The organism is Halomonas sp. A11-A, assembly GCF_003182195.1.
Lineage (GTDB): Bacteria > Pseudomonadota > Gammaproteobacteria > Pseudomonadales > Halomonadaceae > Halomonas > Halomonas alkalicola.
In genome coordinates, this window is the sequence record NZ_QGTM01000013.1 from 25,720 (window position 1) to 72,808 (window position 47,089).

At 68.0% G+C, this 47,089-nt stretch carries 38 protein-coding genes and 2 pseudogenes; 21 read left to right on the forward strand and 19 right to left on the reverse strand.

What is annotated here, in order from left to right; translation table 11 throughout:
• The 3 genes from DER72_RS10020 to DER72_RS10030 form a co-directional block, all read left to right on the forward strand.
• Positions 1–1,448: aldehyde dehydrogenase family protein (locus DER72_RS10020; RefSeq protein WP_110069855.1), on the forward strand; the 1,448-nt coding region annotated here is incomplete at its 5' end.
• Between the two features lie 129 nt (positions 1,449–1,577).
• Entirely contained in the window at positions 1,578–2,606 is a 1,029-nt protein-coding gene (adhP, locus tag DER72_RS10025; protein ID WP_110069856.1) for an alcohol dehydrogenase AdhP, read from the forward strand.
• Positions 2,607–2,787: 181 nt separating this feature from the next.
• Entirely contained in the window at positions 2,788–4,308 is a 1,521-nt protein-coding gene (locus DER72_RS10030) for an aldehyde dehydrogenase family protein (RefSeq protein ID WP_110069857.1), read from the forward strand.
• Positions 4,309–4,524: 216 nt separating this feature from the next.
• Here the strand turns inward: DER72_RS10030 and DER72_RS10035 are convergent, their stop codons facing one another.
• The 9 genes from DER72_RS10035 to DER72_RS10070 all read right to left on the reverse strand — a co-directional run bounded on the left by DER72_RS10035 (position 4,525) and on the right by DER72_RS10070 (position 14,922).
• On the reverse strand, positions 4,525–5,217 hold the full coding sequence (locus DER72_RS10035) for a hypothetical protein (protein ID WP_110069858.1): 693 nt from the start codon (positions 5,215–5,217) through the stop codon (positions 4,525–4,527).
• A gap of 92 nt (positions 5,218–5,309) precedes the next feature.
• The gene (locus DER72_RS10040) at positions 5,310–6,029 is read right to left on the reverse strand and encodes a response regulator (protein ID WP_110069859.1); all 720 of its coding nucleotides are present in this window, start codon (positions 6,027–6,029) and stop codon (positions 5,310–5,312) included.
• Positions 6,026–7,465: an ATP-binding protein gene (locus tag DER72_RS10045; protein ID WP_110069860.1), complete on the reverse strand. Its 1,440-nt coding sequence runs from the start codon at positions 7,463–7,465 to the stop codon at positions 6,026–6,028. Before DER72_RS10045 ends, DER72_RS10040 begins: the two co-directional genes overlap by 4 nt.
• The gene (locus DER72_RS10050; RefSeq protein ID WP_110069861.1) at positions 7,462–10,563 is read right to left on the reverse strand and encodes an efflux RND transporter permease subunit; all 3,102 of its coding nucleotides are present in this window, start codon (positions 10,561–10,563) and stop codon (positions 7,462–7,464) included. The genes DER72_RS10045 and DER72_RS10050 overlap by 4 nt, the downstream gene beginning before the upstream one ends.
• Entirely contained in the window at positions 10,560–11,804 is a 1,245-nt protein-coding gene (locus DER72_RS10055) for an efflux RND transporter periplasmic adaptor subunit (RefSeq protein WP_258306266.1), read from the reverse strand. Before DER72_RS10055 ends, DER72_RS10050 begins: the two co-directional genes overlap by 4 nt.
• A gap of 106 nt (positions 11,805–11,910) precedes the next feature.
• The gene (locus DER72_RS10060) at positions 11,911–12,831 is read right to left on the reverse strand and encodes a lysine exporter LysO family protein (RefSeq protein WP_110069863.1); all 921 of its coding nucleotides are present in this window, start codon (positions 12,829–12,831) and stop codon (positions 11,911–11,913) included.
• A gap of 79 nt (positions 12,832–12,910) precedes the next feature.
• Positions 12,911–13,624, reverse strand: a complete 714-nt coding sequence (locus tag DER72_RS10065; RefSeq protein WP_146209046.1) for a hypothetical protein — start codon at positions 13,622–13,624, stop codon at positions 12,911–12,913.
• A gap of 117 nt (positions 13,625–13,741) precedes the next feature.
• Entirely contained in the window at positions 13,742–13,909 is a 168-nt protein-coding gene (locus DER72_RS16160; protein WP_181395646.1) for a hypothetical protein, read from the reverse strand.
• Positions 13,910–13,977: 68 nt separating this feature from the next.
• A complete protein-coding gene (locus tag DER72_RS10070) occupies positions 13,978–14,922 on the reverse strand; it encodes a glyoxylate/hydroxypyruvate reductase A (protein ID WP_110069865.1) in 945 nt (314 codons plus the stop codon).
• Between the two features lie 256 nt (positions 14,923–15,178).
• On the opposite strand from DER72_RS10070, the gene doeA reads away from it, so the two are divergent.
• The 10 genes and pseudogenes from doeA (at position 15,179) to DER72_RS10115 (ending at position 27,130) form a co-directional block, all read left to right on the forward strand.
• Positions 15,179–16,378 (forward strand): ectoine hydrolase DoeA, encoded by a 1,200-nt coding sequence (doeA, locus tag DER72_RS10075; RefSeq protein ID WP_110069866.1) that lies wholly within the window; start codon positions 15,179–15,181, stop codon positions 16,376–16,378.
• Positions 16,379–16,577: 199 nt separating this feature from the next.
• Complete coding sequence (gene doeB / locus DER72_RS10080) at positions 16,578–17,591, forward strand: N(2)-acetyl-L-2,4-diaminobutanoate deacetylase DoeB (RefSeq protein WP_110069867.1); 1,014 nt, start codon at positions 16,578–16,580, stop codon at positions 17,589–17,591.
• A gap of 16 nt (positions 17,592–17,607) precedes the next feature.
• Positions 17,608–18,084: an Lrp/AsnC family transcriptional regulator gene (locus DER72_RS10085; protein WP_110069868.1), complete on the forward strand. Its 477-nt coding sequence runs from the start codon at positions 17,608–17,610 to the stop codon at positions 18,082–18,084.
• Between the two features lie 78 nt (positions 18,085–18,162).
• Positions 18,163–18,288 (forward strand): hypothetical protein, encoded by a 126-nt coding sequence (locus DER72_RS16415; RefSeq protein WP_258306267.1) that lies wholly within the window; start codon positions 18,163–18,165, stop codon positions 18,286–18,288.
• A gap of 296 nt (positions 18,289–18,584) precedes the next feature.
• Positions 18,585–20,054 (forward strand): NAD-dependent succinate-semialdehyde dehydrogenase, encoded by a 1,470-nt coding sequence (locus DER72_RS10090; RefSeq protein WP_110069869.1) that lies wholly within the window; start codon positions 18,585–18,587, stop codon positions 20,052–20,054.
• A 198-nt stretch (positions 20,055–20,252) separates the two neighbouring features.
• Positions 20,253–21,671 carry an aminotransferase gene (locus tag DER72_RS10095; protein WP_110069870.1) on the forward strand — a complete coding sequence of 473 codons (1,419 nt, stop codon included), beginning with the start codon at positions 20,253–20,255 and terminating at the stop codon, positions 21,669–21,671.
• Positions 21,672–21,915: 244 nt separating this feature from the next.
• Positions 21,916–23,436, forward strand: a complete 1,521-nt coding sequence (locus tag DER72_RS10100) for a nodulation protein NfeD (protein ID WP_110069871.1) — start codon at positions 21,916–21,918, stop codon at positions 23,434–23,436.
• 51 nt (positions 23,437–23,487) lie between these two features.
• Complete coding sequence (locus tag DER72_RS10105; protein ID WP_110069872.1) at positions 23,488–24,294, forward strand: slipin family protein; 807 nt, start codon at positions 23,488–23,490, stop codon at positions 24,292–24,294.
• 481 nt (positions 24,295–24,775) lie between these two features.
• Positions 24,776–26,260, forward strand: coding sequence for a SulP family inorganic anion transporter (locus DER72_RS10110; RefSeq protein WP_110069873.1), 1,485 nt, complete (start codon positions 24,776–24,778; stop codon positions 26,258–26,260).
• A 14-nt stretch (positions 26,261–26,274) separates the two neighbouring features.
• Positions 26,275–27,130, forward strand: a pseudogene (locus tag DER72_RS10115) (universal stress protein).
• 71 nt (positions 27,131–27,201) lie between these two features.
• On the opposite strand, the gene DER72_RS10120 reads toward DER72_RS10115, so the two are convergent.
• The 6 genes from DER72_RS10120 to DER72_RS10145 all read right to left on the reverse strand — a co-directional run bounded on the left by DER72_RS10120 (position 27,202) and on the right by DER72_RS10145 (position 34,328).
• A complete protein-coding gene (locus DER72_RS10120) occupies positions 27,202–28,251 on the reverse strand; it encodes a substrate-binding domain-containing protein (RefSeq protein ID WP_181395647.1) in 1,050 nt (349 codons plus the stop codon).
• 117 nt (positions 28,252–28,368) lie between these two features.
• Positions 28,369–29,475: an ABC transporter ATP-binding protein gene (locus DER72_RS10125; protein WP_110069874.1), complete on the reverse strand. Its 1,107-nt coding sequence runs from the start codon at positions 29,473–29,475 to the stop codon at positions 28,369–28,371.
• Between the two features lie 77 nt (positions 29,476–29,552).
• The gene (locus tag DER72_RS10130) at positions 29,553–31,175 is read right to left on the reverse strand and encodes an alpha-glucosidase family protein (RefSeq protein ID WP_110069875.1); all 1,623 of its coding nucleotides are present in this window, start codon (positions 31,173–31,175) and stop codon (positions 29,553–29,555) included.
• Between the two features lie 35 nt (positions 31,176–31,210).
• Positions 31,211–32,053, reverse strand: a complete 843-nt coding sequence (locus DER72_RS10135) for a carbohydrate ABC transporter permease (protein WP_110069876.1) — start codon at positions 32,051–32,053, stop codon at positions 31,211–31,213.
• Positions 32,050–33,030: a carbohydrate ABC transporter permease gene (locus DER72_RS10140; RefSeq protein ID WP_110069877.1), complete on the reverse strand. Its 981-nt coding sequence runs from the start codon at positions 33,028–33,030 to the stop codon at positions 32,050–32,052. The genes DER72_RS10135 and DER72_RS10140 overlap by 4 nt, the downstream gene beginning before the upstream one ends.
• Before the next feature lie 17 nt (positions 33,031–33,047).
• Positions 33,048–34,328 (reverse strand): ABC transporter substrate-binding protein, encoded by a 1,281-nt coding sequence (locus DER72_RS10145; protein ID WP_110069878.1) that lies wholly within the window; start codon positions 34,326–34,328, stop codon positions 33,048–33,050.
• 376 nt (positions 34,329–34,704) lie between these two features.
• Here DER72_RS10145 and DER72_RS10150 point away from each other — a divergent pair.
• The 5 genes and pseudogenes from DER72_RS10150 to DER72_RS10170 all read left to right on the forward strand — a co-directional run.
• Positions 34,705–35,790: pseudogene (locus DER72_RS10150) on the forward strand (carbohydrate porin); the annotation flags it as partial.
• Between the two features lie 250 nt (positions 35,791–36,040).
• Positions 36,041–36,181 carry a hypothetical protein gene (locus tag DER72_RS16665; protein WP_181395648.1) on the forward strand — a complete coding sequence of 47 codons (141 nt, stop codon included), beginning with the start codon at positions 36,041–36,043 and terminating at the stop codon, positions 36,179–36,181.
• A 454-nt stretch (positions 36,182–36,635) separates the two neighbouring features.
• The gene (locus DER72_RS16605) at positions 36,636–37,925 is read left to right on the forward strand and encodes a methyl-accepting chemotaxis protein (RefSeq protein WP_110069880.1); all 1,290 of its coding nucleotides are present in this window, start codon (positions 36,636–36,638) and stop codon (positions 37,923–37,925) included.
• A 74-nt stretch (positions 37,926–37,999) separates the two neighbouring features.
• Positions 38,000–39,403 (forward strand): IS1380 family transposase, encoded by a 1,404-nt coding sequence (locus tag DER72_RS10165; protein WP_110069881.1) that lies wholly within the window; start codon positions 38,000–38,002, stop codon positions 39,401–39,403.
• A gap of 199 nt (positions 39,404–39,602) precedes the next feature.
• On the forward strand, positions 39,603–40,109 hold the full coding sequence (locus DER72_RS10170; RefSeq protein WP_258306269.1) for a methyl-accepting chemotaxis protein: 507 nt from the start codon (positions 39,603–39,605) through the stop codon (positions 40,107–40,109).
• An 80-nt stretch (positions 40,110–40,189) separates the two neighbouring features.
• Here the strand turns inward: DER72_RS10170 and DER72_RS10175 are convergent, their stop codons facing one another.
• Positions 40,190–41,050 carry a MurR/RpiR family transcriptional regulator gene (locus tag DER72_RS10175; protein WP_110069883.1) on the reverse strand — a complete coding sequence of 287 codons (861 nt, stop codon included), beginning with the start codon at positions 41,048–41,050 and terminating at the stop codon, positions 40,190–40,192.
• A 228-nt stretch (positions 41,051–41,278) separates the two neighbouring features.
• Between DER72_RS10175 and zwf the strand changes: the two genes are divergently transcribed.
• The 3 genes from zwf to DER72_RS10190 are packed head-to-tail and all read left to right on the forward strand — an operon-like array spanning position 41,279 to position 44,160.
• The gene (zwf, locus tag DER72_RS10180) at positions 41,279–42,787 is read left to right on the forward strand and encodes a glucose-6-phosphate dehydrogenase (RefSeq protein ID WP_110069884.1); all 1,509 of its coding nucleotides are present in this window, start codon (positions 41,279–41,281) and stop codon (positions 42,785–42,787) included.
• An 11-nt stretch (positions 42,788–42,798) separates the two neighbouring features.
• The gene (gene pgl / locus DER72_RS10185; protein ID WP_110069885.1) at positions 42,799–43,467 is read left to right on the forward strand and encodes a 6-phosphogluconolactonase; all 669 of its coding nucleotides are present in this window, start codon (positions 42,799–42,801) and stop codon (positions 43,465–43,467) included.
• Positions 43,468–43,485: 18 nt separating this feature from the next.
• The gene (locus tag DER72_RS10190) at positions 43,486–44,160 is read left to right on the forward strand and encodes a bifunctional 4-hydroxy-2-oxoglutarate aldolase/2-dehydro-3-deoxy-phosphogluconate aldolase (protein ID WP_110069886.1); all 675 of its coding nucleotides are present in this window, start codon (positions 43,486–43,488) and stop codon (positions 44,158–44,160) included.
• 165 nt (positions 44,161–44,325) lie between these two features.
• Here DER72_RS10190 and pgi read toward each other — a convergent pair whose 3' ends face one another.
• The 3 genes from pgi to DER72_RS10205 form a co-directional block, all read right to left on the reverse strand.
• Positions 44,326–45,984, reverse strand: coding sequence for a glucose-6-phosphate isomerase (gene pgi, locus DER72_RS10195; protein WP_110069887.1), 1,659 nt, complete (start codon positions 45,982–45,984; stop codon positions 44,326–44,328).
• 54 nt (positions 45,985–46,038) lie between these two features.
• Positions 46,039–46,518, reverse strand: a complete 480-nt coding sequence (locus DER72_RS10200; RefSeq protein WP_110069888.1) for a methylglyoxal synthase — start codon at positions 46,516–46,518, stop codon at positions 46,039–46,041.
• Positions 46,519–46,522: 4 nt separating this feature from the next.
• Positions 46,523–47,089, reverse strand: a 567-nt coding sequence (locus tag DER72_RS10205) for a pyruvate kinase (RefSeq protein ID WP_258306270.1), incomplete at its 5' end; no start/stop codon positions are given.

Consider the following 47,089-nt stretch of genomic DNA (forward strand, 5'->3'; position numbering starts at 1 on the left):
GGGAGTTCGTGCCCCCGGTGAAGGGCCAGTACTTCGACAACATCAGCCCGGTCAATGGCCAGGTGTTCTGCCAGGTCCCGCGCTCGAGTGCCGAGGACATCGACAAGGCGCTGGACGCCGCCCACGCCGCCGCCCCCGCCTGGGGCAAGACCTCCGCCACCGAGCGCTCCAACATCCTGCTCAGGATCGCCGACCGCATCGAGCAGAACCTCGAGATGCTGGCCGTGGCGGAGACCTGGGACAACGGCAAGGCGGTGCGCGAGACCCTCAACGCCGACCTGCCGCTGGCCGTCGACCACTTCCGCTACTTCGCCGGCTGCATCCGCGCCCAGGAGGGCACCGCCGCCGACATCGATGCCAACACCGTGGCCTACCACTTCCACGAGCCGCTGGGCGTGGTGGGGCAGATCATCCCCTGGAACTTCCCGCTGCTGATGGCCACCTGGAAGCTGGCCCCGGCGCTGGCCGCCGGCAACTGCGTCGTGCTCAAGCCCGCCGAGCAGACCCCGGCCTCGATACTGGAGCTGATGAAGCTGGTCGGCGACCTGCTGCCGCCGGGGGTGGTCAACATCGTCAACGGCTACGGCGCCGAGGCGGGCCAGGCGCTGGCCACCAGCAAGCGCATCGCCAAGATCGCCTTCACCGGCTCCACTCCGGTGGGCGCGCATATCCTCAAGTGTGCCGCCGACAACATCATCCCCTCCACCGTGGAGCTGGGCGGCAAGTCGCCCAACATCTACTTCGCCGACATCATGAACGCCGAGCCGGAGTTCATCGACAAGGCCGCCGAGGGCCTGGTGCTGGCCTTCTTCAACCAGGGCGAGGTGTGTACCTGCCCGTCCCGGGCGCTGATCCAGGAGTCGATGTACGACGCCTTCATGGCCAGGGTCATGGAGAAGGTTGGCAGGATCAAGCGCGGCAACCCGCTCGATACCGACGTCCAGGTGGGCGCTCAGGCCTCCCAGGAGCAGTTCGACAAGATCATGTCCTACATGGAGATCGCCCGCGAAGAGGGCGCCGAGTTCCTCGCCGGCGGCGACAAGGAGAGCCTGGACCCGAGCATCGACAAGGGCTTCTACATCCAGCCGACCCTGGTGAAAGGCCACAACAAGATGCGGGTCTTCCAGGAGGAGATCTTCGGGCCGGTGGTGGCCGTGACCACCTTCAAGGACGAGGCCGAGGCGCTGGCCATCGCCAACGACACCGAGTTCGGCCTCGGCGCCGGGGTGTGGAGCCGCGACATCAACGTCGCCTTCCGCATGGGCCGCGGCATCCAGGCCGGCCGGGTGTGGACCAACTGCTACCACCAGTACCCGGCCCACGCCGCCTTCGGTGGCTACAAGAAGTCCGGCATCGGCCGCGAGAACCACAAGGTGGCCCTCGAGCACTACCAGCAGACCAAGAACCTGCTGGTGAGCTATGACACCAACCCGCTGGGCTTCTTCTGATCCTTGCGCCGTCCGGATTCGCCGGGCGGCGCTCCTTTCCCAGCAGAGGGTGGGCCACCACCTCGTTCCCCGGGCGATGCCCCGAGCCCGACAGGGGCTCTCCACTCGAGCAACAGCAGGAGTAAGATAATGGACAAGACGATGAAGGCCGCTGTGGTACGCAAGTTCGGTGAGCCCTTGGCTATCGAGGAGGTAGAGACGCCTCGGCCCCAGAAGGGCGAGATCCTGGTCAAGGTGGCCGCTTCGGGCGTCTGCCATACCGATCTGCATGCCGCTCACGGTGACTGGCCGGTGAAGCCCAATCCGCCGTTCATTCCCGGCCACGAGGGCGTCGGGCATATTGTCGCCATCGGCGAGGGCGTGAAACACGTCAAGGAGGGCGATCGTGTTGGCGTTCCCTGGCTCTATTCGGCCTGTGGCCACTGTGAGCACTGCCTGGGCGGCTGGGAGACGCTGTGCGAGTCGCAGCAAAATACCGGCTACTCGGTGAACGGAGGCTTCGCCGATTACACATTGGCCGATGCGGGATTCGTCGGCCTCCTGCCCGATAATGTCGACTTTCTAGAGATCGCTCCGGTGCTGTGTGCCGGCGTGACCGTCTACAAGGGGCTCAAGATGACCGACACTCGCCCAGGGCAGTGGGTGGTGGTTTCGGGCATCGGCGGGCTTGGCCACATGGCCGTGCAGTACGCTCGTGCCATGGGGCTCAACGTGGCGGCGGTGGACATCGATGACGGCAAGCTGGCGTTGGCCGAAAGGCTTGGGGCGACGGTCACTGTCAATGCCATGAAGACCGATCCGGTCGACTACCTGAAGCGCGAGATCGGCGGCGCTCATGGGGCGCTGGTCACGGCGGTATCGCCCAAAGCCTTCGATCAGGGCCAGCGCATGCTGCGTCGCGGCGGCACCCTGGTGCTCAACGGCCTGCCGCCGGGCGACTTCCCGCTGCCGATCTTCGATACCGTGCTCAACGGCATCACCGTGCGGGGCTCCATCGTCGGCACCCGTCAGGATCTGCAGGAGGCGCTGGACTTTGCCGGCGAGGGCAAGGTAAAGGCCACCGTCGCCACCGACAGGCTGGAGAACATCAACGATGTCTTCCAGCGCATGATCGATGGCAAGATCGAAGGGCGCGTGGTGCTCGACATGACGTCGTGAGGTGCCACCGGAGAGGCCCCGGGGCGCTTGCTCCCTACCGTGCCTCGCCGGTCATGACACCTTCTCCCGACAAGGGCGCCCGGCCCGGCCACCGGCGGATGCCGTCCTGGACCGGGCTCCCCAGCCCACCACGCTGTAACGCCATCACCACATCATAACGACAACGCTCAGGAGTCACGCCATGATCTACGCCAATCCCGGCAGCCCGGATGCCGTCATCAGCTTCGAGCAGCGCTACGGCAACTACATCGGCGGCGAGTTCGTGCCCCCGGTGAAGGGCCAGTACTTCGACAACATCAGCCCGGTCAATGGCCAGGTGTTCTGCCAGGTCCCGCGCTCGAGTGCCGAGGACATCGACAAGGCGCTGGACGCCGCCCACGCCGCCGCCCCCGCCTGGGGCAAGACCTCCGCCACCGAGCGCTCCAACATCCTGCTCAGGATCGCCGACCGCATCGAGCAGAACCTCGAGATGCTGGCCGTGGCGGAGACCTGGGACAACGGCAAGGCGGTGCGCGAGACCCTCAACGCCGACCTGCCGCTGGCCGTCGACCACTTCCGCTACTTCGCCGGCTGCATCCGCGCCCAGGAGGGCACCGCCGCCGACATCGATGCCAACACCGTGGCCTACCACTTCCACGAGCCGCTGGGCGTCGTGGGGCAGATCATCCCCTGGAACTTTCCGCTGTTGATGGCCACCTGGAAGCTGGCACCGGCGCTGGCCGCGGGCAACTGCGTCGTGCTCAAGCCCGCCGAGCAGACCCCGGCCTCGATCCTGGAGCTGATGAAGCTGGTCGGCGACCTGCTGCCGCCGGGGGTGGTCAACATCGTCAACGGCTGCGGCGCCGAGGCGGGCCAGGCGCTGGCCACCAGCAAGCGCATCGCCAAGATCGCCTTCACCGGCTCCACTCCGGTGGGCGCGCATATCCTCAAGTGTGCCGCCGACAACATCATCCCCTCCACCGTGGAGCTGGGCGGCAAGTCGCCCAACATCTACTTCGCCGACATCATGAACGCCGAGCCGGAGTTCATCGACAAGGCCGCCGAGGGCCTGGTGCTGGCCTTCTTCAACCAGGGCGAGGTGTGTACCTGCCCGTCCCGGGCGCTGATCCAGGAGTCGATGTACGACGCCTTCATGGCCAGGGTCATGGAGAAGGTTGGCAGGATCAAGCGCGGCAACCCGCTCGATACCGACGTCCAGGTGGGCGCTCAGGCCTCCCAGGAGCAGTTCGACAAGATCATGTCCTACATGGAGATCGCCCGCGAAGAGGGCGCCGAGTTCCTCACCGGCGGCGACAAGGAGAGCCTGGACCCGAGCATCGACAAGGGCTTCTACATCCAGCCGACCCTGGTGAAAGGCCACAACAAGATGCGGGTCTTCCAGGAGGAGATCTTCGGGCCGGTGGTGGCCGTGACCACCTTCAAGGACGAGGCCGAGGCGCTGGCCATCGCCAATGACACCGAGTTCGGCCTCGGCGCCGGGGTGTGGAGCCGCGACATCAACGTCGCCTTCCGCATGGGCCGCGGCATCCAGGCCGGCCGGGTGTGGACCAACTGCTACCACCAGTACCCGGCCCACGCCGCCTTCGGCGGCTACAAGAAGTCCGGCATCGGCCGCGAGAACCACAAGATGGCCCTCGAGCACTACCAACAGACCAAGAACCTGCTGGTGAGCTACGACACCAACCCGCTGGGCTTCTTCTGAGCCCGATCACGCCACGTCGGTAACGGCCGGGGGCGCGACGCGAGTCGCGCCCCCGCTGACGTTTCAGGCCTGCCTCGGGGGCGCTTCGCGTTCGCCACCCAGTAGCCGCCGCGCCTCGGTGAGGCTGGCCATGCGGCGGATGAACAACGCCGCGGCCACCGGCGAAACCGCGCCGCTGCGGATGTTGGTGGCAGTGCGCGCCAGGGCGGCGGTGGCTCAGTTGCCGCGCATCTCGTCATGGCCGCGGTAGGCCTTGCCATGACCGTTGCCATAGCTGCGCTGCATCATGGTCTCGCGCAGCTCCTCGAGCTGCTCTTCGCTGAGGAGCTCGGCCAGGGCCTCCTGGTGGCGGTCGCGCATCTCGCGCATGGCATCGCGGCGCTCCTCGCGGGAGTCGAAGTCGCGGCCGCGCAGCTCGGCCATGTCGGCGTAGATCGCCTCGCGGGTCTCACGCAGGGCCTCGCGCTCCTCGTCGGAGAGGCCCCACTCATCGACCAGCGCCTCGAGGCGCTCCTGCATGCTGGCGCGGCGCTGCTCCATCATCTCGGCGCGACGCTCCTCGCGCATCTCCCGGCTGGCCTCCTCCAGGGCGGCGCGCTGCTCATCATCGAGGATCTCGGCCAGGCGCTCCTGATGCTGCTCGTGGAGCTGACGCATCGCCTCGCGGTGCTCGGTGCGGGCCTCGTCCAGGGCTTCGCGGGTCGCCTCGTCGATGCCGGCGCGCTCGAAGAGCGCCTGGCGCTGTTCGGCCCGGTACTCGGCGCGGGCCTCCTTCCACTGCTCGCGCTGCTCCTGAGACTGCTCGGCCCCCTTGCCGTGGTGGGCGGCGGTGGCGGAGAGCGCCAGGGGGGCGATGGCGATGGCCAGCAGGGCCGGCGCCAGCAGCTTGCGGGAAACAGTTATCTTCATGGGGTCACTCCTTCGTGCCTCGGGTTGATGGTTCCAGTCTCACCCGGCGCGGTGCAAGGTCGGTGCAGCGAGCGTGCAAAGGTGGTGCATGCTCACTCCTCGGGCTGGTACTTGTAGCCCACCCCGTAGACCGAGCGGATCACCTCGCGTTCCGGCCACACCTCGCTGATCTTGCGGCGCAGCTTCTTGACGTGGCTGTCCACGGTGCGCTCGGAGACGATGCGGTGGTCACGGTACATGTGGTCCATCAGCTGGCCCCGGGAGAAGATCCGTCCCGGGGCGTGCATCATCACCTTGAGCAGCTGGAACTCCACGGCGGTGAGGGCCAGGTCCTGGCCGTCGGCCAGCGCCCGCCAGCCCTCCTCGTCGAGGAGCAGGTCGCTGCCCGCGGCCTGCTCGGCGCCGTCGTTGCCCTGGCTGCGGCGCAGCACCGCCTTGACCCGGGCCACCACCTCCCGGGGGCTGAAGGGTTTGCAGATATAGTCGTCGGCGCCCAGCTCGAGCCCCAGCAGGCGGTCCACCTCCTCGACCCGGGCGGTGAGCATGATCACCGGCAGCGCAGGCCAGCGCTGGCGGATCTCGCGGCACAGGGTCAGGCCATCGGTGCCGGGCAGCATCAGGTCGAGCAGCACCAGCGCGGGCCCCTGCCCCCCCTGACGCGCCTCGGCCAGCCACGGCAGCACGGCGTCGCCGTGATCCAGGTGGTGGGTGGCGAAGCCGCTGCCGGCCAGGTAATCGGCCACCAGCCGAGCGATCTTGGGTTCATCCTCGACGATCAGGACCTGCTGTCCCTCGTGTTCCCTTGATGTCATGCGATCTCCTCCCTGATGCGGTCGTCATCGAGCGGTGGAAAGGTGAGCGTCCAGCATAACCCACCCAGCGGCGAGGACGAGGGGTGCATCTCGCCGCCGTGGGCCTTGACCAGGGCCGCGGCGATGGAGAGCCCCAGGCCGCTGCCGCCGCTGGCGCGATTGCGCGAGCCCTCCACCCGGTAGAGGCGCTCGGTGAGCCGGGCAAGCTCGCCCTCGGGCACCCCGGGGGCGCTGTCCTCCCAGGTGAGCCGGATGCCCCGGGGGGTGGCGTCGAGGGTGACCCGCAGCCGGCCCGGGGCCCGGGTATAGGCGCAGGTGTTGTCGAGCAGGTTGTTCCACAGCTGGCGCAGGCGCTGGACGTCGCCGCGCATCCAGGCCTCGGCCTGGATGCGGGTCTCCAGGGTGATGCCGCTGTCGGTGAGCCAGCCCTCGGCCTCGTCGAGTCGGTCGGCGAGGCTCTCGCCGAGGTCCAGCGGCGCGAGCAGCACCTCCAGGGCGCCGGCGTCGCTCTGGGAGAGCAGCCGCAGGTCGGCCACCAGCCGTTCGAGCTGGCCCACCTCCTGGGCCAGGGAGTGCAGGCTGTCCTGGTCGAGGCGACGGATGCCGTCCTGCATCGCCTCGATCTCGCCGCGCAGCACGGCGAGTGGCGTGCGCAGCTCGTGGGCGATGTCGGAGACCCAGCGGCTGCGCGCCTCGCGGCTCGCCTCCAGGGTGGCGGCCAGCACGTTGAAGTCCCGTGAGAGCCGCGACAGCTCGTCCTGGCCGCTCTCCGGCAGGCGGATGCTGTAGTCGCCCTCGGTGAGGCGGCGGGTGGCGAGTGCCATGCTGCGGGTGCGCCGCCCCAGCCACCAGGAGAGTCCGCCGGCCAGCAGCAGCGAGGCGACCCCCAGGGAGCCGATGATGATCGCCAGGTTGCGCTGCTGGCGGGAGAGGAAGATATGGTCCATGCGCGCCATCAGCTGCTCCGGGGGGCGATAGCCCAGGGTGCCGACCCGCTCCCCCTCGTGGAGGATCGGCAGCCAGCGCAGGGTGGCGGCCTCCTCCTCGTCGTCAGGCGGCAGGCCGATCACCGGCAGGCCGCCGGCGTCGTGGAGCACGAAGTCCTTGGGGTCGCCCAGGCGGCGCTCGATGCCCTGGGGCGGCATGCCGGCCCCGGGCCACAGCTGCTGGCGCACCAGGCGGTGCCAGGCCGACGGCGATGCGCGCAGCCACTGCCAGTCGCCGCCGCGATTCGCCCACTCCTCACCGAGCCCCTCGGCCAGGGTCTCGGCGCGGTTGGCCTGGGTGGTGTCCAGGTACTCGATGAAACCGCGGTCGAGGCTGCGCGAGATGCCCAGGAACACCAGGGCCGAGATGGCCACATTGACCGACAGGATCACCACGAACAGCTTGACGCCCAGCCGGGAGACGGCGGGCCGGGGCAGACGCAGGCTCATGGAGAGGCCTCCTCGACTTGGGGGCTGCGGCCCTGAAGGCGCTCGCGCACCCCCTCCAGCATCAGGTAGAGGCAGGGTACCAGCAGCAGCAGGATGACGGTGGCGAAGAGCATGCCGAAGCCCAGCGAGATCGCCATGGGAATGATGAAGCGGGCCTGGCGCGAGCTCTCGAAGATCATCGGCGCGAGCCCCAGGAAGGTGGTCAGGGTGGTCATCATGATCGGGCGCAGGCGCCGGGTGGCGGCGGCGACGATCGCCTCCCGGGGCGCCATGCCCTCGCGGCGCCGACGGTTGGCGTAGTCGATCAGTACCAGGGCGTCGTTGATCACCACCCCGGAGAGCGCCAGCATGCCCATCAGGCTGACCACCGAGAGGCCGAAGCCCATGATCATATGGCCGGCCACCGCGCCGATGATGCCGAAGGGGATGGCGGCCAGTACCAGCAGCGGCTGCAGGTAGCTGCGGAAGGGAATCGCCAGCAGGGCATAGAGGGCGATCAGGGTCAGCCAGGAGGCCTTGGTGAGTGCCGAGACGTTGTCGGCGGTCTCCTGCTGGCGCCCGCCCGGGGAGATCTCGAGCCCCGGCCAGCCGGCCCTCAGGGCGGGGAAGACGTCGGCCTCCAGGGTGCCCAGCACCTGATTGATGCGCTCGTCGCCGGCGGCATCGGCGGTGACGTTGATGATGCGCCGGCCGTCGATGCGCTGCAGGGTGGTGGCGGCCCGGCCCAGCTCGATCTCGGCGACCCGGGCCAGCGGCACCTGGCGCCCGTCCGGGGTGCGGATCGGCAGCCGGTAGAGGTCGGCGAGGCTCTGGCGCGCCTCCGCGGGCAGGCGCACCTCGACGCTGATCTCGTGGCGGCCGATGAACTGCTCGAGCGCCGTGATGCCCTGCAGGGGCGCGCGCAGCTGGCCGGCCAGGTCGCCGCCGGTAAGGCCCAGGGCGCGCCCCTCCGGCGAGAGGCGAATCTCCAGCTGGGGCTTGCCGTCGGCCAGGCCGCTGTCGATGTCGGTGATCCCCTCGAACTCACCCAGGGCCTCGGCGAGCCGCGTGGCGGCACCCTCCAGCGCACGGCTGTCGGGGTGCGAGAGGCGCAGGGTCAGGCCGGCCCCGGCGCCGGGGCCGCCCACGTCGGACTCGAAGCGCACCGCCTGGGCGCCGCTGAACTCGCCGGCCAGCTCGCGCCACTCCCGGGCGACCCGGGAGGGGGGCCAGGCGTCGAGGCTCGCGCGCTCCAGGGTCAGCTGCACGCTGAGCCGGTCACCGTCGATCTGGGCGCGGTTGGCGGTAAAGGCGGGGCCGTCGTCGCGAGCGGCCAAGGCCTCTGCGGCGGCCAGCAGGCGGTCGCGGATGGCGCGGTCGTCGGCGATGGGGCTGCCCACCGGCAGGGTCACCGTGGCCTGGACCCGGTCAGATTCCACCCGGGGCATCAGCGAGAAGCCGAGCCGCCCGCTCATGGCCCAGGCCAGGGCCACCGCCAGCAACGCCACGGCGAGGCTCACGGTCAGCAGCCGCTGGTCCAGGCAGCGCTCGAGGAAGGGGGCAAAACGCTGCTGGGTGACGCGAGACAGCCAGGCCTGCAGGGCCTTGCGCACCCGGTCGAGGGGACGCCGCCAAGCCGGCGCCTCGCGGCCGCCGGCGCGGTGGGCCAGGTGGGCCGGCAGGATGAACAGCGCCTCCAGCCAGGAGGCCAGGAACACCGTGATCACCACCAGCGGCACCACGGCGAAGATCATGCCCAGGAAGCCGGGCAGGAAGAGTAGCGGCAGGAAGGCGACGATGTTGGAGAGGATGGCGAAGCTGATCGGCACCGCCATCTCCCGGGCGCCGCGCACCGCCGCCTCGCGCAGGGAGTGGCCCTGCTCCCGGTAGCTGTGGATGTTCTCGCCCACCATGATGGCGTCGTCCACCACGATGCCCAGCGCGATGATGAAGGCAAACATCGACATCATGTTCAGCGACACCCCGAACCAGGGCAGGAAGAGCAGGGCGCCGAGGAAGGCGGTGGGAATGCCGAGGGTGACCCAGAAGGCGAGTCGCGCCTCCAGGAACAGGCCCAGCAGCACCAGCACCAGCGCCAGGCCCAGGAAGGCGTTCTTGAGCAGCAGGTCGAGGCGGTCGCGATAGACCTCGGAGCTGTCCCGGGAGATGGTGAGGCTCACCCCCTCCGGCAGGTCCGCCTGAAGCCGCTCGAGCTGGGCATGCACGGCGTCGGAGATGCCGATGGGGGTCTGGTTGCCGATCTGGTAGACCTCCAGGGTCATGCTCGGTGCGCCGTTGAAGAGCACCTCGCGATCGGTCTCGGCGAAGCCGCGTTCGACCCGGGCGATCTCGCCCAGGCGCAGCTGGCCGCCGTCGGGGGTGCCGAGGATCGGCAGCTCGGCGAACTCCCGGGCCTCGTCGCGGCGTCCCTGGTAGCGGATCAGCCACTCTCCCTCGCCGGTGGTCAGGCGGCCGCCGGCCAGGTCCAGGGCTTCGTCGCCGATGCGGTTGGCCAGCTGGCGGTGGTCGAGGCCGTGGCGCTGCATCGCTTCCTCGTCGAGCAGTACCTGGATCTCACGCTCACGGTTGCCGGAGAGCTCCACTCGGGCGATGCCCGGCGACCCCTGCAGTTCGGCGCGCACCTCCTCGGCCAGGTCGTGGAGCAGCTGGTCGTCGACCGGGCCGTGGAGCTGCAGGCTCATCACACTGCGCGAGCGCCCGGCCAGGCCGAGGCGGGGCGGGTCAGCGGCGGCCGGCAGGCTGGTGATGGCGCCTACCGCCTGCTGGATCTCCTGGTAGACCCGCATTACCTCCACCCCCTCCACCAGGCTGGCGGAGACGCGGCCGGCGCCCTCGCTGGCGGTGGCGGTGAGCTCGTCGATGCCGTCCACGTTGGCCAGTGCCGCCTCCAGAGGCAGCAGCAGGCTGCGCTCCACCTCCTCGGGGGTGGCGCCGGGATAGCCGATGGCGACGGTGATGATCTCCAGCTCGAAGTCGGGGAAGACCTCCTTCTTGATGGTGGTGGAAGCCATCAGCCCGCCGATGATCAGCAGCAGCATCAGCAGATTGGGGGCCACCCCATGGTGGACCATCCAGGCGATGGGGCCGCGACGCATCATGGGCGGGGCTCCGCCGGCGCGGCGCCGGCCGGTCGGTCGGCGCTGCTGGCGGCGGTGCGCAGCGCCATGCCCTCCCGGGGCTGGCCCAGCGGCGAGGTGATCACCCGCTCGCCTGTCTCGAGGCCCTCGGCCACCAGCACCTGATGGTCATCGCGATGCAGCACGCTCACTGGGCGGCGGCGCAGGCGCTCCTCCTCGTCCAGCACCCACACCTCCTCGCCGGGGCGCAGGGCCGCGGCGGGAAGTGCGATCAGGTCGTCGCGCTCGCTTGCCTGGAACGCCAGGCGTACCACGTCGCCGAGGCGCAGCGCCGGCGCGCCGCGCTGCGCCTCGGTCAGCGCCAGGGGGTCCTCCACGGCGACCAGCAGTTGGACCTGCAGGCCGTTCTCCTCCAGGGCAGGCAGCACCGTGAGCAGCTCGCCCTCGCGCTCGCTGCCGGCGGGCCAGCCGCGGCTGGTCAGGGTCACGGCGCTGCCCGAGGCCTCCTCGGAGGCAGGCAGCAGCCAGGCCAGCGCCTCACCCGGCAAGGACGCCTGCACCCAGAAGCGCGACACGTCCACCAGGTGGAGCAGTTCGGTGCCGCTGGTGACCTCGCTGCCCTCGCCGAGCAGGCGCGCCTGGACCATGCCGGTCCAGGGGGCGGTAAGGGTGGCGCGCGCGAGATCCAGCCGGGCCCGGTCGCGGGCCGCCCGGGCGCGCTCTACCTCGGCCTGGGCGCTTCTCAGCTGGGGCTCGCGCAGCACCAGGGCGCGCCGCTCCGCGGGCAGCTCGCGGCCGAAGCTCTGGTACTCGGCCCGGGCGCGCTGCTGCTCCCCCTGCTCCATGGCCAGTGCCGCCTCGGCCTGGGCCAGGGCCGCCTCGGCCTCGCGCAGCGCCAGGGAGAGGTCGGCGTCATCCAGGTGGGCGAGGGGGGCGCCGGCCTCCACCAGGCGGCCCGGCACCACCCCCGGGGCGAAGGCCTCCAGGCGGCCGGCGACCCGGCTCGCCAGCCGCGCCTCACGCTCGGCCACGACCCGGCCGAAGCCGTGCAGCGCCGGCGCGGCGGCGCGTGGCACCACGCTGACGGCCTCCACCAGCGGCGGGGCGGGCGCCGCGGCGGGGCGCCGCTCCACCCGTGGCGGCTGGCTCATCAGCCACCAGGCCAGGGCGAGCCCACCGGCCAGCACCAGCAGGGCGACCAGGGCGACGCGCCCGCGCTGGCGGTGGGGAGGCGTCATGGAGGGGTAGGACGGGCGATTCATGGGCGACTCGGGCAGGGAAGGGGAGCGTAGAGCATGGCGCGCGGCGATGCAGCCAATGGTCAGAAAATGTGCAAGCGGTATGCAAGGCGATGGTGGCGGGAGCGCCTCAGAGGGAGAGGAAGAACAGCAGCAGCGGCGGCGAGAGCAGCGAGAGGAGAAAGCCCGAGACCACCGCCACCGGCACGCAGGTGACCCCGCCATGCTGCTGGATCACCGGCAGGGTGAAGTCCATGGAGGTGGCGCCGCCATAGCCGATGGCCAGTGCCGTATGACGGCGGATCACCAGGGGAATCAGCACGAAGGCGGCAAGCTCCCGGGCTAGGTCGTTGAAGAAGGCCACGCCGCCCATGGCCGGGCCCAGGGCATCGCCCACCAGGATGCCGGAGAGGGAGTACCAGCCGAAGCCGGCGGCCAGCGCCAGGCCTTCGCTGGCGCGCAGGCCCAGCAGCGGGGCGGCGAGCAGGCCGCCGGCCAGCGAGGTGGCCGCCAGCACCAGGGCAATGGCCAGGCCGTAACGGTTGAGCAGGATCTGGCGCAGCGGCATGCCGGAGTTGCGCAGCTGGCAGCCGATCAGCGCCAGCAGCCCATAGAGCACCCACTCGGCGAGGGTCTCGGCGCTGTCGTGGAGCCCGGGGAGGGCGCGGCCCGCCAGCCCCAGCCCGACGCCGAGCACCACCACGCCCACCAGGGTCAGGGAGCCGGCCATGGCGGCGAGCTTGCTCAGCGGGGCGCCGGGCACCACCCGGGAGGGGTCGGCGGTGAGGCCGAGGCGCCCGGAGAGCCACCAGAGCCCCGCCAGGTTGCAGGCGCTGATCACGGCGAACAGGGCCAGCGCCTGGCCCCCCATGCGCGAGAGCTGGCCGGCGAGGTCGTCGAGGCCGGCCAGGCTCACCCCCATCAGTAGCAGGATCACGTAGACCGAGGCGCTCACCCCGCGGTTGATCAGCGCCATCAGGGCGGCACGGCGAACCGGTACCAGATAGCCCAGCACCAGCGGCAGCAGTACGATCACCAGACCTGTCAGCATCGAGAGTCCCTTCCCTGTGCTGTCGCCGGGGCGGCGACGGAAAACCCGCTACTCTAGCAGGCTCTTGCGGGGCTGGGCATTACTCGCCGAGGGAGAGGCGGGTGAGGGAGAGGCGGCTCCGGCGCTCGCCGTCGCGGTGGTACTCCACGGCGAGCATCAGGCCTGGGACCTCGGGGTGGAAGTGGAACACCAGGTGGCGTTCGGGCTTGTCGGGTTCGGTGACCTCGACCGCCACGGCCTCGAACTCCCCGGCGGGCAGGCTCAGGCTCTCGGGGCCCAGCACCTGGTACGCCATGCGCTCCTCCCGACCGCGATGGTTCTGGTAGCGGATGTCGCAGCTCTCCTGGCAGGTGCCGTCGATCACCCGGCGGGAGAGCTCGAAGAGGGCGGCCTGGCGGTCGGGAAGCACGGCCAGGTCATCCGGGGCGAGACGATAGTCGCCGCCCAGCCCCAGCAGGGAGTAGCCGCTGATGTACTGGAGCGACCGCACTCCCTGGTCCTTGATCAGGAAACGGCTGCGCTCCTCCCCCCGGGCCACGGCGATGGCGGCGCTCATCTCGCTGTGCCAGGAGCCACCGTCCTGGGTGAGCCGGTGCTCGACGCTGGTGCTGGGCCAGCCGCTCACCTCGAGGCGGTAGCGGGCGGCGAAGGGCTGGGGGACCGCCTTGGTGGCATTCTCGACAGCCGGCTCCGTCTGCCGGTAGGCAGGCGCCGGGGCAGCCGGTGTCTGTGCCGCCGCGGTGGCAAGGGGCAGGCAGAGGAGCAGGGCGGGCAGCAGGCGTCTCAGGTGCATCAAAGGGTCTCGCTGGGCGAAGGCAAAGCAGTGGACCCCCGCGGCGGGCTCGGGTTCCGGCATGCGGGGTTCTTGCATATTCAGGCCGTGGCTTTCATCTTGGCGCCTCGCCCGGCCTCACAGCCGGCGGCTGAGCGCCGCGAGCCCCGGGCTCAGCGTCACCGGGTAGTCGCTCCCGCCTGGGGCGAGCTCGAGGAGGGAGACGGGCAGCGCCGTGAGGGTCTCCTCGGCGGCCTGTGGGGTCACCGCGGCGCCGGGGCCGTACTCCATGCTCATGCTCATCATCTGCCCTCCCGGGATGGTGGCACCTTTCACCTCAGGGTAGGGCCTTCACCGCCCTTCGTGTAGCGGCGTCAGTAGCCGGCCGCGGGATCCACCGTCGCCTGGGGCGTGCCGGCCTCGAAGGCGCGCAGCGCCTCGGCCACCTGATCCAGCGCCGCGCCCAGCGGCGTGGGGCCGGCCATGTGCGGAGTGACCCAGATCCGCGGGTGGGCCCAGAGCGGGCTCGCCTCGGGCAGGGGCTCCTCGGGGAAGGTGTCGAGAATGGCCCCGCGCAGCCGCCCCACGCTTGCGGGGTCGTCGCGCGGCCCCAGGGCGGCGAGCAGCGCGGCCTCGTCGATCAGGGTGCCGCGTCCGGGGTTGATCAGGCTGGCCCCCTCGGGCAGCCGGGCGAGGGCGCGAGCGTCGATGATATGGCGCGTCGCGGGGGTGTCCGGCAGCAGCAGCACCAGGGTGTTGACCCGGCCGAGCAGCTCGTCGAGACCGGCATCGCCGTGGTGGCAGGTGATGCCCGCCAGGGATTTCGGCGAGCGGCTCCAGCCGTGCACCGGGAAACCATCGGCGGCCACCATGGCGGCCACCTTCGCGCCGATGGCGCCGAGTCCGAGCACCCCCACCGGCCAGTCGGCCTTGTCCACGACTGGGTGCTTGCGCCACGCCCGGGCGTGCTGCTGGCGGCGGTAGCGGTCGAAGTCGCGCTGGAAGTGGAGGGTCCCGTAGCGTACGTAGTCGCCGATCAGCTCCGCCATGCCGGCGTCGCGCAGCTTGACGATCGGGACCCCCTCCGGCAGCCCGGGGTTGCCCAGCAGCGCGTCTACCCCGGCCCCCAGGTTGACGATGCCCCTGAGGGCCTCGGGCTCGCGCAGCAGTGCCTCCGGCGGCTTCCACACCGCCAGGTAGTCGGCCTGGCGGCGCTGCGCCAGCGGCGCCGCGCTGGTGATCACCTCGGCCTCGGGCAAACGCTCGGCCAGGGCGTCTCGCCACTGCTCGGCATCGTCGATATGCACCAGTACTTTCATGGTCTCTCCTTGTGCAGGGGTTAGGCTCATCATGGGAGCCGGCGAGGCTGTGAACAAGCGTATTGGATGACAAGGAAATGCTTGACCGCCTACCGTGGGTTGGCAGTAACCTCCATCCATAGGGGTCAACCCCACTGCCTCGTGCCATCGACCGGTTCGCGACCCGTTCAGGCATCCGTCGGTGACCGTGACCCTGGCCGGCCTTCTCCTCATCGAGAGGGCCGATTTTCTTGATGTTGCTTTGGCGAGTGGCCTAATGACCCAGGTAAACCTGCCCTTCACCCGCGAGGAGTACGCCAGCCGGCTATGGAAGGTGCGTGCCGAGATGGCCAGCCGCGGCATCGACGTGCTGATCATCAGCGACCCCTCCAACATGGCCTGGCTTACCGGCTATGACGGTTGGTCGTTCTATGTGCACCAGTGCGTGCTGCTGGGGCTGGAGGGCGAGCCGGTCTGGTACGGCCGGCGCATGGACGCCAACGGGGCGCTGCGCACCTGCTGGATCGATCCGGATAACATCACCTACTACCCGGACTACTACGTCCAGAACCCCGACATGCACCCCATGGACTACCTGGCCCAGTCGATCATGCCCGATCGCGGCTGGCACCAGGGGGTGGTCGGCATGGAGATGGACAACTACTACTTCTCCGCCAAGGCCTACCAGAGCCTGCTGCGGGAGCTGCCCCACGCCCGCTTCATGGACGCCAACTCCCTGGTCAACTGGTGCCGTGCCATCAAGTCGCCCCAGGAGATCGAGTACATGCGCATCGCGGCGAAGATCGTCGAGGGCATGCACTCGCGCATCCTCGAGGTGATCGAGCCCGGCCTGCCCAAGAGTAAGCTGGTCTCGGAGATCTACCGGGTCGGCATCGAGGGCTGGCGCGACGAGCAGGGCCGGGTCTTCGGCGGTGACTATCCGGCCATCGTGCCTATGCTGCCCACCGGCAAGGATGCCGCCGCCCCGCACCTGACGTGGGACGACACGCCGTTTCGCAAGGGGGAGGGCACCTTCTTCGAGATCGCCGGGGTCTACAAGCGCTACCACGCGCCCATGTCGCGCACGGTGTTCCTGGGCCGCCCGCCGGCGGAGTTCGTGCGTGCCGAGTCGGCGCTGCTCGAGGGCATCGAGAACGGCCTCGCGGTGGCCAAGCCCGGCAACCGCACCGCGGACATCGCCATGGCGCTGGGCGCGGCCATGGACAAGTACGGCTTCGACCGCGGCGGCGCCCGCTGCGGCTACCCCATCGGTATCAGCTATCCCCCGGACTGGGGCGAGCGCACCATGAGCCTGCGCCCCTCGGACGAGACCATCCTGCAGCCGGGCATGACCTTCCACTTCATGCCGGGCCTGTGGGAGGACGAGTGGGGTCTGGAGATCACCGAGAGCATCCTGATCACCGAGACCGGCTGCGAGACCCTGGCCGATTTCCCGCGCCAGCTGTTCGTGCGCTGAACGGGTTCAAGCTGAGTTAACGACATCAAATCGCGAGGGGCGCTGGGGGCAGATCATAGAGGGGGTCCTATGCCAGGGATGGCATCGGTAGCGCCCAGGGATGGGTTCACAGCGCCCCCTCGTAGATCTGCCGCCAGATCAGCCCCGAGTGGCACGAGGCCATGGCGCCCATGTCACATCAGAACAAGGAGTATCAACAATGACCAAGCGTCCCAGCCCGATCAGCGCCACCGTCGACTTCGACGCTGACGGCGTCCAGCACGGCTTTCTCAAGCTGCCCATCTCGGTGGACGACTCCGCCTGGGGGGCGGTGATGATCCCGGTCACCGTGGTCAAGAACGGCGAGGGCCCCACGGCGCTGCTCACCGGCGGCAACCACGGCGACGAGTACGAGGGCATCACCTCGCTGCTCAAGCTCTCGAGCCAGCTCAAGGCCGAGGAGGTCACCGGCCGGGTGATCATCGTGCCCTGCATGAACACCCCGGCGGTGATGGCCGGCAAGCGCACCTCCGGGCTCGACGGCGGCAACCTCAACCGCAGCTTCCCCGGCGACCCCGACGGCAGCGTGACCGAGAAGATCGCCGACTATTTCACCCGGGTGATGGTGCCGATGTGCGACGTGGTGCTCGACCTGCACTCCGGTGGGCGCACCCTGGACATCATCCCTTTCGGCGCCTCCCACGTGCTCGACGACCCCGAGCAGCAGCGCCAGGCGCTGGAGGGCGCCAAGGCCTTCGGCGCCCCCTACGCCATGATGATGTTCGAGCTCGACGCCGCGGCCCTCTTCGACACCGTGGTGGAGAGCCAGGGCAAGATCTTCGTGGCCACCGAGCTCGGCGGCGGCGGCACCTCCACCCCCGAGAGCATGGCCATCACCGAGCGCGGCGTGCGCAACTTCCTGATCCACTACGGCCTGCTGGAAGGCGAGGTGGAGATGCCCGCCGAGCCCCAGGTCTATCTCGACATGCCCGATGCCAGCTGCTACGTGCAGAGCGAGCACTCCGGCGTGTTGGAGCTCTGCTTCGCCCTGGGCGAGCGGGTCGAGAAGGGCGAGGTGGTGGCTCGGGTCTATGACATGACCCGCAGCGGCACCGCCCCGATGGAGTACCGCGCCGGGCGCAGCGGGGTGCTGGCGGCACGCCGTCATCCGGCGCTGGTCAACATGGGCGACACCATCGCGGTGATCGCCGATGTCGTCGACTCGCTGGGTTGAGGGTGCCGGAATCACGATGAAACTGGACCGCTACGACCTGAAGATCCTCGAGATCCTCTCCCAGGACGGCCGCATCACCAAGTCCAAGCTGGCCGAGGCGATCAACCTCTCGGTCAGCCCCTGCTGGGAGCGGGTGCGCCGGCTGGAGAAGGCCGGCATCATCGAGGGCTACAGCGCCCGCATAAATGGTGCCGTGCTGGTCAAGCGCACTCCGGTGTGGGTGCAGATCGAGCTCAAGGCCCACAACGCCGAGAGCTTTGCCCGCTTCGAGGCGCTGGTGCAGGCCACCCCCGAGGTCACCGAGTGCGTGGCGGTGGGGGGCGGCGTCGACTATCTGATCAAGGTCGAGGCCGATTCCATCGACGCCTACCAGCGCCTGATCGATGCCTGGCTGACCGGCGAGGCCGGCATCGAGCGCTATTTCACCTATATCGTCACCAAGACGGTCAAGCGCCCCGAACCGGGCTTCTCCCGCGACGACTTCTGCCCCTGACCCCCGACTTTCCCGCTGACAGGCCCGCCCTGCGCGAGTCCAGCGTTGATTCTCCGGCGAAGCCTGTGGCATAGGCTTGTGAAAGTGTGTGAGCATGGGCTTACCCACGCCGAGCGGCCCTTCCGGCACGACTATCGCCGCGGGCTGGGCACCATCTATTCGGCCTTCTACCGCCCCGGGGAGGGACGGGTGCGCTACCGCTGACCCGCCTCGAGATCATCGAGGACTACCATGCCTTCCCTTCCAAGGAGGACTTCCGCCACCTCCCTCGAGGAAGGCTGATGCCGCCTCTTCGGTCCGGCGCAGAAAAAAACGCAACTTTGCCGGCAACGACGAAAAATAGCGCATTCGCCTTGCCGGCTAACGAAAACTCCCCACCCGCCAAACCCCTTACCCTGAACCTATCGAGCCGCCCGGGAAGCTGACGAACAGGCGGCTCGGCCGTTTTTCCAATACCGGTGATAGCGATACCGACGCCGGTGTGTCAGGGGAGGTGACCCATGAAGCTCAACGATCCGCGCCTACTGCGCCAGCATGCCTACGTGAACGGCAAGTGGACCCAGGGCGATGGCGGCCGCGAGGAGGCCGTGGTGGATCCCGCCACCGGCGAGACCCTGGGGCATATTCCCTGGCTGGAAGCCGAGCAGATCCGCGGCGCCGTGGATGCCGCCGAGGCCGCCTTCGTGCACTGGCGGGCGCTGCGCGCCGATGAGCGTTGCGAGCGCCTGCTGGCCTGGTACGACCTGATTCAGGCCAACCGCGAGGACCTGGCCACCATCATAACCATGGAGCAGGGCAAGCCGCTGCCGGACGCCCGCGGCGAGGTGGAGTATGGCGCAAGCTTCGTGCGCTGGTTCGCTGAGGAGGGCAAGCGCACCTATGGCGAGACCATCCCGAGCCATATTCCCAATGCCGCCCTGGGCACCCTCAAGGAGCCGGTGGGCATCGCCGCCCTGATCACGCCCTGGAACTTCCCGCTGGCGATGATCACCCGCAAGGCCGCCGCGGCCCTGGCCGCCGGCTGCCCGGTGATCGTCAAGCCCGCCGGCGAGACGCCCTTCTCGGCGCTGGCCCTGGCCGAGCTCGCCGAGCGCGCCGGGATCCCCGCCGGCATCTTCAATGTGGTGCTGGGGGAGCCCGCCGAGGTGTCGCAGCTGCTCTGCGCCGAGCCGCGGGTCAAGGCGCTGTCGTTCACCGGCTCCACCCGGGTCGGCCGCCTGTTGCTGGAACAGAGCGCTCCTACCGTCAAGCGGGTCTCCATGGAGCTGGGCGGCAACGCGCCCTTTATCGTCGGCCCGGACATGGACCCAAGAGAGGCGGCCTTCGCCGCCGTGGCGGCCAAGTTCCAGACCGCGGGGCAAGACTGCCTGGCGGCCAATCGTATCCTGGTCCACGAGTCGATCCATGACGACTTCGTGGCCCACTTCGCCAGTCGCATGGCGGCCCTGACCCTGGGCAACGGCCTGGAGCCGGAGGTGGACCTGGGCCCGCTGATCCACCGCCAGGCGGTGGACAAGGCCTCGGCCATCGTCGACGACGCCCTCTCGAAGGGCGCCACCTTGGTGGCCGGCGACCAGTCTCGGGCCCCGGGCCCCAACTTCTTCGTGCCCACCCTGCTCACCGGGGTGACGCCGAAGATGAAGGTGTGGCGCGAGGAGAACTTCGCTCCGGTGGCCGGCGTGACCGCCTATGGCGATGACGACGAGGTGATCGAGCTGGCCAACGATACCGAGTATGGTCTGGCGGCCTATGTCTACACCCATGACATTCGCCGTATCTGGAAGCTGCTGCGGGCCCTCGAGTACGGCATGGTCAGCGTCAACTCGGCGAAGATGACCGGCCCTCCCGTGCCCTTCGGCGGCGTCAAGCAGTCCGGCCTCGGCCGCGAGGGCGGCACCACCGGCATCGACGAGTATCTCGAGACCAAGTATTACTGCCTCGGCGCCTTGGTGTCCGTCTCTGGTAGTTGAGCTTGCTGCGCTCGGCCATACTGTGTTGGATCTTGACTCGAACATGCTCATTTACAGAACGTAAACTCCGCGTTCTCGTCAAGATCCGCCTTGTCTGGCCTTCGCTCGCAGAGCTCTCGCGCTTAACGGTTTTGGTTAATTAATTTTACATCCTCCCCGGCGGGACGCCGGGGAGCCTGATATGAGCAGAGGAAAGACATGAGCCAGCAGCACCAGGATCTGATCGACCGCGACCGCAAGGTGACCTTCCACGCCTCTACCCACCTGCGCGACTTCGCCCAGGGCGACGCGCCGGGCCGCGTGATCACCGGCGGCAAGGGCATCCATATCCGCGACAAGGATGGCCGCGAGTTCATCGATGCCTTCGCCGGCCTCTACTGCGTCAACATCGGCTATGGCCGCACCGAGGTGGCCGAGGCGATCTATCAGCAGGCCCTGGAGCTCTCCTACTACCACACCTATGTGGGCCATTCCAACGAGCCGCAGATCGCCCTCTCCGAGAAGATCATCGCCCTCGCCGGCCCCGGCATGTCCAAGGTCTACTACGGCCTCGGCGGCAGTGATGCCAACGAGACCCAGCTCAAGATCGTGCGCTACTACAACAACGTGCTGGGTCGCCCGCTGAAGAAAAAGGTGATCTCGCGCATGCGCGGCTACCACGGCTCGGGCCTGGCCACCGGCTCGCTGACCGGCCTCAAGGCGTTCCACGACCAGTTCGACCTGCCCTTCGAGGGCATCCTGCACACCGAGGCGCCCTACTACTACCACCGCGCCGCCGAGCAGCAGGGCATGACTGAGCGCGAGTTCTCGCACTATTGCGCCCAGAAGCTCGAGGCGATGATCCTGGCCGAGGGCCCCGAGACCGTGGCCGCCTTCATCGGCGAGCCGGTGCTCGGCACCGGCGGCATCGTACCGCCGCCCGAGGGCTACTGGGAGGCGATCCAGGCGGTGCTGGCCAAGTACGATGTGCTGCTGATCGCCGACGAGGTGGTGTGCGGCTTCGGGCGCATCGGCGCCGACTTCGGCAGCCACTTCTACGGCATCAAGCCGGATCTGATCACCGTCGCCAAGGGCCTGACCAGCGCCTACCAGCCGCTCTCCGGCGTCATCGTCGGTGACCGCGTCTGGCAGGTCCTCGAGCAGGGCACCGGCCAGTACGGCCCCATCGGCCACGGCTGGACCTACTCCGGCCACGCCCTGGGCTGTGCCGCCGCCCTGGCCAACCTGGCGATCATCGAGCGCGAGGATCTGACCGGGAACGCCCGTGATACCGGCGCCTACCTGCAGCAGGCCATGGCCACCGCCTTCGGCGACCACCCGATCGTCGGCAACGTGCGCGGCGTGGGCATGCTGGCCGCGCTGGAGTTCTCCGTGGACCCCGAGCAGCGCAAGCACTTCGACCCGGCCCTCAAGGTGGGCCCGCGCATCGCCGCCGCGGCCCTGGAGGAGAATCTGATCGCCCGCGCCATGCCCCAGGGCGACATCCTGGGCTTCGCGCCGCCGCTGGTCACCACCCGCGACGAGGTTGACGAGATCGTCACCCGCGCCCGCCGCGCGGTGGACAAGGTCACCGACGAGCTGGTGCGCGAGGGCGCCGTCCAGGCCGTCCGCGTCTGACAGCAAGCGGCAGCTGCCAATCACGGGCGCTGACAGGAAGAGCGCCCCGTTCCGTCGGACAAGGCCGGTGATCCTTACCGTCGGGCCCAACAGCATCTACGCTGAGGGAGTCAGAGTGACGTGTCGAATGCCCAGGCCCATTTCCGTGCGTCTTGGCTGAGCCATGTTGGTGGAATCATTTTGCTGAACTACGGATGGCATCCACACTCACACTCACTGTACGGGTCGCGCAGGGAAGATCACCATGAGCCGAGTTCATGTTGCCCTGGCTGGGCGCCGCTTCCTCCTGTTCAGCCTTTTCTGCCTGGCGCTGGGCGCCTCCCTGGCGCTCTTCCAGTCAGTGGTCCAGGCACAGCAGAGCGAGCGCACGGCGCTAGTGATGACCGTGGAGGGCGCCATCGGCCCCGCCACCAGCGACTACTTCCAGCGCGGCCTGCGCCGGGCCGCCGAGGGCAATGCTGAGATCGTGGTGGTGCAGATGGACACCCCCGGTGGCCTGGACGCCGCCATGCGCGACATGATCCGCGCCATGCTCACCTCGCCGGTGCCGGTGGCCATCTATGTATCGCCGAGCGGCGCCCGGGCGGCCAGCGCCGGTACCTACCTGCTCTACGGCAGCCACGTGGCGGCCATGGCGCCCTCCACCCACCTGGGCTCGGCCACGCCGGTGCAGATGGGCGGCGGATTTCCGGGAATCGGCGGCGACGATGACGGCGAGCGCAGCGGCACCCGCAGCGGGGCGCGTGCCGAGGAGCCCGGGCAGCAGGCCGAGGCCAACGGCGATGACGCCGCCGAGGGGGATGCCGTGCCCGATGCGGCGGCCACCGACGAGCAGGTTGAGGAGCGCAGCCGCGCCGCCGATGGCCCGCGCCGCGGCGAGACCGCCATGGAGCGCAAGGTGCTCGAGGACGCCGTCTACTACATCCGCGGCCTGGCCGAGCGCCACGGCCGCAACGCTGACTGGGCCGAGGAGGCGGTGCGCGAGGCGGTCAACCTCACCTCTCGGGAGGCGCTGGAGAAGAATGTCATCGACGTGGTGGCCAGCGACATCGAGGACCTGCTCGCACAGATCGACGGTCGCACGGTGGTGATGGAGCGTGGCGAACTGACCCTTGCGACCGCGGAACTCGTCATCGAGCGCTTCGATCCCGACTGGCGCACCCAGCTGCTCTCGGTGATCACCAACCCCAACGTCGCCTACTTCCTGATGATCATCGGCTTCTACGGGCTGATCTTCGAGCTCTCCAATCCGGGCAGCCTGGTGCCGGGCACCATCGGCATCATCTGCCTGCTGCTGGCGCTCTTTGCCTTCCAGGTGCTGCCGGTCAACTACGCCGGCCTGGCGCTGATCCTGGTCGGCCTGGCGCTGATGGTGGGCGAGGCGCTGATGCCCAGCTTCGGCATATTGGGAATGGGCGGCATCGTCGCCTTCGTGATCGGATCGGTGATTCTGATGGACGCAGACAACCTGAGTATCTCGCTGCCGATGATCGGTGGCATCGCCCTGCTGGCCGCGGTCCTGATGCTGTGGGTGATGATCCGCTTCGTCAGCCTGCGCCGGCGCCCGGCCAAGGGCGGGCAGGAGGAGCTGGTCGGCAGCGAGGCCCGGGTCCTCGAGGACTTCGACGGTAGCGGGCATGTGCGCCTGATGGGCGAGCGCTGGAATGCCCGCAGCACCAGCCCCTTGGTCAAGGGCCAGAGGGTTCGGGTGGTAAGCATTGACGGCCTGACCGTCGAGGTCGAGCCCCTGGAGGAACACCACTGAGGCGACGCGCTCGGCGCGTCCACGGTTTCACCCTGAGCAAGGAGAAGCACCATGTTGATTCCCTATCTCGTACCGGTCGTGCTGCTGTTCATGCTGGTCGCGGCCTCGATCCGCATCCTGCCGGAGTACATGCGCGGCGTGGTGTTCTTCCTGGGGCGCTTCCAGGGGGTCAAGGGGCCGGGGTTGATCATCGTCATTCCCGGCATCCAGAAGATGGAGGTGGTCGACCTGCGGGTGATCACCATGGACGTGCCGGAGCAGGACGTGATCTCCCAGGACAACGTCACGGTGAAGGTCAACGCGGTGATCTACTTCCGGGTGGTCGACCCGGAGAAGGCGATCATCCAGGTGGAGAACTTCACCATGGCCACCAGCCAGCTGGCTCAGACCACCCTGCGTTCGGTGCTCGGCAAGCATGACCTGGACGAGATGCTCTCCGAGCGCGACAAGCTCAACGACGACATCCAGGAGATCATCGATGCCTCCGCCGAGGGGTGGGGCATCAAGGTCTCCAACGTGGAGATCAAGCATGTCGATCTCAACGAGAGCATGATCCGCGCCATCGCCCGCCAGGCCGAGGCGGAGCGCGAGCGCCGCGCCAAGGTGATCCACGCCGAGGGTGAGCTGCAGGCCTCGCGCAAGCTGGTCGAGGCCGCCAACGTCATGGCCGAGAACTCGGCGGCCCTGCAGCTGCGCTACCTGCAGACCATGAGCGACATGAGCAACAAGAACGCCTCGACCATCGTCTTCCCGCTGCCCATGGACATCATGGAGGCCTTCAAGCACATGAAGGCCTCGCCGGCGGCCCAGGCGCGCAGCGCCGGACAGTCGTCCAACGGCAGTCACGACCCCTCCTGATTCCGCCATTACGACCACCCGGTCGTGGCGGCCCTGCGCCCCGGGTGCAGGGCCGCGGCGTTACTGCTAGAATTCGCGGCTCGATTTCCTGGCGACCCTGACCCCGGCTCATGCCGTGGCTCGGAGCCGTGACGGAGACCAGGGCGCCCCGCAAGCGCTCCTCCAAGACCAGAGACCGCACCCCGTGATGACTCCCCCGGCAGGGCTGGCGACTCCGCCCTAGCGCACCTCTCCTTCCCCCCGGCGGCGCCTCGTCATCGAGGCGCCGCCGCGTGGCATCCCCCTGTGGATGCCCGGGCGCCCCTGCGCCCCGGCGATGGGCCCCGCAAACGGCGGCGGCACCGCGCAGCACAAGACAAGACCCTCAAGAGGCAACGCCTGGCGCTGGCCGCCCGGCCGGCACCCTGCGGTGCGGCCAGCGGCGTAGTCCGTACCGCTCGATGCCTTGCGGCATGACACTCACTCCTGACTGGAACACAGCATGTTCGAATCGCTACGACAGACCTGGTTCTCCAACGTGAAGGGAGACACCCTCGCCGGTATCGTGGTGGCCCTCGCCCTGATACCCGAGGCGATCGCCTTCTCCATCATTGCCGGCGTGGACCCCAAGGTGGGCCTCTACGCCTCCTTCTGCATCGCGGTGATCATCGCCTTCACCGGCGGCCGGCCGGGCATGATCTCGGCGGCCACCGGCGCCATGGCGCTCTTGATGGTCACCCTGGTGCGCGACCACGGCCTCGAGTACCTGCTCGCCGCCACCCTGCTCACCGGGGTGCTGCAGATCATGGCCGGCTATCTCAGGCTTGCCGAGCTGATGCGCTTCGTCTCACGCTCGGTGGTGACGGGCTTCGTCAACGCTCTGGCCATCCTGATCTTCATGGCCCAGCTGCCGGAGCTGACTGGGGTGACCTGGCACGTCTATGCCATGACCATTGCCGGCCTGGCCATCATCTACGGCTTCCCCTACCTGCCGAGGATCGGCAGGTCGATCCCCTCGCCGCTGGTTTGCATCGTGGTGCTCACCGCGGTCTATCTGTTCTCCGGCATGGAGATCCGCACCGTGGGCGACATGGGCGAGCTGCCCGACACCCTGCCGGTCTTCCTGTGGCCTGACGTGCCGCTCAACCTCGAGACCCTGTGGATCATCCTGCCCTACTCGCTGATGCTCACCGTGGTGGGCTTGCTGGAGTCGATGATGACCGCCACCATCGTCGACGATCTCACCGATACCCCGAGCGACAAGAACCGCGAGTGCAAGGGGCAGGGCATCGCCAATATCGGCGCCGGCCTGCTGGGCGGCATGGCGGGCTGCGCCATGATCGGCCAGTCGGTGATCAACGTGAAATCCGGCGGCCGCGGGCGCCTCTCCACCCTGGTGGCCGGGGTGGTGCTGCTGATTCTGGTGGTGTTCCTCTCCGACTGGGTCTCGCAGATTCCCATGGCCGCGCTGGTCGCGGTGATGATCATGGTCTCCATCGGCACCTTCAGCTGGGCCTCGATACGCGATCTCCGGCAGCACCCCATGAGCACCAACGTCGTCATGTTGGCCACCGTGGCGGTCACCGTGGCCACCCACAATCTGGCTATCGGCGTCTTCGTCGGCGTGCTGATCGCCGCCATAAACTTCGCCAACAAGGTGGGAAACATCCTCTACATCGGCTCCGAGAAGACCGGCGAGGGCCGCCGCTACACGGTGGTCGGGCAGGTCTTCTTCGCCTCCTCCGAGCGCTTCGGCAACGCCTTCGACTTCAAGGAGAGCGTCGAGAAGGTCACCATCGACCTCACGCGTGCCCACTTCTGGGACATCACCGCCGTGCAGGCCCTGGACCGGGTGGTGATCAAGTTCCGCCGCGAGGGCACCGAGGTCGAGCTGGTGGGCCTCAACGAAGCGACGGCCACCATCGTGGATCGCTATGCTGTGCACAATGATCCTGCCGCCGTCGTCAAGCTGATGGGCGGCCACTGAGGATCACGATGACCATGACAGATCAGGTGATGGCCGCCATCGACGGTTCGACGTTCTCGGAAGGGGTGTGCGGCTACGCCGCCTGGGCCAGCCTCGCCCTGGGCGCGCCGCTGACTTTCCTGCACGTGAACGATAACCACGCGCCCCCCGAGGAGCGCAACCTCTCCGGCAACCTGCTGGCCGGTGGGCGTGAGCGCCTGCTCGAGGAGCTTGCCCGGCTCGACGAGCAGCGCGCCAAGGTGGCCCAGGAGCAGGGCCGGCTGATGCTGCAGGCCGCCAGGGAGCGGGCCATCCAGGATGGCGTGGCGGAGCCCGGCACCCGCCAGCGCAACGGTACCCTGGTGGAGGACCCTGGAAGAACTGCAGGGCGACATGCGCCTGCTGGTGATCGGCAAGCGCGGCGAGGGCGCCGAGCAGGCCAGCGGCCACCTGGGGTCCAACCTGGAGCGGGTGGTGCGCACCCTGCATCGGCCGATCCTGATGGTGCCGGCGTCCTTCGAGGCCCCGAAGAAGGTGATGCTCGCCTTCGACGGCAGCAAGACCACCCGCAAGGGGGTGGAGATGCTGGCGAAGAGCCCGCTGTTCGCGGGCATTCCGGTGCATGTGGTGATCATCGGCGCCGAGACCGGCGACAACCGCTCCCAGCTCGACTGGGCGCTCAAGACGCTGCGCGACGCGGGTCATGAGGCCGAGGGCGCTATTCGCGCCAGCGAGGTGGAGGCGACCCTGCGCGCCTACCAGGAGGAGCAGGGCATCGACCTGCTGGTGATGGGCGCCTACGGCCACTCGCGCATCCGCCACCTGCTGGTGGGCAGCACTACCACCGAGATGCTGCGCCGTGCGAAGGTGCCCGTGCTGCTGCTGCGCTGAGCGCCGAGGCCGACCGGCCCATGACGCCCCGGGCTCCCGAGTGAATCACGGGAGCCCGGGGCGTCATGCTGTCAGGGGCAGCTGTCGCCGACCATCAGCTCGGTGGCCAGCAGGCTCGAGGTGGGCGGGGTCAGGCCGAGGATCATGCGGGCCGCCATGCGCCCCTTCTCGGTGCTGTCCTGGCGCACCGTGGTGAGACGCGGTGCCCGGTACTGCCCCTCGGCGATGCCGTCGAAGCCGGTGATGCGCAGGTCCTCGGGGACTCGCAGGCCCCGCTGCTCGGCCAGGGTCAGCGCGGTCAGCGCGATGCGGTCGGACATGCACAGGAGCAGGTCGGGACGCTCGTCGCCCGGCAGGTCGAGGATCGGTGCGAGCACCGGGGCACACACCTCGAAGGTGTTCTCCTCGATGTTCCACATCGGCACCCCGGCCGGGTCGATCCCGTGCTCTGCCAGGGCGCGGTGGAAGCCGGTCAGGCGCGAGCGGGTGATGGTCTGCTCGGCCCCCAGCAGCCGATGTGATGCGGTGATGGGGCCGTTGCAGGGCTCGGCGGTCAGGCGCAGGTTGACGATCGCCGGGCGCCGGGGAGGCGTCGCCAGGGCGTGCCGGGCGATGGCCTGGCAGGCCGCCTCGTTGTCCACGTGGATCGCCGGGCGCCCCTCGATATCGAAGTCCGCCGCTACCAGGGCCGCCTGGCTCGGCAGGCTCTCCAGCAGCGTGGGCGACGGCATCAGGCCGTAGACGATGAAGCCGTCGGCCATGCTGGCCGAGCCCGGGAACTGAGCCTGGGTCTGCCGCGAGGAGAGCAGCAGCAGGGTGTGCCCCTGGGCGTCGAGCACCTCGGCCACCCCCGAGAGGAACTCGCTGGCCACGGCATCGTTCAGGCTGTAGGTGAGGCTCTCGGCGAGGATCACCGCGATGATCCGCGAGCGCCCGGTGCGCAGGCTGCGCGCCTTGGCGTCCGGCCCTCGGTAGCCCAGGCGCTTGGCCTCGCCGAGGATGCGCTCGCGCAGGGCGGGCGAGAGCTGGTCCGGCCGGTTGAAGGCGTTGGAGACGGTGGCCGTGGAGACACCGAGCTCCCTTGCCAGATCCTTCAGCGTGATACGACGGGGGGTAGACACAAGCGCGGTTCCTTCGCCATCTGGATCGATTCAGTCAGCTCGCTATCCTAGTGGTCCGCGCGCCATTTGGCCACTGTGCGAGCGGCACGGCTCCGCAAGCGGGCCGTGCCGTGAGCCTCAGGCCACCGCCCGGGCCGGGGCGACGCCCAGTGCCCGGTCCTGCCCGTCGAACAGGTGGACGTGATCGGGGTCCGGGACCAGCGCCACCCGCTGGCCGACCCGCCACTGGCTCGGGGCCTCGCTGCGGTGGATCAGCAGGGTCTCGCCGGCCTTGGGCGCCAGGTAGACGTAGACCTCGTTACCCAGGTACTCCACGTTGACGATCTCGAAGGCGTTGTCGCCCTTGGCCTCGTCCAGGCGCAGGTGCTCGGGGCGCACGCCCAGGGTCAGCGCCTCGCCGGCGGCATGCTGGCGGGTGTCCTGGGGCAGGGCCAGCTCATTGAGGCCGGCGGTACGTACCCGGCAGCCGCGCGAGTCGCCGCTCACCAGGGCGGCCGGCAGGAAGTTCATGGTGGGGGAGCCGATGAAGCCGGCGACGAACTTCGTTGCCGGGCGCTGATAGAGCTCATGGGGGCTGCCCACCTGTTCCACGCGGCCGGCGTTGAGCACCACGATCTTGTCGGCCAGCGTTATGGCCTCCACCTGATCGTGGGTGACGTAGATCATGGTGGATTCGAGGCGCTGGTGCAGGCGGGCGATCTCGTTGCGCATCTGCACCCGCAGTGAGGCGTCGAGATTGGAGAGCGGCTCGTCGAACAGCAGGATGCGCGGCTCCCGGGCCATGGCGCGGCCCATGGCCACCCGCTGGCGCTGGCCGCCGGAGAGCGCCTTGGGCTTGCGCTCGAGCAGCTCCTCGAGCTGCAGGATGCGGGCGGTGGCCATCACCCGCTCGTGGATGGTCTCCCTGGCGGTCTTGGCCAGCTTGAGGCCGAAGGCCATGTTTTCGTAGACCGTCATGTGCGGGTAGAGGGCGTAGGACTGGAAGACCATGCCCACGCCGCGATCCCGGGGCGGCAGCTCGTTGACCACGGTCTCGCCGATGGAGAGCTCGCCGTCGCTGATCGACTCGAGCCCGGCGATCAGCCGCAGCAGGGTCGACTTGCCGCAGCCCGAAGGGCCGACGAAGACCACGAATTCGCCATCGCCGATGTCGAGATCCACGTCCTTGATGATATGGGTGCTGCCGAAGACCTTGTTGACCCGGTCGAGTTTGACGCTTGCCATCTGTTGACTCCTTGCCGGCCCCTTCCGTTGAGCGTTCCTGGCGGGGCCGGCGTCTTGTTATGGGGGCGGCGGCCCGCTCAGGATACCGCGAACCAGGCCGCCTGGTAGGGCGGCAGGTGAAGGGTGTCGCCGTCGAGGCGGGCCCTGAAGCCGTGCCCCTCGAGGGCGTGGTCGACCGCCAGCGGCAGCCGGGTCTCGTGGGGCTCGGCGGTGAGGTTGAAGAGACACAGGATCCGCTCGCCCGCACCTTCGCGCACGAAACCGAGCAGGTCCTCGCCGACGTCGACCAGGGTGAGGTCACCATCGACCAGGGCCGGATGCGCGGCGCGGAAGGCCAGCAGGCGGCGGGTGGCGCTGAGCACCGAGGCCGGGTCGTCCTGCTGGGCGGCCACGGCCAGAGGCAGCTGGCGCGCCTCCACCGGCAGCCAGGGTTCGACGCCTGCGGGGCTGAAGCCGCCGTTCTCGACGTTCTCCCAGGGCATGGGGGTACGACAGCCGTCGCGTCCCTTGAACTCCGGCCACAGCACCTTGCCGTAGGGGTCCTGGATGCGCTCGAAGGGGACGTCCGCCTCCATCAGGCCCAGCTCCTCGCCCTGATAGAGGCAGACGCTGCCGCGCAGCGAGAAGAGCATCGCCAGCGCCACCTTGGGGTAGGCAACGGGATCCTCGTCCGCGCCCCAGCGGGTGGCGCTTCTCACCACGTCGTGGTTCGAGGTGGCCCAGCAGGGCCAGGCGTCGCCGGCCAGGCGCTGGAAGCGCTCGATGACCTCGCGCAGATAGGCCGCCGAGTGCGGGGCGTTGAGCAGGTCGAAAGTGTAGGCCATGTGCAGCTTGTCGCCGCCGGCGGTGTACTCGGCCATGCGCGCAAGCGGGTTGTCATCGCCGATCTCGCCCACCGTGGTGGTGCCGGGGAACTCATCCATCAGCGCGCGCAGCTCGCGCAGGAAGTCCAGGTTCTCCGGGCGGCTCAGGTCATAGACGTGGCGCTGCCAGGTGTAGGGGTTGGCGTCCGGGGCGCCCAGGGTCTTGGCCTCGCCCGCCGGCACCGGCGGGTTGTCGCGAAGCGCCTGGTCGTGGAAGTAGAAGTTGACGGTGTCCAGGCGGAAGCCGTCGACCCCGAGTTCCAGCCAGAAGCGCATGTTATCGAGCTGGGCGGCCCGCACCTCCGGGTGGTGGAAGTTGAGGTCCGGCTGGCTGGTCAGGAAGTTGTGCAGGTAGTACTGGCGCCGGCGCGAGTCGAAGGTCCAGGCCGCGCCGCCGAAGATCGACAGCCAGTTGTTGGGCGGGGTGCCGTCGGGCCTGGGATCGGCCCAGACGTACCAGTCCGCCCGGGGATTGGTGCGGTCGACGCGGCTCTCCTGGAACCAGGGATGCTGGTCGGAGGTGTGGCTGATCACCTGGTCGATCATCACCTTGAGGCCCAGCGCGTGCGCCCTGGCCAGCAGCGTCTTGAAGTCCTCCAGGGTGCCGAACATCGGGTCCACGTCGCGGTAGTCGCTGACGTCGTAGCCGAAGTCGAGCATCGGCGAGGTGAAGAAGGGCGACAGCCAGATGCCGTCGACGCCCAGGCTTGCCACGTAGTCGAGCTTCTCGGCGATGCCCTTGAGGTCGCCGATGCCGTCGCAGTTGGCGTCCATGAAGCTGCGCGGGTAGATCTGGTAGATGACGCCGCCGCGCCACCAGAAGGTGTTGTCCTGCATGGGGGATTCCATATTTGACAGGGTGAATGGGGGCCTCAGCCCTTGACGGCGCCGGCAGTCAGCCCCGAGACGATGCGCCGCTGGAAGATGATCACCAGCACCACCAGGGGCACGGTGACGATCACCGAGGCGGCCATGATCGGGCCCCAGGGCAGCTCGTAGGCGCTGCCGCCGGAGAGCAGGGCGATGGCCACCGGCACGGTGCGCTGGCTGTCGGTGAGGGTGAAGGTCAGGGCGAAGAGGAACTCGTTCCAGGCGGCGATAAAGGCTAACAACCCTGTCGTCGCCATGGCCGGCCACATCAGCGGCAGGAACACTCGTGTGATGGTCACCCAGGGGGTGGCGCCGTCCATGATCGCCGCCTCCTCGAGCTCCATGGGCAGCTGGCGCATGAAGGTGGTCAGCACCCAGACGGTGAAGGGCAGGGTGAAGATGGTGTAGCTCAGGATCAGGCCGCCCGGGTTGTTGTAGAGGTTGAGCGCCCGGATCACCTCGAACAGGCCCGAGAGCACCGCTACCTGGGGGAACATGGAGACGCCGAGGATCACCAGCAGCACCGTGGAGCGGCCGCGAAAGCGCACCCGGCCCAGGGCGTAGGAGGCGGTGAGGCCGAGCAGCAGGGCGATGGCCACCACGCTGGTGGCGACCAGGAGGGAGTTGAAGATCGCCTGGAGGAAGCTTCGCTGGGTGAACACCTGGGCATAGTTGGCCAGGCTCCAGGTGCTGGGCCACAGCTCGACTCGGAAGAGGTCGCTCGAGGGCTTGAAGGAGGTGATCACGGCGTAATAGAAGGGGAACACCGCGACGACCACCACGAAGGCCACCAGGACCCAGAAGCCGATGCGAGTGGCGAGCTTGTTGAACTGGCGCGAGGTCATGCGTCACCTCCCAGGTTGAGGCGCTTACGGCCCAGGTAGAGGTAGGCGATGGTGGCCAGCGCGATGATCAGGAACAGCAGGGTGGAGGCGGCGCTGCCGTAGCCCACGTCCTGGAACTCGACGAGCTGCTGGCGGGCGTAGATGGACATCGACATGGTGCTGGTGGAGTTGGAGGTCAGTACGTAGATGACGTCGAACACCCGCAGGGCGTCGAGCAGGCGGAAGATCACCGCCACCATCAGCGCCGGGGTGATCAGCGGCAGGGTCACCCTGAAGAACACCCGGACCGGGTGGATGCCGTCCACCTCGGCCGCCTCGTAGCAGTCCTTGGGCAGCATCTGCATGGCGGCCAGCGCCAGCAGGGCGACGAAGGGGGTGGTCTTCCACACGTCGACCATGATCACCGCCCACATGGAGTAGCGGGCATCCGCCGTCCAGGCGATGGGCTCGCCGATGATGCCAAGCGTCATCAGCAGCTGGTTGACGATCCCGAACTGGTCGTTGAGCATCCAGGCCCACATCTGGGCCGAGACGATGGTGGGGATCGCCCAGGGGATCAGCACCGCGGCGCGCACCAGGGTGCGCCCCTTGAACTCGGCGTTGAGGATCAGGGCCACGATCACCCCGAACACCACCTCCAGCGACACCGAGACGATGGCGAAGAAGAAGGTGTTCCACACCGCGCGCCACCAGATCGGGTCGGCGAGCACGCCGTACCACTGGCCGTCGTCGAGGACCAGGTAGTTCTCCAGGCCGACGAAGAGGACGTCGCCGAGATCGGAAAGCGAGGCGTCGGTGAAGCTGAAGTAGAAGGTGCGCACCAGCGGCCAGCCGGCCACCAGGGTGAGCACCACCAGCATCGGGGCGAGGAACAGCCAGGCGGCCTTGACCCGCTGGCGGCGCACCTTGGTGCTGCGATACTGCGCGGCGGTCAGGCGCGCCTGGTCAGGCGCGCCGTGGTTGACAGTTGCGGTCATGGGGAAGGGCTCCCGGGTTACCAGTTGCGGCGCTTGAGGCGCGACAGTTCACGCTCGAGGTCGGCCACGGCCTCCTCGCCGCTGCGGCTGCCGGAGAGCACGTCGTGGGTGGCGCTGAAGAAGGCGTTGCTGACCCGGCCGTAGGCATCGCCGGTGACCGCCGAGGGGCGCGCCACGGCGTTGACGAAGGTGTCGTAGAGCTCGCCGAAGAAGGGCACGGCCTCCAGCACTTCCTCGTCCTCGTAGAGGGCCTCCAGGGTCGGGTTGTAGGCGCCGGCGATGGCGCGCCGCTTCTGCTCCTCGTGGCCGGTGAGGAAGGCCACCAGGTCGGCGGCGAGCTCGGGGTCCTCGCTGTAGCGGGAGACCGCCAGGTTCCAGCCGCCGAGGCCCGCCGCGTTTCTGCTCTCGCCGCCATCGCCGCCCGCCGGCAGCTGGGTCACGCCTACCTTGCCACGCACCTCGCTGCCCTCGCTCTGGGCCAGTGACCAGGCGTAGGGCCAGTTGCGCATAAAGACCGCATTGCCGCCCTGGAAGACGCCGCGCGCCTCCTCCTCGGTGTAGTTGAGCACGCCGCTCGGGGCGATATCGCCGATCCAGCTGGCGGCCAGGTCCAGGGCGGCCGCAGCGCGGGGGTTGTTGATGCTGATCTCGCCGTCGGGCTCCACCACGCTGCCGCCGCCGTGGCTGGCCACCCACTCCAGGGCGTTGACGGTCAGGCCCTCGTAGGCCCGGCCCTGGAACACGAAGCCGTGCATGCGCTCGTTGTCGGCCTCGCGCTCGGCCGCCTTGATCTCGCGGGCGATCTCGGTGAGCTCTGCCCAGGTCGCGGGTGCCTCGAAGCCGTACTTCTCGAGCAGGTCCTTGCGGTAGTAGAGCACCCCGGCGTCGGTGAACCAGGGCATCGCCACCAGGCGGCCGTCCACGGTGTTGTTCTCGACGATGGCCGGGAAGTGGCCCTCGCCGGCCTCCTCGCCCAGCGCCTCGCGCAGGTCGAGCAGGTGGTTGGCGAGCAGGCCGGGCCAGATCACGTCGATCTGGAAGACGTCGATATCCCGGGAGTTGGCGGAGAGGATCTGCTGGTAGAGCGACAGCCGCTCGGTGGAGGAGTTGGGCGTGGAGACGATGTCGACGCGGTGGCCGGTCGCCTCCTCCCAGGCGCGCACGCCCTCCTCGCAGAGGGTCAGCTCGGCGCCGACCGCGCCGCAGGAGATGGTCAGATCCGCCGCCTGGGCCTGGCCGGTGGTGGCAAGCGTCGCGGTGCCCAGGGCGAGGGCGGTGATGAGAGGTGTCTTGAGCATGGGAGTCCTCGTCGGTTGTTATTGTCGGTTGGCGATGGTCTTAAACGATTAAGTACGTCGGCACAGTTAAGAGCATGGGCCGGGCCCCATCAATCTAGACTTTTGTCGAAGGGGCGGTGGCGTGGCCGGCAACGAGGGAGTGAGCGGCGACTTACCTTGCAAGCTAATGATTACGCCGCTCTCGCCGGCGCGGGCGGGTGTCAGGGAGCGGGCATTAGACATTGGTCGCGTTCTTGCCGGGCGACGTTGAGGAGGTCGACTTAAACGATTAAGTTTTGGTGGGCTTGCCCAGCCCGCCCTCCGGGGTGCCCCGACGGTCGGGTTACGCTGCCGGACTGAATCGTTACAGATCACAACAACAAGGGATGACATCACCATGAACGCCGTCATGTTCAAGACCCCTCTGGCCATTGGCATCGCCGTCGCCGGCCTGGCGCTGAGCGGCGCCGCCAGCGCCGATACCCATGGCATGGAGCAGCGTCTGGCCGAGCTGGAGGCGCGGATCGCCGCCGCCGAGCAGCGCGCCGCCGATGCCGAACAGCGCGCCACGCTTGCCGAGACCCGGGCCGAGAGTGGGGCCCGGCCGGATGCCGACGAGGTGGAGGAGCGCCTGGCCCGCGTCGAGCGCCAGGCCAGCGGCGAGGAGGGCTTCTCCTTCAACGCCTATGCCCGCTCCGGCCTGCTGCTGGGCGAGGATCGCAAGAGCATTCCCGGTGGGCCCTACGTGACGCCCGCCGGCCCCCTGGGTGGCGCCGTGGGGCGCCTGGGCAACGAGGGGGATACCTACGTGGAGGGCATCTTCAACTACCGGATGCGCTACGACAACGGCGCCCGGGCCCACTACCGCATGATGCTGGCCGACTCCGTCAGCACCAGCAACGACTGGACCGCCGACGAGTCGAACCTCAACGTTCGCCAGGTCTATGCGGAGTTCAGTGAGCTGCCGAGCTTCACCGGCGTCTTCGAGAATGCCTCGATCTGGGCCGGCAAGCGCTTCGACCGCGACAACTTCGACATCCACTGGATCGACAGCGACTTCGTCTTCCTGGCCGGCACCGGCGCGGGGATCTACGACATGCAGCTGGCCGACGACTGGACCTCCAACCTGTCGCTCTATGGCCGCAGCTTCAGCGGCTTCGACCTGATCGGCAGCGATGATCCGAACGCGGGCAGCACCGACAGCCTGATCCTCACCAGCAACAACTACGTCGGCAACTGGCAGTTCATGGTCAGCGGCCTCTCCGCCGCGGACAACGACGAGCGCGATATCGGGGCGGGCCAGACCGCCGCCGACAGCGGCTTCCACACCATGGTGGCCTACCACGGCGACAGCTTCTTCGGCCTGGGGGAGGGTAACTTCAAGGCGGCCCTGATTCACGGCCAGGGCCTGGGCGCGGAGGCCAAGGTGCTGGGCGCCGACGGCGCGCTGACCGATGACGCCCAGGCGACCCGCCTCGCCCTCGGCCACGGCATTATCCTCGGCAGTCGCCTCGGCGCTCACGCCGGCAGAGCCGGCCTCCTCTGACCCTTTCGCCCTGGCCCCGCCGCTCTCTTCGTCATCGCCGCCGCCCAGCCCCGGCAGGCCGCCCCCGCCCATCTGTACCGGCGTGGCCGAACCCAGATGGGTGGAGGGGGCCATCGCCGCCACATGGCTGGCGTAGAGCAGGTAGGTGCCGGCGCTGGCCGCCCGGGCGCCTGCCGGCGAGACGTAGATGGCCACCGGCACCGGCGAGGTGAGCATGGCGCGGATCATCGAGCGCATCGAGGCGTCGAGGCCGCCGGGGGTGTCCAGCTGCACCACCACGATCTCGGTATTGCCCTCGGCGGCCCGGCGCAGGCCGCGCTGGAAGTAGTCGCTGGTGGCCGGCCCGATGGCTCCCTCAACGGTCATCACCAGCGCGGTGCGTTCCTTCTGCTGGGCCTGGACCACCGACTGGAAGAGCGCCAGCAGTGCCCCCAGCGCCAGGCAGAAGAGGCTAAACAGAAGGAAGTGGCGCCCAGTCAGGGCGGCATGAACTCGGCTCATGGTGATCTTCCCTGTGCGACCCGTGTCGTGGGTGTGAGTGTCGGCACGGCGCTTGGTTCGATAACATCTCAACAAAGGGGCAAATTCGACCAGCCAGGCCAGGGAGGTGAGACCACCACCGCCGTTACCCCACTTGACGGAACACTACCACAGCTCTCGCAACACATCTGAGCGTTGTGGGTAAGTTCAGAAGCATCTGCTCAAGATGGATGCCACTATGCCGATGTAATGGGTGATTATGTGCTGTGTTCATCACCCCTCGATAAGGAAGGCCTCAGCCAATGACCCTACACCTAACGATCAAGTCACGCCTGATTCTGCTGGTATCGCTGATGCTTCTGCTGCTGGCCGGTGTCGGCCTGCTGGGCATCAGCGGAATGAATACGGCCAACCGCACCGCCGACAGCCTCTATCAGGATAACCTGCGCGAAGCGCAACAGCTGGCGAACCTCAACGAGCTGTTGCGTGAAACCATGATAGAGCTCTCGCTCTCGGCACAGCATGACCCGCACCTTCCTGTCAGCCAGCTCCACGACCACCCCACCACGATGCATCTAGACAATGTACGCCGCAACATGGAGCAGATCGATGCCCTGTGGGCCATCCACAGGGATGAGGACCACTCTTCCGGCGCCACCGAATTGACCCGCCGCTTCGACCAGCAGTATCAGCGCCTGGTCGTCGACGGGATTGAACCGGCGCTGCAGCTCTACGCCGCCAATGACTTCAATCGCGCCAACGAGATCGTCTTCGTGGAGGCAATGCCGCCCTTCCGTGAGCTGGTAGATACTCTTCATGCGCTGATCCGCTACGAGAACGAGCAGGCCTCAGCCAGCTACCAAGCGGCGGTGGATCGCGCCAAGCGCCTGCGTGCCGTCGTCGTCGGTGTGTTGATCGCCGGCATCCTGCTCGGCTCTATCCTCGGCTGGCTGCTGATGCAGCGCATTCTGCAGCCGCTCTCGCGTGCCCGCCACCACCTGCAGCAGATGGCCGATGGCAACCTGACCGATACCATCGAGGCACACAGCCGCGATGAGGTGGGTCAGATGATGCTGGTCCTCGCCGACACCCAGGAGAAGATCCGCGACCTGATCATTGACATTCAGCACTCTGCAGAGTCGATCTCCACTGCCTCGACTCAGATCGCTAGTGGCAATACCGACCTCTCCCAGCGCACTGAGGAGCAGGCCTCCAGTCTTCAGGAGACGGCAGCCAGTATGGAGGAGGTGGCCACCACGGTGAAGAACAACACCGAGCATACCAAACAAGCCAACCGGCTCTCCCACGAGGCGAGTCAGTCAGCCAGTGTCGGCGGTGAACGCGCCCAGCAGGCGGTGAAGAAGATGTACGAGATGGCGAAGAGCTCCGAGGAGATTAGCAGCATCATTTCACTGATTGACGGCATCGCCTTCCAGACCAATATCCTGGCACTGAACGCCTCGGTGGAGGCGGCGCGTGCCGGTGATCAGGGCCGCGGCTTTGCGGTGGTGGCCGGTGAAGTGCGCAACTTGGCCCAGCGCTCGGCGGAGGCTGCCAAGCAGATTCAAGCCCTGATCCCGTCTAATTCATGACGAGGGGCTGAAAAACAAGGTAGCGGCTGGTAATCTCTTGTGGAATCAATGCGTTCCTGCAAGAACACGATACCATGAGGCCAGCCGCTATGGGTGAAACGATAACGACCTCCACTCCCGACTTCAATGGCTCTATCCGCATCGAATTGAGTGGTCACCACACGACCAGTGATGCCGGCGTGCTGGCCCTGCGCGAGGCGCTCGACGGTAGTGGGGTGGTGGCGGCACTGGAAGACCACCTGGTCGATACCCGTGATCCCACCCGGATCCGTCATTCGCTGGCCAGCCAGATCCGCACCGTGGTGCTCCAGCGGGCGATGGGATGGATCGATTTGCGTGATACCACCACGCTGAATCAGGATCCGCTCTGGCACTTGGCGTGTAGCGATGCGCGTGGCTTGACGCCATTGGTCGAGGCACGTCCCTCCCCGTCGACCCTGTCACGGCTGCTCAATTGCCTGGGCACGGATGACAATATCGATACGCTCCACGAGGGCTTGCTGCGCCTGGCCATCTGGCGGCTGCGCTCGCTACACGGCGGTGAACGACCCAAGCACTTGACCCTGGATATCGACGGCCTGCCCATCGAGGTCTTCGGCCAGCAGGGCGGCTCCGCCTTCAACGGCTACGCCGGCGCCCGCATCTACTCGCCGCTGGTCGCCTCCATCGCCGAAACCGGCGACATGCTGGGCGGCCTGTTGCGCGAAGGCAATGTCGGACCGGCCGAGGATGCCGACACCTGGATTCCCCACCTGGTGCAGCGTGTTGCCGAGGGCATGGATCTTGAGGTCGATCAGATTCGAGTTCGCCTGGATGCCGGCTTCACCGATGGCGAGACGCTGAGGGCCATGGATTCTCGGGACATCGCCTATCTGGGGAGGCTGAAGAGCAACTCGGTATTACAGGCCAAGGCAGAGCCTTACCTGGTCCGACCGCCTGGGCGGCCGCCCGAGACACCCCGCGAGTGGTGCCATGATCTGGAATACCAGGCGGGGAGCTGGGAGTCACCGCGCCGCGTGGTGCTGGTCGTGCAGGAGAACCCCGACGATCTGCTGTTTCATGCGTTCTTCCTGGTCACCAACCTCAACAAGCTCGACTACCCGCCGGAGAAGGTGTTGGCGCTGTACCGCAAGCGTGGCAAGGCCGAGGCCCACATGGGCGAGGTAAAATCGGCGCTCAATGTCCATTTGTCCTCGACCGACCGTGGCGCGTCGACGGTGCAGCAGGTCATGGCCCGCAATCAGGTCAACCTGTTGCTGAGCCTTTATGCCTACGAGGTCCTGCACGGACTGCGTTGTCTGCTGGAGAAGGAAACACGCCATGGCTGGAGCCTGATGCGGGTCCGCGAACAGGTACTCAAGGTGGCGGCCACGATCACCGTGCATGCGCGACGCATCACCTTTCACCTGGGGGCCGCCGCCGACAAGTGGTGGCCGGCCTTGCTACGCGGCCTACCGCGATTGACGCCCTTGGTCTAGCCCCAAGACCCAGAGGGGGAGAACAAACCAGCCAGAGCCGGCGGCGAACGGACCCGCCGACAGACACGGCTGTCTGTCAGGTTGGAATTGATAGATTTCGGACATAAAGCCCGATCCAACTATAAGTTTTCGTTATTGAAACGCCAGCCACTCGGCCATATGCCCTCACACGGCGCTCGCTAACGAGGCCATTTCGGGGTTGAAGCGTTCCCAGCAGCGCCTTGGTGAATTAGGCGGGCTGATTGACCGCAATGGTGAAGTCGTCAAGGAGGGTAGCACCCTGGTGGAGAGCGTCGGCCTCGCCATGCAGGATATCGTCGATAACATCGGGCGCGTCTCGGCCCTTATGGATGAGGTGAGCCACGCCTCTGAGGAGCAGACCCTGGCCATCGATCAGGTCAGTGTGGCCCTCGGCCAGATGGATGAGGTCACCCAGCAGAACGCGGCGCTGGTGGAGCAGATCGCCACCGCCTCAGCCTCTCTCAAAGATCAGGCCCGCGATCTGGCCACCTCTGTTCGCTTCTTCAAGGTCGGAAAGGGCGCGTCACTGTCACCCGACGCCTCGCAGCCACCGCTGGTCTCCGCCCCGCGGGCGCTCGACCATACCCCGGCGGAGCAGCCCGAGGCCGGCTCACCCCACCGGCTGGACGCACCCAAGCGCAAGCCGAAGAGCGCCGGCGACGAAGATAACTGGGAAAGTTTCTGAGACAGGCGGCAGATTCGCTGCCCTGATCCACTGCCTGGGAGCCAGGTGGCGAGCGGCGCGGGTAGCGTTGCCGGTGGGGCTCAGCGTCGGCCGGCGGGGTAGCGGGTATCCTTCAGGCTGTCCTTGATCTTCTTCAGGTGGCCGAGGAAGTCCTCGCCGCGCCGCAGGGTCACGCCGGTGGCCAGCACGTCGATCAGCGCCAGCTGGATCATCCGCGAGGTCATCGGCATGTAGTGGTCGGTGTCCTCGGGGGTGGCGACCTCCAGGGTCTCGGTGCACTCTCGAGCCAGTGGCGAGTCGGGGGCGGTGATGCCCAGCACCACGGCGCCGCTCTCCCGGGCCAGGCGGGCGATGTCGACCAGCTCCCGGGTGCGCCCGGTCCAGGAGATCACCACCACCACGTCGCCGGTATGGCAGCTCGAGGCCACCATGCGCTGCATCAGCACGTCCACATAGGCGGTGACCGGGATATTGAAGCGGAAGAACTTGTGCTGGGCATCCTGGGCCACGGCGCCCGAGGCGCCCAGGCCGAAGAAGTGCAGCTGTCGCGCCTGGATCAGGTAGTCCACCACCCGCTCGATGCGCAGCGGGTCGGTCTGGCGGCGGGCGTTGTCCAGCGCGGCAATGGTGGCACCGAAGATCTTCTCGGTGTAGTCGGCGGCCGTGTCGTCGGGTTCCACCGCCTGGCTGACGTAGGGGGTGCCGCCGGCCAGGCTCTGGGCCAGCTTGATCTTGAAGTCCGGGTAGCCCTTGGCATCGAAGCTGCGACAGAAGCGGTTGACGGTCGGTTCGCTCACCGAGGCCGCCTGGGCCAGGGTGGCAATGCTCATGCCAGTGGCGGTTGCCGGGTCGGCGAGGATGACATCGGCAACCTTGCGCTCGGAGCGGTTGAGCTCCTCGAGGCGCTGACGAATGCGATCGATCAGGTCGTGATGGGCCATGGCGCGTTGGCGCTCTCCATGCTGAGCGGCACGGTGCCGCGGGGTGAAGCCGGAACGGGTGATGTAGTGATTTAACTACATTATGCTGACTATCCTAGCCCGAGGAGGTTGGCCACGGCCAATCGTCCTCGGTGGCTGATAATTTATTGCGTAATATTACAACAAAAGATTGCCTTGATCCCTGCTTCCAGGTATTTTTTTGGTAATCCAACGAAAAGAGAGGCGGACATGAGTCACTTCAGCCGGTCCAGCCAGGCGGCCAGTACCGACATCGACCTGGCGCTGTTCGGCGCCCTCGGCGACCTGGCGCAGCGCAAGCTCTTTCCGGCGCTGTTCCAGCTCGACCGCGAGGGGCTGCTCGACCCGGGCACGCGCCTGCTGGGCCTGGCGCGCCAGGAGCTCGATGTCGACGGCTTCAAGGGGCGCGTCGAGAAGGCGCTCACGACCTACGTCAAGGCCGAGGAGCTTGACCGCAAGGCGCTCTCGCGCTTCCTTGCGCGCCTCGACTACCGCCAGCTCGATTTCACCAGGGTCGAGGGCTACACGGCGATCCAGGAGTGGCGCAAGGCGGGGCGCGAGGCGGGGCAGGAGCGCCCCATGGTGGTCTACCTCTCGGTGGCGGCGAGGATCTACGGCGACATCTGTCGGCACCTCGAGGCCAGCGGCAGCCTGGACGATCAGAGCCGGGTGGTGGTCGAGAAGCCGATCGGCTACGACCTGGCCTCCTCGGCGGAGATCAACGACGCCATCGGTGCCGTCTTCCCCGAGTCGCGTATCTACCGCATCGATCACTATCTGGGCAAGGAGACGGTGCAGAACCTGATCGCGCTGCGCTTCGCCAATCCGCTGTTCGGCACCCAGTGGAACCAGAACCATATCTCCCATGTGGAAATCACCGTGGCCGAGCAGGTCGGCATCGAGGGGCGCTGGGGCTACTTCGACGACGCCGGCCAGCTGCGCGACATGGTGCAGAACCACTTGCTGCAGCTGGTCTGTCTGATTGCCATGGACCCGCCGGCCAACCTTGACGCCGATGCCATCCGCGACGAGAAGGTCAAGGTGCTCAAGGCGCTCAGGCCCTTCACCGACGACATGCTGGGGCGTGACGTGGTACGCGGCCAGTACACGGCGGGCACCATCAACGGCAAGTCGGTGCCCGGCTACCTCGAGGAGGAGGGGGCCAATACCGAGAGCCACACCGAGACCTTCGTGGCCATGAAAACCGGCGTGGAGAACTGGCGCTGGGCTGGTGTGCCCTTCTACCTGCGCACCGGCAAGCGCATGCCCGAGAAGCTCTCGCAGATCATCATCCACTTCCGCCAGCAGCCCCACTACATCTTCGACCCGGACCAGCGGGGGCTCGCCGCCAACAAGCTGGTGATCCGCCTGCAGCCGGAGGAGGGCATCGCCCTGGAGGTGCTGACCAAGGACAGCGGCCTGGACAAGGGCATGCGCCTGCGCCGCGGCCCGCTGCACCTGGACTTCAACAGCGCCTTCCCCAAGACCCGCATCCCCGATGCCTACGAGCGCCTGCTGCTGGAGGTGATGAAGGGGCAGCAGTACCTCTTCGTGCGCCGCGACGAGGTCGAGCACGCCTGGCAGTGGTGCGATAGCCTGATTGCCGCCTGGGCCGATCGCGATGAGCCACCGCGCCGCTATCCGGCCGGCTCCTGGGGGCCCGTCGCATCGATAGCCATGATCACTCAGGATGGCCGCAGCTGGTATGAGGATTACTGAGGAACTCCAAGATGAGTGAGCTTTGCCGAGAACGCCTGGCCACCCAGCTGGCCGAGGCCGTGGCCGAGGCGCTGCGACAGGACCTGGCGAGCCAGGAGCGTGCCCTGCTGGTGGTCTCCGGTGGCTCCACGCCGGTGCCCTTCTTCCAGGCGCTGGCCGCCTGCGAGCTGCCCTGGTCGCGGGTCGAGGTGACCCTCGCCGACGAGCGCTGGGTGGCCGAGGACGCCGCCGACAGCAATGCCCGCCTGGTGGGCGAGCACCTGCTCAAGGGCCCGGCGGCGGCGGCCAGCTTCGTGCCGCTGACCACTGATGACGCCACCCCCGAGCAGGGCGCCGCAGCGGTGGCCGAGCGTGTTGCCGGCCTGGCCTGGCCGGCCAGCGCGGTGATTCTGGGCATGGGCGGCGACGGCCACACCGCCTCGCTCTTCCCCGACAGCCGCGAGCTCGCCCTGGCCCTGACCACCGAGGCCGCGGCGGTGGCGGTGCGCACGCCGAGCCAGTCCCAGCCGCGCATCACCCTCTCCGCCGAGCGCCTGCACCAGGCGCGGCGGCACTTCCTGCACATTACCGGCGGCGACAAGCGTGACATGCTGGTTCGGGCCCTGGCGGGCGATGACGTCCGCGAGCTGCCGATCCGCGCCTTTCTTTCCTGCCCGCTGGCCATCTACTGGGCCCCCTGATCTCATGGAGAGACATCAATGACCTTCGACAAGAGCATCGACAAGCAGCTGCCCTCCACCCGCACCACCGAGCTCGACAGCATCTGCCTGAAGGCTGAGGTGATCCCGGTGCTCGCCATCCAGCGCGTGGAAGATGCCGTGCCCCTGGCCACCGCCCTGGTCGAGGGGGGGCTGACCGTGCTTGAGGTGACCCTGCGCACCGACTGCGCCCTGGAAGCGGTGCGTCGCATCAAGGCGGCGCTGCCCCAGGCCAGCATCGGGGTGGGCACCGTGCTGACCCCGGCCCAGTACCGCCAGGCCGAGCAGGCCGGCGCCGACTTCGTGGTCACCCCGGGTACCACCGAGGCGCTCTATCGCTATGGAGTGACCAGCCCGGTGCCGATGCTGCCGGGCGTGGCCACCGTCTCCGAGCTGATGACCGGCTGGCAGTACGGCTACCGCCGCTTCAAGTTCTTCCCCGCCGAGGCCAGCGGCGGCGTCAAGGCGCTCAAGGCCTTCGCCGGCCCGATCCCCGAGGCGCGCTTCTGCCCCACCGGCGGCATCAACCTCGACAACGCCGAGGACTACCTGGCGCTCAAGAACGTGATGTGCGTGGGCGGCTCCTGGCTGACCCCGAACTCCCTGGTGGAGGCCGAAGACTGGAACGGCATCCGCCAGCTGGCCCGGGAGGTGGCCGAGCGCTTCCACCACTGACTCCCTCCCCAGGTTCCCTGCGAAAGAAGTTCCCTGCGAACGACGTTCCCGTGTGCTCTCTCGACAGCCTGTTGCTGTCCTTCTCCCGGCCCTCGTGGCCGGGTTTTTTTGACTCCCGAAACGAGCGGGGGCCGGCAGCTGCCGACCCCCGCGCTGCACGCTGACTCAGCGCCGGCGGCGCTTGCCGCCCTTGTCGGAGGGCGTCGTCGCGGACTCGGTGGCGTCCGTCGATGATCTGGCCGTGAAGTGCTCGCGCACCAGCGCCAGCAGCCCCTGGGTGGAGGCGTCGAAGTCCTGGCTCTGCTCGTCGATGCGCTCGCTGATCTCGCCGGCGATACGCTTGCCGAGCTGCACGCCCCACTGGTCGAAGGAGTTGATGTTCCAGATCACCCCCTGGACGAACACCTTGTGCTCGTACAGCGCGATCAGGGCCCCGAGGTTCTTGGGTGTCAGCTCGTCGAGCAGCAGCACGCTGGAGGGGCGGTTGCCGGGGCAGCTGTAGGGATCGAGCCGGCTGCCGCTCTGGCTGCCCTCCATGAAGGCGTTGGCCTGGGCCAGCATATTGGTGAGTAGGGCGAAGTGATGCTCCTCGAAGCCCGGCTCCGGTTTCAGCGAGGCGATGAAATCGATGGGTACGTAGCGGGTGCCCTGGTGGAGCAGCTGGAAGAAGGCGTGCTGGCCGTTGGAGCCGGTCTGCCCCCAGACGATGGGCCCGGTCTTGTAGTCCACCGGGTGGCCGAAGATGTCCACCGACTTGCCGTTGGACTCCATGTCGAGCTGCTGCAGGAAGGCCGGCAGCTGATGCAGCGCCTGGTCGTAGGGCACGATGGCCTGGGTCTCGGCGCCCACGAAGTTGATGTACCAGATGCCGATCAGCGCCATCAGCACCGGCATGTTCTCGCGGAAGGGCGCCTTCAGGAAGTGCTGGTCCATCTCGTAGGCACCTTCCAGCATGGCGATGAAGCCGTCGTAGCCGATGGAGAGCGCGATGGGCAGGCCGATGGAGGACCACATCGAGTAGCGCCCGCCCACCCAGGCCCAGAACTCGAAGACGTTCTCCTCGCGGATGCCGAACTCCATGGCCGCGCGGCGGTTGGTGGAGGCGGCGACGAAGTGGGCGCCCACGTCGGCGTCCGGCCCGGCGGTCTCCAGGAACCAGCGCCGGGCGGTCTTGGCGTTGAGCAGGGTCTCCTGGGTGGAGAAGGTCTTGGTGGAGACGATGAACAGGGTGGTGGCCGGGTCAAGGCGCGACAGCACCTTCTGGATATGGGTGCCGTCGACGTTGGAGACGAAGTGGAAGTTCAGCTCCGGGTGGCGGTACTTGAGCAGCGCCCGGCAAGCCATGTTGGGCCCCAGGTCCGACCCGCCGATGCCGATGTTGACCACGTCCCGGATGCGCTCCCCGCTGTAGCCCTTCCACTCGCCACTGCGTACCGCCTCGGAGAACTGCTTGATCTGCTCGCGGGTGCGCTGGATCTCCGGCATCACGTCCTTGCCGTCGACCATCAGCGGCCCCTCTCCTAGGTTGCGCAGGGCGGTGTGCAGCACCGGGCGGTCCTCGGTGACGTTGATGATGTCCCCGGAGAACATCTGGGCGCGACGCTGCACCAGCGCCGAGTGGTTGGCCAGCTCGATCAGCCGGTCGAGCACCGCGTCGGAGACCTGGTGCTTGGAGTAGTCGAGGAAGAGGCCGCCGACGCGCAGGCTCATCTTCTCGAAGCGCTGCGGGTCGTTGGCGAAGTAGTCGCGGATCCGGTCGTTGGCGGTCTGCTCATACAGGCGCTTGAGGGCCTGCCAGGTCACGCTGCGGGTCAGCTGGAACATCGGAAGCCTCGCCTTTTGTCATTGATGGGGTCGATGGGAGCCGGGTCGGGAGTGTCAGTCGGCGTTGCGGGTCGAGACCCAGGCGCCGGCGTCGGGAATGGTCATCTCGTAGGCCGATTCCAGCCAGGGCGAGCTGATCAGGAAATCGGCGCTGGCGGCGTTGCAGGCCACCGGGATGTTCCACAGGGCGGCGAGTCGCAGCAGCGCCTTGACGTCCGGGTCGTGGGGTTGGGGGGCGAAGGGGTCCCAGAAGAAGATCAGCAGGTCGAGCCGCTGCTCAGCGATCAGGGCGCCGATCTGCTGGTCGCCGCCCAGCGGTCCGCTCAGCAGTCCCTTCACGGGGAGCCCCAGCGCCTTGGCCACCCGACCTGCGGTGGTGCCGGTGCCGGTGAGCTCGTGGCGGGCCAGGGTCGCCTGCCAGCGTGCCGCCCATGCCAGCAGCTCCTCCTTCTTGCCGTCGTGGGCGATCAGCGCAATGCGCTTGCGGGCGGGCAGGGTGCGGGTCACGGTGTGCTGCGGACGTGGGTCGCTCATGGTGTTACGCCTCGAGGATCTTCAGGGTGTTGGTGCCGCCGTGGGCGTTCATGTGATCGCCCCGGGTCAGGATCACGTGGTCGCCGGGCGCCGCGATGCCCTTCTCCACCAGCAGCGCCAGCGCCCGGTCGTTGAGTTCGGTGGGGGCCATGTCACGGGTATCGAAGGGCAGCGACACCACCCCACGGTAGAGCGCCATGCGCCGCTGGGCCACCGGGCTGTGGGCCAGCCCGACGATGGGCAGCCCCGAGCGGATGCGCGAGGCGATCAGCGGCGTGTAGCCGGTGGAGGTCATGCAGGCGATGGCCGCCACGCCGGAGAGGTGGTTGGCGGCGTACATGGCGGAGAGCGCGATGGTCTCGTCGATGCGCGAGAAACCCTCGTGGATGCGGTGGCCGGACTCCTGGGCGACCTTCTCCCGCTCGGCGCCCAGGCAGACCCGGTCCATCGCCTCGATGGTCTCCACCGGGAAGTCGCCGGCGGCGGTCTCGGCGGAGAGCATCACCGCGTCGGTGCCGTCGAGCACGGCGTTGGCCACGTCGAACACCTCGGCCCGGGTGGGCAGCGGCGA

Excerpts from the sequence above, each read along its gene's own strand:
- adhP (WP_110069856.1), top strand. The coding sequence starts at position 1,578 with ATGGACAAGACGATGAAGGCCGCTGTGGTACGCAAGTTCGGTGAGCCC.
- DER72_RS10030 (WP_110069857.1), top strand. The coding sequence starts at position 2,788 with ATGATCTACGCCAATCCCGGCAGCCCGGATGCCGTCATCAGCTTCGAG.
- DER72_RS10035 (WP_110069858.1), bottom strand. The coding sequence starts at position 5,217 with ATGAAGATAACTGTTTCCCGCAAGCTGCTGGCGCCGGCCCTGCTGGCC.
- DER72_RS10040 (WP_110069859.1), bottom strand. The coding sequence starts at position 6,029 with ATGACATCAAGGGAACACGAGGGACAGCAGGTCCTGATCGTCGAGGAT.
- DER72_RS10045 (WP_110069860.1), bottom strand. The coding sequence starts at position 7,465 with ATGAGCCTGCGTCTGCCCCGGCCCGCCGTCTCCCGGCTGGGCGTCAAG.
- DER72_RS10050 (WP_110069861.1), bottom strand. The coding sequence starts at position 10,563 with ATGATGCGTCGCGGCCCCATCGCCTGGATGGTCCACCATGGGGTGGCC.
- DER72_RS10055 (WP_258306266.1), bottom strand. The coding sequence starts at position 11,804 with ATGAATCGCCCGTCCTACCCCTCCATGACGCCTCCCCACCGCCAGCGC.
- DER72_RS10060 (WP_110069863.1), bottom strand. The coding sequence starts at position 12,831 with ATGCTGACAGGTCTGGTGATCGTACTGCTGCCGCTGGTGCTGGGCTAT.
- DER72_RS10065 (WP_146209046.1), bottom strand. The coding sequence starts at position 13,624 with ATGCACCTGAGACGCCTGCTGCCCGCCCTGCTCCTCTGCCTGCCCCTT.
- DER72_RS16160 (WP_181395646.1), bottom strand. The coding sequence starts at position 13,909 with ATGATGAGCATGAGCATGGAGTACGGCCCCGGCGCCGCGGTGACCCCA.
- DER72_RS10070 (WP_110069865.1), bottom strand. The coding sequence starts at position 14,922 with ATGAAAGTACTGGTGCATATCGACGATGCCGAGCAGTGGCGAGACGCC.
- doeA (WP_110069866.1), top strand. The coding sequence starts at position 15,179 with ATGACCCAGGTAAACCTGCCCTTCACCCGCGAGGAGTACGCCAGCCGG.
- doeB (WP_110069867.1), top strand. The coding sequence starts at position 16,578 with ATGACCAAGCGTCCCAGCCCGATCAGCGCCACCGTCGACTTCGACGCT.
- DER72_RS10085 (WP_110069868.1), top strand. The coding sequence starts at position 17,608 with ATGAAACTGGACCGCTACGACCTGAAGATCCTCGAGATCCTCTCCCAG.
- DER72_RS10090 (WP_110069869.1), top strand. The coding sequence starts at position 18,585 with ATGAAGCTCAACGATCCGCGCCTACTGCGCCAGCATGCCTACGTGAAC.
- DER72_RS10095 (WP_110069870.1), top strand. The coding sequence starts at position 20,253 with ATGAGCCAGCAGCACCAGGATCTGATCGACCGCGACCGCAAGGTGACC.
- DER72_RS10100 (WP_110069871.1), top strand. The coding sequence starts at position 21,916 with ATGAGCCGAGTTCATGTTGCCCTGGCTGGGCGCCGCTTCCTCCTGTTC.
- DER72_RS10105 (WP_110069872.1), top strand. The coding sequence starts at position 23,488 with ATGTTGATTCCCTATCTCGTACCGGTCGTGCTGCTGTTCATGCTGGTC.
- DER72_RS10110 (WP_110069873.1), top strand. The coding sequence starts at position 24,776 with ATGTTCGAATCGCTACGACAGACCTGGTTCTCCAACGTGAAGGGAGAC.
- DER72_RS10125 (WP_110069874.1), bottom strand. The coding sequence starts at position 29,475 with ATGGCAAGCGTCAAACTCGACCGGGTCAACAAGGTCTTCGGCAGCACC.
- DER72_RS10130 (WP_110069875.1), bottom strand. The coding sequence starts at position 31,175 with ATGCAGGACAACACCTTCTGGTGGCGCGGCGGCGTCATCTACCAGATC.
- DER72_RS10135 (WP_110069876.1), bottom strand. The coding sequence starts at position 32,053 with ATGACCTCGCGCCAGTTCAACAAGCTCGCCACTCGCATCGGCTTCTGG.
- DER72_RS10140 (WP_110069877.1), bottom strand. The coding sequence starts at position 33,030 with ATGACCGCAACTGTCAACCACGGCGCGCCTGACCAGGCGCGCCTGACC.
- DER72_RS10145 (WP_110069878.1), bottom strand. The coding sequence starts at position 34,328 with ATGCTCAAGACACCTCTCATCACCGCCCTCGCCCTGGGCACCGCGACG.
- DER72_RS16665 (WP_181395648.1), top strand. The coding sequence starts at position 36,041 with ATGGCCACCGGCACCGGCGAGGTGAGCATGGCGCGGATCATCGAGCGC.
- DER72_RS16605 (WP_110069880.1), top strand. The coding sequence starts at position 36,636 with ATGACCCTACACCTAACGATCAAGTCACGCCTGATTCTGCTGGTATCG.
- DER72_RS10165 (WP_110069881.1), top strand. The coding sequence starts at position 38,000 with ATGAGGCCAGCCGCTATGGGTGAAACGATAACGACCTCCACTCCCGAC.
- DER72_RS10175 (WP_110069883.1), bottom strand. The coding sequence starts at position 41,050 with ATGGCCCATCACGACCTGATCGATCGCATTCGTCAGCGCCTCGAGGAG.
- zwf (WP_110069884.1), top strand. The coding sequence starts at position 41,279 with ATGAGTCACTTCAGCCGGTCCAGCCAGGCGGCCAGTACCGACATCGAC.
- pgl (WP_110069885.1), top strand. The coding sequence starts at position 42,799 with ATGAGTGAGCTTTGCCGAGAACGCCTGGCCACCCAGCTGGCCGAGGCC.
- DER72_RS10190 (WP_110069886.1), top strand. The coding sequence starts at position 43,486 with ATGACCTTCGACAAGAGCATCGACAAGCAGCTGCCCTCCACCCGCACC.
- pgi (WP_110069887.1), bottom strand. The coding sequence starts at position 45,984 with ATGTTCCAGCTGACCCGCAGCGTGACCTGGCAGGCCCTCAAGCGCCTG.
- DER72_RS10200 (WP_110069888.1), bottom strand. The coding sequence starts at position 46,518 with ATGAGCGACCCACGTCCGCAGCACACCGTGACCCGCACCCTGCCCGCC.